At 68.5% G+C, this 55,813-nt stretch carries 38 protein-coding genes and 5 pseudogenes (1 of these 43 only partly in view); 24 read left to right on the plus strand and 19 right to left on the minus strand.

The window, feature by feature from the left end; genetic code table 11:
- Window positions 1–461, plus strand: partial view of a carbohydrate ABC transporter permease gene (locus NFU81_RS18890; RefSeq protein ID WP_251491446.1) — the 3' portion only. It extends 436 nt beyond the left edge of the window; the window shows 461 of its 897 coding nt (coding positions 437–897); its start codon lies off the left edge, out of view; it ends in the stop codon at window positions 459–461.
- Between the two features lie 67 nt (window positions 462–528).
- A complete protein-coding gene (locus NFU81_RS18895) occupies window positions 529–2,061 on the plus strand; it encodes a glycoside hydrolase family 32 protein (protein WP_251491448.1) in 1,533 nt (510 codons plus the stop codon).
- Window positions 2,062–2,138: 77 nt separating this feature from the next.
- Here the strand turns inward: NFU81_RS18895 and NFU81_RS18900 are convergent, their stop codons facing one another.
- Both NFU81_RS18900 and NFU81_RS18905 read right to left on the minus strand, forming a co-directional pair.
- Window positions 2,139–3,170: a LacI family DNA-binding transcriptional regulator gene (locus NFU81_RS18900; protein ID WP_251491450.1), complete on the minus strand. Its 1,032-nt coding sequence runs from the start codon at window positions 3,168–3,170 to the stop codon at window positions 2,139–2,141.
- 129 nt (window positions 3,171–3,299) lie between these two features.
- Complete coding sequence (locus NFU81_RS18905) at window positions 3,300–6,599, minus strand: LamG-like jellyroll fold domain-containing protein (RefSeq protein ID WP_251491452.1); 3,300 nt, start codon at window positions 6,597–6,599, stop codon at window positions 3,300–3,302.
- A 228-nt stretch (window positions 6,600–6,827) separates the two neighbouring features.
- Here NFU81_RS18905 and NFU81_RS18910 point away from each other — a divergent pair.
- Both NFU81_RS18910 and NFU81_RS18920 read left to right on the plus strand, forming a co-directional pair.
- Window positions 6,828–7,652: pseudogene (locus tag NFU81_RS18910) on the plus strand (transposase); the annotation flags it as partial.
- A gap of 674 nt (window positions 7,653–8,326) precedes the next feature.
- The gene (locus tag NFU81_RS18920) at window positions 8,327–10,345 is read left to right on the plus strand and encodes a family 43 glycosylhydrolase (RefSeq protein ID WP_251491454.1); all 2,019 of its coding nucleotides are present in this window, start codon (window positions 8,327–8,329) and stop codon (window positions 10,343–10,345) included.
- A gap of 200 nt (window positions 10,346–10,545) precedes the next feature.
- On the opposite strand, the gene NFU81_RS18925 is transcribed toward NFU81_RS18920, so the two are convergent.
- Complete coding sequence (locus tag NFU81_RS18925; RefSeq protein ID WP_251491456.1) at window positions 10,546–10,926, minus strand: tautomerase family protein; 381 nt, start codon at window positions 10,924–10,926, stop codon at window positions 10,546–10,548.
- A gap of 124 nt (window positions 10,927–11,050) precedes the next feature.
- Here NFU81_RS18925 and NFU81_RS41595 point away from each other — a divergent pair.
- Window positions 11,051–11,239, plus strand: a pseudogene (locus NFU81_RS41595) (winged helix-turn-helix transcriptional regulator); the annotation flags it as partial.
- A 243-nt stretch (window positions 11,240–11,482) separates the two neighbouring features.
- Here the strand turns inward: NFU81_RS41595 and NFU81_RS18935 are convergent.
- The 7 genes and pseudogenes from NFU81_RS18935 to NFU81_RS18965 form a co-directional block, all read right to left on the minus strand.
- Window positions 11,483–12,681 (minus strand): annotated as a pseudogene (locus NFU81_RS18935) (NF041680 family putative transposase); the annotation flags it as partial.
- Between the two features lie 719 nt (window positions 12,682–13,400).
- Window positions 13,401–14,120, minus strand: coding sequence for an alpha/beta fold hydrolase (locus NFU81_RS18940; RefSeq protein WP_251491458.1), 720 nt, complete (start codon window positions 14,118–14,120; stop codon window positions 13,401–13,403).
- A 19-nt stretch (window positions 14,121–14,139) separates the two neighbouring features.
- Window positions 14,140–15,111, minus strand: coding sequence for an alpha/beta hydrolase (locus tag NFU81_RS18945; RefSeq protein ID WP_251491459.1), 972 nt, complete (start codon window positions 15,109–15,111; stop codon window positions 14,140–14,142).
- Window positions 15,112–15,445: 334 nt separating this feature from the next.
- The gene (locus NFU81_RS18950) at window positions 15,446–16,129 is read right to left on the minus strand and encodes a TMEM175 family protein (RefSeq protein ID WP_251491461.1); all 684 of its coding nucleotides are present in this window, start codon (window positions 16,127–16,129) and stop codon (window positions 15,446–15,448) included.
- 101 nt (window positions 16,130–16,230) lie between these two features.
- Complete coding sequence (locus NFU81_RS18955; RefSeq protein ID WP_308208301.1) at window positions 16,231–16,557, minus strand: WhiB family transcriptional regulator; 327 nt, start codon at window positions 16,555–16,557, stop codon at window positions 16,231–16,233.
- A gap of 163 nt (window positions 16,558–16,720) precedes the next feature.
- On the minus strand, window positions 16,721–17,443 hold the full coding sequence (locus NFU81_RS18960) for an alpha/beta fold hydrolase (RefSeq protein WP_251491465.1): 723 nt from the start codon (window positions 17,441–17,443) through the stop codon (window positions 16,721–16,723).
- A gap of 67 nt (window positions 17,444–17,510) precedes the next feature.
- Window positions 17,511–18,161, minus strand: a pseudogene (locus tag NFU81_RS18965) (alpha/beta hydrolase); the annotation flags it as partial.
- Between the two features lie 630 nt (window positions 18,162–18,791).
- On the opposite strand from NFU81_RS18965, the gene NFU81_RS18970 reads away from it, so the two are divergent.
- Window positions 18,792–19,667: an alpha/beta fold hydrolase gene (locus NFU81_RS18970; RefSeq protein ID WP_251491467.1), complete on the plus strand. Its 876-nt coding sequence runs from the start codon at window positions 18,792–18,794 to the stop codon at window positions 19,665–19,667.
- A 314-nt stretch (window positions 19,668–19,981) separates the two neighbouring features.
- Here NFU81_RS18970 and NFU81_RS18975 read toward each other — a convergent pair whose 3' ends face one another.
- The 4 genes from NFU81_RS18975 to NFU81_RS18990 are packed head-to-tail and all read right to left on the minus strand — an operon-like array spanning window position 19,982 to window position 26,031.
- Window positions 19,982–21,613: an ATP-binding cassette domain-containing protein gene (locus tag NFU81_RS18975; protein ID WP_251491469.1), complete on the minus strand. Its 1,632-nt coding sequence runs from the start codon at window positions 21,611–21,613 to the stop codon at window positions 19,982–19,984.
- Window positions 21,610–23,376: an ABC transporter ATP-binding protein/permease gene (locus NFU81_RS18980; protein WP_251491471.1), complete on the minus strand. Its 1,767-nt coding sequence runs from the start codon at window positions 23,374–23,376 to the stop codon at window positions 21,610–21,612. Before NFU81_RS18980 ends, NFU81_RS18975 begins: the two co-directional genes overlap by 4 nt.
- Complete coding sequence (locus tag NFU81_RS18985) at window positions 23,373–24,674, minus strand: cytochrome d ubiquinol oxidase subunit II (protein ID WP_251491473.1); 1,302 nt, start codon at window positions 24,672–24,674, stop codon at window positions 23,373–23,375. The genes NFU81_RS18980 and NFU81_RS18985 overlap by 4 nt, the downstream gene beginning before the upstream one ends.
- Window positions 24,667–26,031: a cytochrome ubiquinol oxidase subunit I gene (locus NFU81_RS18990; RefSeq protein ID WP_285833818.1), complete on the minus strand. Its 1,365-nt coding sequence runs from the start codon at window positions 26,029–26,031 to the stop codon at window positions 24,667–24,669. Before NFU81_RS18990 ends, NFU81_RS18985 begins: the two co-directional genes overlap by 8 nt.
- Before the next feature lie 423 nt (window positions 26,032–26,454).
- Here NFU81_RS18990 and NFU81_RS18995 point away from each other — a divergent pair, with 423 nt between their 5' ends.
- From NFU81_RS18995 to NFU81_RS19060, 14 genes are all read left to right on the plus strand, one after another.
- Window positions 26,455–28,335, plus strand: coding sequence for an amidohydrolase (locus tag NFU81_RS18995; RefSeq protein ID WP_251491512.1), 1,881 nt, complete (start codon window positions 26,455–26,457; stop codon window positions 28,333–28,335).
- 124 nt (window positions 28,336–28,459) lie between these two features.
- Window positions 28,460–29,122 (plus strand): hydrolase, encoded by a 663-nt coding sequence (locus tag NFU81_RS19000; RefSeq protein ID WP_251491477.1) that lies wholly within the window; start codon window positions 28,460–28,462, stop codon window positions 29,120–29,122.
- Between the two features lie 44 nt (window positions 29,123–29,166).
- A complete protein-coding gene (locus tag NFU81_RS19005) occupies window positions 29,167–29,685 on the plus strand; it encodes a DoxX family protein (RefSeq protein WP_251491479.1) in 519 nt (172 codons plus the stop codon).
- Window positions 29,666–30,403 (plus strand): YoaK family protein, encoded by a 738-nt coding sequence (locus NFU81_RS19010; protein ID WP_251491481.1) that lies wholly within the window; start codon window positions 29,666–29,668, stop codon window positions 30,401–30,403. Before NFU81_RS19005 ends, NFU81_RS19010 begins: the two co-directional genes overlap by 20 nt.
- A 97-nt stretch (window positions 30,404–30,500) precedes the next feature.
- Window positions 30,501–30,842, plus strand: coding sequence for a GNAT family N-acetyltransferase (locus NFU81_RS19015; protein ID WP_251491483.1), 342 nt, complete (start codon window positions 30,501–30,503; stop codon window positions 30,840–30,842).
- A gap of 146 nt (window positions 30,843–30,988) precedes the next feature.
- The gene (locus NFU81_RS19020) at window positions 30,989–32,221 is read left to right on the plus strand and encodes an MFS transporter (RefSeq protein ID WP_251491485.1); all 1,233 of its coding nucleotides are present in this window, start codon (window positions 30,989–30,991) and stop codon (window positions 32,219–32,221) included.
- Window positions 32,222–32,381: 160 nt separating this feature from the next.
- Complete coding sequence (locus NFU81_RS19025; RefSeq protein ID WP_285833819.1) at window positions 32,382–35,225, plus strand: ATP-binding protein; 2,844 nt, start codon at window positions 32,382–32,384, stop codon at window positions 35,223–35,225.
- Between the two features lie 244 nt (window positions 35,226–35,469).
- On the plus strand, window positions 35,470–38,190 hold the full coding sequence (locus tag NFU81_RS19030) for a helix-turn-helix transcriptional regulator (protein WP_251491486.1): 2,721 nt from the start codon (window positions 35,470–35,472) through the stop codon (window positions 38,188–38,190).
- 128 nt (window positions 38,191–38,318) lie between these two features.
- On the plus strand, window positions 38,319–39,047 hold the full coding sequence (locus NFU81_RS19035; protein WP_251491487.1) for an alpha/beta fold hydrolase: 729 nt from the start codon (window positions 38,319–38,321) through the stop codon (window positions 39,045–39,047).
- Window positions 39,048–39,173: 126 nt separating this feature from the next.
- Window positions 39,174–40,502, plus strand: coding sequence for a sugar ABC transporter substrate-binding protein (locus tag NFU81_RS19040; RefSeq protein ID WP_251491488.1), 1,329 nt, complete (start codon window positions 39,174–39,176; stop codon window positions 40,500–40,502).
- 112 nt (window positions 40,503–40,614) lie between these two features.
- On the plus strand, window positions 40,615–41,523 hold the full coding sequence (locus NFU81_RS19045; RefSeq protein WP_251491516.1) for a carbohydrate ABC transporter permease: 909 nt from the start codon (window positions 40,615–40,617) through the stop codon (window positions 41,521–41,523).
- Entirely contained in the window at window positions 41,520–42,335 is an 816-nt protein-coding gene (locus NFU81_RS19050) for a carbohydrate ABC transporter permease (protein ID WP_251491489.1), read from the plus strand. Before NFU81_RS19045 ends, NFU81_RS19050 begins: the two co-directional genes overlap by 4 nt.
- Before the next feature lie 212 nt (window positions 42,336–42,547).
- Window positions 42,548–43,576: an AraC-like ligand-binding domain-containing protein gene (locus NFU81_RS19055; RefSeq protein ID WP_274038155.1), complete on the plus strand. Its 1,029-nt coding sequence runs from the start codon at window positions 42,548–42,550 to the stop codon at window positions 43,574–43,576.
- 120 nt (window positions 43,577–43,696) lie between these two features.
- Complete coding sequence (locus tag NFU81_RS19060) at window positions 43,697–44,122, plus strand: SsgA family sporulation/cell division regulator (protein WP_251491491.1); 426 nt, start codon at window positions 43,697–43,699, stop codon at window positions 44,120–44,122.
- A 162-nt stretch (window positions 44,123–44,284) separates the two neighbouring features.
- On the opposite strand, the gene NFU81_RS19065 is transcribed toward NFU81_RS19060, so the two are convergent.
- The 3 genes from NFU81_RS19065 to NFU81_RS19075 all read right to left on the minus strand — a co-directional run bounded on the left by NFU81_RS19065 (window position 44,285) and on the right by NFU81_RS19075 (window position 48,801).
- Entirely contained in the window at window positions 44,285–46,027 is a 1,743-nt protein-coding gene (locus NFU81_RS19065) for a pyruvate dehydrogenase (protein WP_251491493.1), read from the minus strand.
- Between the two features lie 191 nt (window positions 46,028–46,218).
- On the minus strand, window positions 46,219–47,331 hold the full coding sequence (locus tag NFU81_RS19070; protein ID WP_251491495.1) for an MFS transporter: 1,113 nt from the start codon (window positions 47,329–47,331) through the stop codon (window positions 46,219–46,221).
- Window positions 47,332–47,823: 492 nt separating this feature from the next.
- On the minus strand, window positions 47,824–48,801 hold the full coding sequence (locus NFU81_RS19075) for a hypothetical protein (protein WP_251491497.1): 978 nt from the start codon (window positions 48,799–48,801) through the stop codon (window positions 47,824–47,826).
- A 557-nt stretch (window positions 48,802–49,358) separates the two neighbouring features.
- On the opposite strand from NFU81_RS19075, the gene NFU81_RS19080 reads away from it, so the two are divergent.
- From NFU81_RS19080 to NFU81_RS19095, 4 genes and pseudogenes are all read left to right on the plus strand, one after another.
- Window positions 49,359–52,289 carry an FAD-binding and (Fe-S)-binding domain-containing protein gene (locus NFU81_RS19080; RefSeq protein WP_251491499.1) on the plus strand — a complete coding sequence of 977 codons (2,931 nt, stop codon included), beginning with the start codon at window positions 49,359–49,361 and terminating at the stop codon, window positions 52,287–52,289.
- 51 nt (window positions 52,290–52,340) lie between these two features.
- Complete coding sequence (locus NFU81_RS19085) at window positions 52,341–53,183, plus strand: fumarylacetoacetate hydrolase family protein (protein ID WP_251491501.1); 843 nt, start codon at window positions 52,341–52,343, stop codon at window positions 53,181–53,183.
- A 57-nt stretch (window positions 53,184–53,240) separates the two neighbouring features.
- Window positions 53,241–54,116 (plus strand): alpha/beta fold hydrolase, encoded by an 876-nt coding sequence (locus NFU81_RS19090; RefSeq protein WP_251491503.1) that lies wholly within the window; start codon window positions 53,241–53,243, stop codon window positions 54,114–54,116.
- 97 nt (window positions 54,117–54,213) lie between these two features.
- A pseudogene (locus NFU81_RS19095) lies at window positions 54,214–54,495 on the plus strand (transposase); the annotation flags it as partial.
- On the opposite strand, the gene NFU81_RS19100 reads toward NFU81_RS19095, so the two are convergent.
- Together NFU81_RS19100 and NFU81_RS19105 are read right to left on the minus strand one after the other, a co-directional pair.
- Window positions 54,421–54,777 (minus strand): transposase, encoded by a 357-nt coding sequence (locus NFU81_RS19100; protein WP_308208304.1) that lies wholly within the window; start codon window positions 54,775–54,777, stop codon window positions 54,421–54,423. The pseudogene NFU81_RS19095 and the gene NFU81_RS19100 overlap by 75 nt on opposite strands.
- Window positions 54,778–54,893: 116 nt before the next feature.
- Window positions 54,894–55,813, minus strand: a 920-nt coding sequence (locus NFU81_RS19105) for an ISAzo13 family transposase (RefSeq protein WP_251491506.1), incomplete at its 5' end; no start/stop codon positions are given.

Raw genomic sequence — 55,813 nt, forward strand, 5'->3', positions numbered from 1 at the left:
TACAGTTCGACGGCTCCCACCTGGTGATCACCGAAGGGTGGCTGGACACCTACCGGGTGCAGATCCTGCCCTTCGTCGCCAACGCGTTCTCGGTCTTCCTGTTCCACCAGTACTTCCAGAGCATCCCCAAGGAGCTGGACGAGGCGGCGCTCATGGACGGAGCCTCGTGGTTCGGTGTGTACCGGCGCATCATCATGCCGCTGTCCGGCCCCGCGGTCGCGACCGTCGCCATTTTGACGTTCCTGCCCATGTGGAACTCCTACCTGTGGCCCCTGATGGTGGTCCAGGACGAGCACCTGCGGCCCGTCATGATCGGCATCCAGTACTTCTTCCAGCTCAACGTCTCATGGGGCCAGATCATGGCCTACTCCACCATGATCACCGTCCCGGTGCTCGCGCTGTTCCTCGCCTTCCAGCGCGCCTTCATCAACAGCATCGCCTCCAGTGGCGTCAAGGGCTGACCGCCCGCCCCTGTCGTCACACCGCGCCCCACGGTTCGGGCGCGGCCCAGTCGAACGAAGGACACCCTTGTCCCCCACTGCCCGCGATCCCCATCTGCCGGCGGTCCATCCGAGACCGCCGAAAAACTGGATCAACGACCCCAACGGCCTGTGCTTCCACGACGGGCACTACCACGTCTTCCACCAGTACAACCCGCACGGCCCCGAGCACTCCGGCGTTCACTGGGGGCACATGCGCAGCACCGACCTCGTCTCCTGGCAGTCCCTTCCGGTCGCCCTCACCCCGACGCCCGGCGGCGAGGACGCTGACGGATGCTTCTCCGGCAACGCGGTCTCCCACAAAGGCCGCCTCATCGCCTTCTACTCCGCCTACCGCAAGGACCGCTGGCACCAGCCGATCGCCGCAGCCGAGTCCCGCGACGGCGGACTCACCTGGGCCAAGCGGCCCGGCCTGCTCATCCCCGATCCGCCTCCCGGCACGACGATGTACCGCGATCCCTACGTCTGGCGGCACGACGGCGGGTGGCGCATGCTTGTCGGCGCCGGCCTCACTGGCGACCGAGGCGCTGCCCTTCTCTACGAGTCGCCCGATCTCGAATCGTGGCGCTATCTCGGCCCCTTCTTCGCCGCCGACGACGGTCACCTCCCTGGAACGGGCGGGTGGACCGGCTGGGAGTGCCCCCAGTACGCCACCTTCGGCGACCGCGGAGCGCTCATCGTCAGCCTGTGGGACGCGGCAGACGGTCCCAGCAGCGTCCGCGCCTATGTGGGATCCGAACACGAGGGCACCTTCCAGCCGGCCGCGCACCACCTGCTCGACCACGGACCGGACTTCTACGCGCCGGCCCTGCTGCACGCTCCCGCGGGTCCTTCCGACCCTGAAGTCGAGGGAGGAGGCCGATGGCTGCTGTGGGGCTGGTCGTGGGAAGCCCGCGACTCCGAGTGGACAGCGCAGGCCGGGTGGGCCGGGGTCCTGACCCTGCCCCGCGAGATTTCCCTGAGCAACGACGGCCGGGTTCACCAGCAGCCGGCGCGGGAACTGCTGCTCCAGCGCCGGTCGCAGCTCGTTCGTGCCACCGGGCGCTCGGCGACAACCGACGCCACCGGCCTCGGCAGCGTCGGCCGGACCTTCGACCTCACCGCCCGGCTGCGGCCGGAAGCCGGGGATACGGCGCGCTTGCGTCTCACCACCGCGGACGACGGGACGGAGTACCTCGACATCACGGTCGACATCACCGCACGCCACCTCGCCGTGGACCGCAACCGCGGCTCCCGGGACCCCCGGGCACGCCGGGGCCGCTACACCATGCCCCTGGACGGCGCGGCTGGCACGGACGGCGCCGTGGAGATGCGGGTCGTGGTGGATGCGTCGATCGTGGAGGTCTTCCTGCCGACCGGTCAGGCGATGACCGTACGCTGGTACCCCACTGCCGAGCCCCCCTGGCGGCTGCAGTTCCTTGGCAACGGGCACTACACAGTCGACGCGTGGGAGCTGGGGCCGCAGGTCTCACAGGGGAATCCGGACAGCTCCGGCGCCCGTACCGGAAGCACGATCGCGGCCGACCTGCGGCCTCTTGAGGAGAGCTCCACCACCTCCTGAGACAGGCACACGGCACCCATGAGGTCGGCCCGAACGCGCCACACGCGTTCGGGCCGACCTCTTGTCCGCCTGTCCTCCTACGGCCGCGGCGGTCCCACCGAACCACGCTGGCGCACCGGCATCGCCACCCTGTGGACTCTTGGTTCGAGCGGCTTGCCCGACAGGACGGTCTCGACCGCGAGGTGTCCCATCTGATAGTGAGGCAGCGCCAGCGTGGTCAGTGCCGGCCGAAGCCACGAAGCGATGTCCTGGTCGTCGAAGGAGACCACGGTGACGTCGTCCGGTACGGACAGGCCTGCCTCGGCCAGCGCCTGGTAAGCGCCGAAAGACAGTCTGTCGGTGGAGCACACCAGCGCCCGGGGCGGTGAGCCGTCTTGCAGAAGTCGCCGCGTTTCCCGGTAACCGTCCTCGGCGTTCCATTCGCACTCCACAACACCGTCGAGTCCGGTGCGTGCTGCGCGCAGTACCTCCTGCAGCCCCCGCATCCGTTCGTTGCCGGCGAAGTTCCCCTCCGGCGTGGCGGGCACGGCCTTGTGCCCGCCGATGGCCCAGATGCCGCTGCGGTGACCGTGCTCCGTGAGCATCCGACCGGCGTTGCGGCCGGCCTCCACCTCGTCGGGGACCACGCAGGGTGCCCCGAATCCGGGGGCCAGGCAGTTCAGCAGCACCACGCGGTGACCGTGCAGTTCTTTGGGCGGTGTGACGTAGCGGGTGTACATCGAGGCCAGAATTACCGCGTCGACCTGGCGGTCCAGAAGAGCGTTGACCAGAGTGGACTCCGAGCTGTCCGTGCCGCCTGTCTCCGTGATGAACAGCAGGTGGTCCCGGGCCGCGGCGGCCTCCAGGGCGCCCCGTATCGCCTCGCCCGCGAAGGGCGTGGTGGTCAGAGCGTCCGAGACGAGGCCGATGGTCTGCGTGGTTTTGGTGCGCAGGCTACGGGCAGTCACATTGGGCCGGTAGCCCAGCGTCTTCGCCGCCTCGTGCACCCTGGCGCTGGCAGCTTCGGAAATCCGCAAGTCGGTGCGGCCGGAGAGCACCACGGACGCCGTCGTCTGCGAGACACCCGCGCTGCGAGCGACATCGCTCATGGTCACCCGTCGACCGGTCATCGTTCACCTTTCTGTCCTGCTACCCGTCACTGTTCGGGCAGCCGGCATGATGCTGGGACCTTGCCGTGCTTGCCACGCCCGAGGGGCACCGCGCCGATGGACTCGGCGCGGTGCCCGGGTGGGTCGTGGTCAGCTGGTCATGCTGTTCATCCGCCAGACGGTCATCGAGTCCACCTTCGCCCCGTCGCCGAAGAGTTGCAGGCCCAACGAGTCGTCGCGGAAATCGTAGGCGCGCGTGGTGATCGACTTGAACGAGTCGGCGTACGCCTCAACCATCGAACGATCCAGGAAGACGTCCAGGGACACCTTGCCGCCGTCGAGGGCCAGCGGTCCGCTCTGCACGCCGAGATTGCTGTCGACGTCGGAGTTGTTCCCTGTCTTGGTCCGGTCCACGCCGAACGTGCCGCCGCCGGAATTGTCGTAGAAGAGGCGGGTGCGTTCCTCACCTGCCGGGCTGCGCAGTACGTCGAGGCCGAAGTTCTGAGCGGTTCCCGGCTCCATGGTCAGCCGGATGTGCAGCATGTCCCCCTTCACCGAGGCCAGGTTCGTGTTGACGTCGGCAATGCTCAGGGGGCCGGTGACGTCGACCAGCGGAGATCCGGCGTGCAGGCTGGTGAGCTCGTCGACCGGCTTGATTCCCAGGTCGCCGTCAGGAAGCATGCTCAGCTGCACCGGGAGCCCGGCGTTGTGTGCCCAGCCGGCGTCGTAGTGAGCCTGTTCGGTGCGCCGGTCCTGGGCGATGCTGAACACCAGGGACCGCCCCTTGGCGTCCACCGTCCCGCTGGGTCCGGTGAAGTGCTCCCCGTAGTCGAACATCCGCGGCGCCGCGCTGTCCGGCGTCCACGTGTGCGTCGCATGGTCCCAGGTACCGACCCAGTACAGGGTGTTCTTGCTGCTGTACGGGCTCCCGTTGGGGAAGGCCGGGTTGACGAGCAGCACGTTGCGCTGCCGCCCCTGGGCGTCCTTGCCGATGGGCAGGAAGACGGGCAGCTCCCACACCTGGCCCGACTTGGGGTAGGCGTTGACGTCGCCGGTCATCAGGGGGCCGACGTATGTCCAGTGTGTCAGGTCTGTCGAGGAGTACATCAAGGCCGTGCCGCCGACATCGGCGCCGCCGGTGGTCTGCACTCCGGAGCCCACCAGTTCGTACCAGACGCTGCCCTCCTTCCACACGTACGGGTCGCGGAACTCGCCGACGCGCACCTTGCGTCCAGTGCCTACGTTCGCGTTGGGATCCTGCTGGGTGACCAGCTGGGGATCCATCTTCCACTGTTCGAGGTCGGGGTCCGTGGGGTCGACCGGCCGGGCGGTGCCGACGGCCTGGTTGGGGTGCTGCGAGTCGTTGCCTGCGGTGAAGAACAGGACCGGGTTGCCGTTGGCGTCGGTGGTGGCGCCACCGGACCATACGCCGTCGGGAGCAACGCTGTCGGCGGTGGGCGCCAACGCCACGGGCAGGTCGCGCCAGTGCACGAGGTCCTTGCTCACGGCGTGTCCCCAGCTGATGTTGTGCCAGTAGGGGCCGTGCACGTTGTGCTGGTAGAAGAGGTGGTACTGCCCGTTGATGAAGATCGGGGCGTGCGGTTCGTTCATCCACGCGTTGGGCGGGGTGAAGTGGTAGCCGGGACGGTATTTGTCCCCGGCGTACTTCGACCGGTCCTCCGTCATGTCGGCCGTCGGGATCTTTCCGCCGACGAAGGTGGCCAGGTCCTGGCTGTGCTCCTGAGCGACCTGCGTGGCGTCCAGCGGCCGGTCGTATACCTTCACCTCGTCGATCAGACCACTGAACATGTTCACGGCGAAGGTGCCATTGATGATCTCGGGCTGGTTGTGCCGCCCGATCAGCAGCGGCACCGACGCGGGCTGGATCAGGGCGCCGACCGGAACGGCCGTCTCGGCCACCTGGGCGCCGTTGAGGTACAGCCGCATCAGCCCGTGCGCGGAGTCGAACGTCGCCACCACATGCGCCCAGGAGCCGGCGGTGAGTGCGGCAGACTGCGGCACAGTCACCTCGCGCCAGGCGTCGCCGGTGCCGACCCCCAGCTTCCACACGCCATGCCGTCCCACCCCCAGGGAGAAGCCGCGGTTGGCCCCGGCGTCCTGCTGGTTGACGATCGCCGAGACCTTGCCGGCGTCACCCCACTCGAAGGCACGCGGCGCGACCCACGCGTCCAGGGTGAGGCCGTCTGAGACCGCCGGCACCTGGGCGGCGCTGCGGGTCACCCATGTGGAATAGCCGTCGAACAGCAGCGCTTTGGACAGGACGCCCTTGCCCGCGTCGGCGGGCTGCCACAGCGGGTCGCTGTTCGGCTTGTAGACGGCGTTGTTGAAGACGTAGCTGATCGGGTCGGCCTGATGGCTGATCCGCTCGGTCGTGGCCGCTCCCTTGCCTTCGTCGAAGTTCCAGTAGGCGACCGGGCCGCCGTTCGGATCCTTCGGCTGGTCCAAGCCCACACGGACGTCGTCGAGGTTGATGTGGCCGAAGTCGCCCGTGGCCTGATCCACCACCTTGATCCGCAACTGCTGGCCGACCCGGTCCCGGACGTCCCACGTCACCCGCCGATATGCCTCGCCGTTCAGGCCGGTGGCCTTCTGGAGCACCGTGCCGTCCGCGAGCGTCAGGGCGACGTACAGGTTGTTCAGGTCCTGGCCGCCCGATACCAGTGCGCTGACCATTCCCGTTCCCGACAGGGTAAAGGCGTTCGAGGTCAACGTCCCCACGGCCGCGTCACCACCGGCCTTGAAGCCCCACAGGTGGTACGTGCCCTGCTGGTTGAAGCAGCAGCCCCAGCCCCAGCCGGTGTCGGATGTGACGGCCGCGGCCTGGAACGCGGTACCCGAGGGAGTCCATCCCGTCAGGTCACCCGTCTCGAAGTCCGGGTTGGCCAGGGTCGTCGATGCTGCCGCGTCGAGGCCGACGCGGACGTCGTCGAGGTTGATGTGGCCCCAGCCGCCCGTGGCCTGATCCACCACCTTGATCCGCAACTGCTGGCCGACCCGGTCCCGGACGTCCCATGTCACCCTCCGGTATGCCTCGTCGTTCAGGCCGGTGGCCTTCTGGAGCACGGTGCCGTCCGCGAGCGTCAGCGCAACGTACTCGTGATCGGGATCGTTGCCCCCTGACACCAGGGCACTGACCATCCCCGTACCGGACAGGGTGAACGCATCCGAGGTCAACATCCCCACGGCCGCGTCACCACCGGCCTTGAAGCCCCACAGGTGGTACGTGCCCTGCTGGTTGAAGCAGCAGCCCCAGCCCCAGCCCGGGTCGGAACTTACTGAGCCGGCCTGGAACGCAGTACCCGAGGGGGTCCAGCCACTGAGGTCACCCGTCTCAAAACCCGGGTTGACGATGTCGATTGCTGCTGCACTCGCCGACGGAGCGGTCAGCACGGAGCCGAGCGGCAGACACAGCAGCAGTGCGAGCAGCATGCGAACGAGGACGCGTCGTCCAGACGCAGCGGAGTGTCTACGCATGAGGTTCCCTCAGCATGACAGGCTTGCTAAATCGAATCTCCATGGACGCTGATGCTGGGGGCGTGCACGCTGCTAATACAAGGCATCACACAGCGCTCTTTGCTTATTCGTTACATTGAGTGGGGCTGTGGCCCCAGGCGAAGGTACGTATTAGCAGTCACGGCAAGTCCACCGCTGAGGCGGCCCGCGGCAGCCACGATCCCGCGACCTGCGGATCGACGTCTGGGATCAACCGCGGCCGACCACATCGCCACCGCCCAACTCGCCCTGGCCCAACTACCGAAGAAGTACCGGCGCGGGCGCCAGACCCTGATCCGCACCGACTCCGCGAGCGGCACCCACGACTTCGTGTCCTGGCTCGCGCGGCGAGGACGATGGCTGTCCTACTCGGTCGGCATGACGGTCACCGAAGCGATCCACGAACACGTGCTCAAGGTTCCCGCTTCGGCCTGGACCCCGGCCGTCGAGACCAACGGTGATACCCGGGACGGGGCCTGGGTCGCCGAACTCACCGGCAACGTCCTGCACACCTGGCCCACGGGCATGGGACTGATCGTCCGGAAGGAACGACCCCATCCTGGCGCCCAACTGAGGACCACCGATGCGGACGGCATGCGGATCACGTGCTTCGCGACCAACACCCCGGACTCGCCGATCGCCGAACTGGAACTCCGTCACCGGCTGCGAGCCCGGGCCGAGGACCGGATCCGCGCCGCCCGGGCCACCGGCCTGCGCAACCTGCCCCTGCATCGCACAGCCCAGAACCGGATCTGGCTGGAGATAACGCAGATCGCGCTGGACCTGCTGGCCTGGACGCCAATGCTCGCCCTGACCGGCACGGCCAGACTCTGGGAGCCCCGCCGCCTGCGACTCCGCCTGTTCACCACGGCCGGAGAACTCGTGACCACCGGCCGCCGACGAATCCTCCGCCTCGCCCGGCACTGGCCCTGGACCCCTCACATCACCGCAGCCCTCGACCGGCTCACCCACCTGCCCAACCCCGGCTGACCAGCAGATCCCCCGTCCCCACGACAGCAACCCAACACCCGGAACAGTGGAACCCGGCGCCACCCCGAGACGACACTCGGGTCTTCGGCCTGCACAACCTCAGCCCACAGCACGAAAACGGTCCACCGACTCCGTCGGCGGACCGTCACGAAACTTCGAGGCTAGCCTGTTGCGTGGCCACTCGGCGGTGGGCTGGGCGGTGACGCCGGCGAGGTGGAGGCGCCTGGTGCCGTGCTCGATGAAGACCAGGTGCGTACAGGCCTTTGAGGGTGACGGTGTCGAGGTGCAGGAAGTCGGCGGCGATGACGCCGTGGGCCTGGGAGGTGGGGAATTGACGCCAGGTCAGACCGGATCACTTTGGAGCGGGATCGATGCACTTCGGCGCCCAAGAAGCGGTGGCGTTCCGGGTCGGTGCAGCGCCGGATCCCGCCGACCGCGTGCCGGTCGCAGCGCCTCGCTCGCCCACTGCCGACCGCGTCGGCCACTGCATGAACCGCCGGCCCTGCGCGGCCGGTCGACCCCTTGCGGGGCTTCCGTGACGCGTGCCAGGCTGAATCCCCAGTGCCGCACAGGGATGCCCTCTGCGCGGCCCCGTACATCCCTGCATCCCCCCATCTGCGTGTGTGAGCGCTAACAAACGCTCCCTCACGTTGAGTACACTCAGGGAGAAACTCGTGGAACGCAAACGCAGAAGACTGCACGTCAGAACATGGCTGATCGGCCTGGTCTCCACGGCGCTGGCCGCCGTGGGAGTCTCGTTCGTGGCGACGTCCGCCCAGGCCGCGAGCGGCTGCCAGGTCGACTACAGCATCACGAACACGTGGCCGGGTGGCTTCGGCGCGAATGTGAGCGTTATCAACCTCGGTGAACCGATCACCAGCTGGCAGCTGACGTGGTCCTTCGCCACCGGCCAGAGCATCACCCAGCTGTGGAGCGGCTCCTACACTCAGAGCAGCACCCAGGTCACCGTGACCAACGCTTCCTACAACGGCAGCCTGGGCACCGGCGGATCCACCAGTTTCGGTTTCAACGGCGCCTACACCGCTGGCAACCCGGTTCCCACCGCATTCGCCCTCAACGGGACGACGTGCACCGGCGCCGTCACCACCACGCCGCCGACGACGCCCCCCACGACGCCGCCGACCACACCTCCCACGACGCCCCCCACCACGCCGCCGACGAGCCAACCGTCGACCTTCAGCAATCCCGTGCTCTGGGAGGACCTCGCCGACGCCGACGTCCTGCGGGTCGGTGACACCTTCTACTACTCGGCCTCGACGATGCACTACTCGCCCGGTGCGCCGATCCTGCGCTCCTACGACCTGGTCCACTGGGAGTTCGCCGGCCACTCGGTGCCCTCGCTCGACTTCGGCGAGAAGTACAACCTCAACGGCAACGGGCGCGCGTACGTCAACGGCGTGTGGGCCTCGTTCCTGAACTACCGCAAGAGCAACGGCAAGTTCTACTGGGGAGGCTGCATCGACTTCAACAAGACGTACATGTACACCGCCTCCTCGGTCGAGGGCCCCTGGACGCGGGGTTCGGTAATCAACAACTGCTACTACGACGCCGGAATGCTCGTCGACGACAACGACACGATGTACGTCGCCTACGGCAGCGGCACCCACTACGTCGCCCAACTGTCAGCTGACGGGCTGAGCCAGGTCCGCAGCCAGGCGGTGTTCACCGATCCGTCCAGCACCGGGACGACCGAAGGCAACCGCATGTACAAGGTGGGCGGGGACTACTACATCCTCGTCGACCACCCGGCCAACGCCGAATACGTCCTGAAGTCCACCAACGGGCCTTTCGGCCCCTACACCGAACAACCGCTGCTCAACAACGTCGGCACCCCCGTCGTCGGCGGTGGCGTTCCGCACCAGGGCGGGATCGTGCAGACGCAGAACGGCGACTGGTACTACATGGCCTTCGTCGACTCCTACCCCGGGGGACGCGTCCCGGTGCTGGCCCCCATCAAGTGGAGCTCCAGTGGATGGCCGGTCCTCCAGACCGTCAACGGCGGATGGGGTGCCACCTATCCGTACCCCAACGTGCCGGCTCCGCCGCGTGAGGTGAAACCCCCCACGGGCACCGACACCTTTGCCGGGCCCGCTCTCGGACCCGAGTGGGAGTGGAACCACAACCCCGACAACACCAAGTGGTCCGCGAACAACGGCCTGACCCTGCAGACCGCGACGGTCACCAACGACCTGTACTCGGCACGCAACACCCTGACCCACCGGATCCTGGGACCCACGTCCACCGCGACGGTTCCACTGGACTACTCGGGCATGCACGACGGGGACCGTGCAGGACTCGCGCTGCTGCGCAACTCCTCGGCCTGGATCGGCGTCAAGCGCGACACCGGCACCGCCCGCCTGGTGATGACCAACAACATCACCATGGACGGCAGCTGGAACACCACCAGTACCGGCACGGAAGTCGCGAGCACAGCGCTGTCCGGAGGGAAGGTCTGGCTGCGCGTCAACGCCGACATCCATCCAGGCTCCGGCAGGCAGGGACACTTCTCCTACAGCACCGACGGCGTCAACTTCACCGCCTTCGGGCCGGCCTTCACGATGGACAACAGCTGGCAGTTCTTCATGGGATATCGGTTCGCCCTCTTCAACTACGCAACCCAGACACTCGGAGGCTCCGTCAAGGTCGGCCAGTTCACCCTGTCCACGCCCTGACTCACCCCCCTGGGTGCGCCGTTGAACGAGCGGGCACCCGCGCGGAGGCGCGCGGCTGCCCGCTCCTGCGCCATGCCGTGCCAATGCCGCGCCGAACGAGCCCTCCCCCGTTACCGTCTTCGTGGGTGGAGCCCTTGCCACCCCTACTACCGCTGCTGACCCTGAGTACAGCCGGGTCGTGAGGTGGCCAAGGTGGGGAGTCACACAGCGAGGGCGCCGCCGACGAAGGTACGTTCTGGCGGTGACGCCACGAGTTCGACCATGATGCCGGCGCGGAGGTCATCGCCGACGACGCGCGTGATCGCGTCGGTGAGCCCGGTGCCGAGGCGCGCGGTGATCCGGGCAGCGTCAGGGCGGTCGAAGACGCCGGCGCGTACTCCCAAGATCACCGAGGCATTCGTGTCCACGGCGTGGCCACCCTGCGCGAAACGACCTGCGGGGACGCCGGCCAGGCGGACGCTTACGAGGTCGCGGGACCATTCGCCATAGACGTCGACGACAGCGTCGGTCAGTGCGGCGACGAGCATGGATTCCTTCCCGGTCAGCCTGCTCTCTGGAAGGTGGACGGTCAGATGCGGCATAGTGGACCTCGTTCCCTTTGAACACAAAGCATTTATTCTTAAAGGTATCTGGAAGAGGTCGCCGATGTCCACGGAATCGGACGGTCCAGCAGTCAATGAGGCCGTCCGCACCCTGCTGCTGCTCATGCCACGGCTCGTGGGCCGCGCCAAGCGCCTCCCCATACCTCCGGCACTCCAGGGTCTGGACGGGGCGCCGCGACACCTCGCACTCCTGGCCCACCTGGAGTACGACGGCCCCACCAGCATCAACGAGCTAGCCGCTCGACTGGAGGTGGCCCCGACAACTGTCAGCCTCATGGTCAGCGAGCTGTCACGGCCGGGCGTCCTGCAACGCACTGCCGATCCCTACGACCGCCGCCGGCGCATCATCGCCGTCGCCCCCGCCTACGCCGCACATGGCTTTCTGGCAGCGCCTCCGCCTGGGAATGCGTCATGCGCGGTCTCGATCCTGCCGAACGCGCCACAGTCATCACCGCCCTGCACACCTACGAGGCCGCCTTGGAGAAGGCGGGCGATCAGCATCGGAACGTGCAGCTGCGTTAGCGTGCCAAGGGGGTTCGGCTGGTCGCTCCCATGGGCGCCGGAGGTCTTCGGCGAGGGGGCGGGCGAGGCGGAGCTGGGTGTGGGCGGCGATGATGAGCCAGGTCCACAGGTCGGCGGTGTGTGGGTCGCGGACCTTCGGAACGGTCCAGCCAAGTGTCTGCTTGAACAGGCGGAAGGTGCGTTCAAGGTCGAATCTGCGGAGGAACGCCTGCCAGCGCAGGTCGATGTCCGCGCCCGACATGCCGGTGCGTGAGGACCACAACCAGACCGGTTTCGGGTCGCGGTCGCCGGGCAGGTGCTCGACCTTGAGGCGGATCAACGTGCCGTCGAGCAGGGGCAGTTCACCGCAGTGGTCGAGCCATGGGCCGCGGGCCTGGAGTCGGGGATGCATCCGGTCCCACGCGAGGGTCTCGGCCCTGCCGTAGCGGGTGGTGTCGCAGGCGGTGGCCTGGTCGGGGGTGTGCCAGGAGTCGGGCTTGGCGAAGGTGAGAACGCCGCCGTGCTTGCGGGGCTGCCCGCCACGCGGGGTGGAGCGGCGGGGACCGGCGTCGCGGAGTATCACGCGGTCCGAGCGCAGGCGGCCGACCAGCTCAACGGGCAGATCAGCAAGGACATAGGCAAGACGGGTGGCGTCGTAGCCGGCATCCATGACGATGAGGATGTCCGGGTCACCGGGCTTCCATTGGCCGGCTCGCATCAGGCGGGTGACGACGTCGCGAAGCTGGGCGGCTGTCACTGCGGTGGCGTCGTCGGCCGGACCCAGGCGGACCGCGTCCAGCAGGGCTGTCCACGAGGTGCATCCTGTTTCCAGCGCAGCTGGTCGGCGCTGCGGCCGCGGCCGTAGACGTGACAGAACAGCAGGTCCGGGCTGGTTGGTGCATCTGGCCGCAGCCAGTTACTGACACCTACGGCGAGAACGATCCGCCGTCGGCCCGCCCGCGGCAGAGGTGTCGCAGCAAGGAGCCTGCGCAGGCGGCGTGGTTCCAGCCAGCCGTAGTTGACCGCGTCGTACATCGCCCCGTGCCCACGCCGGTGCTCCGCGGCGAGGGACAACTCGACCAGGGCCTTCACCTGGCCATCGGCGCACAACACCGCATCGGTCAGCTCCAAGAGCGCGTCCGCACGCTTGTAGAGGCAGTCGTAGAACTGGACACGAAAGTGGGACAGCACGTCCAGTGCGCTCTCAGCGGGACCTGCAGGAGCCAGACTCATCACAGCGGCCGTCCTTCACGCGACGTTGCTCAACACCTCGAAGCGTGAAGAACGGCCGTCTTGCTGTCACTCGACCACCCCCACTCGTCAGCCGCCCTGCAGGCTCCGTTCCCAGGTTACTAGGACTATGTGACACATGGTCAGGTGCACGGTTATGCCGCGCATCAGCTGTGGGCCGCGGCAGCGGTCCCCTTCAGGGCGTCGCACGCCCGGCAGGCTCCCATTACCGACGCGGAACACGAACGTGCAGGTCAAGCCCGAACAGCACGGCGGGGAAAGTCACAGCCGGTGCGGCAATAGGCGACAACACACGGCGAGGAAACCGGAAAGGCCGCCCCCGCATGTCTACGGAAACGGCCTCCGACCTGCGAAAACTACCTCGCCGCGACCAACGCCTTCGCCTTCCTTCGCCTGCTGGCGCATCCACGGCGAACTCGCCACTCTGGGTATCAAAGTCGCAGCCTCCACCGTCTGGGAGATCCTCAAAGAGCACGGCCCACCGGTGTCCGAGCCACAGAGCACGACCTGGGCCGACTGAGCTTGTTCCGCTTTGACGGACACCATTGGTGTGGTGGTCAGGCTGCTGCGCGTCGATCCGTCCTCCGTACGGCGCTGGCGTGCCGAACGACCGCCGCAGGGACCGCCCTTCCTTCGCCTGTCCGACCGCGTCGTCCTTTACGACGACAATGACCTGAAGGAACGTCGCTTGTGCCGTGCGCTCAGCTCGTGGCGCGTACCGCTTCGCGGATGAGGTCCGCGACCGCCTTCGGATGGGAGAGCGCGACCGCGTGGGACGCAGCCTCAATCTCGACGACGGCCGCACCCGCCCGCTTCGCGGCGAACCGCTGCACCTCCGGGTCTATGCCCCGGTCAGAGCCGGCCACGAGTGCCCAGGACGGCTTGGTCTTCCACGCGGCTGCCGAGGCCGTCTCCGTGAACACGGACCCGGCCAGTGGTCGCTGCGACACCGCCATCCACTTGGCGACGTCAAGGGGCACGTCGGCGGCGAACACCGACGGGAAGGCCTCCGGGACGAGGGTGAGTTCGACGGCCGGGTCGCCGCCTGCCACAGGGTAGTGCCACTGCTTCAGGCTGCTGACCAACGGCGTGTCGGGGAAGTCGCCTTGCAGTCCGCCCATGCTCTCGCCCTCTTCGAGTACGTAGGCCGCCACGTAGACCAGCCCGACGACGTTCTCCGTCATGCCGGCCACGGTGATGAGCGCACCGCCGTACGAGTGGCCCACCAGCACAACGGGGCCGTCGATCTGCGCGGCCACGGACGCCAGGTACGCGGCATCGGAAGCAAGGCCGCGCAGCGGGTTCGCCGGCGCCACGACAGAAATGCCGTCACTCTGCAGTGCGGCGATGACCCCGGACCAGCTCGACGCGTCGGCGAACGCGCCGTGCACGAGGACCACCGTGGGTGTGGACGTAGACATGTTCTCGCTCCTTCGGCGGTCAGCGGGCGTGCAGGGCGGTGCGCAGCGTGCGGACGGCCAGGGTGATGGCGGCCTCGGCGGCATGGGTCTCGCGCAGGGCGTCGAGCATGACGAAGTCGTGGATGATCCCCTGGAAGCGCACGGCAGTCACCGCGACGCCGGCTTTGCGCAGCCTGTTGGCGTAGGCCTCACCTTCGTCCCGCAGAACATCGGCCTCTCCCGTGATCACGAGGGCGGGGGGCAGACCCGTGAGCTGCTCGGTGGTGGCACGCAGCGGAGACGCGGTGATCTCGGCGCGCTGCTTCTCGTCGGTGGTGTACTGATCCCAGAACCACTGCATTCCGTCGCGGCGAAGGAAATAGCCGGTAGCGAACTGGTGGTAGGAGGCCGTGTCGAAGTTCGCGTCGGTGACCGGGTAGAACAGCACCTGCTGGACAAGCGGGACGTCCCCGCGCTGCTTGGCCATCAGCGTCAGCGCGGCGGTCATGTTGCCGCCGACCGAGTCCCCGGCCACGGCCAGCCTGGAAGCCGACAGCCCCTTGGACACGCCCTGCTTCACAACCCACTGCGCCACCGCGTAATTCTGCTCGATGGCGACCGGGTAGCGGGCTTCGGGGGAGAGATCGTACTCGGGGAAGACGACGGCCGCGCCGGCGCCGACGGCGAGCTCACGCACCAGACGGTCGCGCGTGTGAGCGTTGCCGAACACCCAGCCGGCACCGTGGATGTAGAGGATCACCGGCAAGGAACCCTCAGCTCCGGCCGGCTTGACGATGCGCACCTGGACGCTTCCAGTGGGGCCACCCGAGACGGTGATCCACTCCTCGTCGACGTCCGGCTTCTCGATGTCGCCGGACTGCACCTCGTCGACGGCTTTGCGGCCCTCGGCCGGGGCGAGATCAAACAGATAGGGCGGGTTGGCGGTGGCCTCAGCGAAGGCCGCTGCCGCCGATTCCAGTATCGGCGTGATGGGCTCTGCAGCATTGGGCATGCGGGTTTACTCCTGAGTTCTCGTCCAGTCTGCCGGACCCTCCTGAGTGGAAGTACTCATAACGCTAGACCCGCAATCCGGGCACGAGTTACCCAAGAGCGCACTGCCCCAGCCCCTCAGCGCACCACGGGGCGGCCTCGTACCGCCGACTGATTCGAGGCTCCGAAAATCGTTCACTCCCGGACAACACTCCGTGCGCTCTCGGACAAGCCGCACAGCCGCTGCATTTTGAAGTCCTTCGGCTGACCCGCGCTGTCACCGCGCGAACAGGATCAGCCGCCGCCAGAAGCACTCCTACGGCAAGATGTCCGGCTCCAGCGCGGAATGTACCGCATCACGGCGCGCGGCTGGATTCGGCCGCCGGCAGTGTCCGGTCTCCCGGGAGTCCCTCGCTGGTGACGAAAAAGAAGGCGGGCAGCAGGATGAAAACAGCCAGCGCGATCAACGGCGTGACCAGGTCTCCCACCACTCCGGCGATGGTGTAGAGCAGCAATCCGCTCCACGACCGGACGAGTCCGTGCCGGACGTAGGTGGGCTCCACCGAACCGTCCAGAAGTTCGGGGTGCCGGTTCAGATGGTGGTAGAGCGTTGTCCAGCTCAGGCACATCGCCGCGGCAATACCTGCGTAGAGCGCGACGGCGATCCGGGCATCAGTACCGGAGACGTCGGCCTTGAGCGCCTCGGCCACGACGGCGGTGGGGAACGCGAGTGCCGCCGTCGTGAACAGAAGGAACAAGTTCGCCGCGTGCAGTCCCCGGTCCATGTTCCGGATCCGCACGAAAGCCTGGTGGTGGTTGAGCCAGATCACCGCGATGTAGCTGAAGGATGCCACGTAGCCGAGATAGGCGGGCCACTGGCGCGCGAGTGCGTGCCCGAGGCTCCCCGGTCGATGGGGAGGGGTGGCGAGACCGAGCACCAGAATGGTGACGGCGATCGCGAAGACACCGTCGCTGAAGGCCTCCGCACGGGCTGTTTCCGACCGGGAGAAGCGTGGGACGGGCACGCGGGGACGGGACATGGAAGGACTCCTCGCATCCTCGGAGTGGGCGCGTCCGGTGGTGGCGGGGCGAAAAGGTGCCCGAATGGACGGAAGCGTTTTGCAGCGGGCGTCGGCGCAGGTCAACCGGCTTTGCGGTCGGCCTCGGTGAGGCAACCCCACACCCCGTAGGCCTGGGCCGTCCGCAGCGCGAAGCTGGCGCAGGACCGGCGGACCGGGCAGGTCCGGCAGATCGACTGGGCTCGCCGTTCGCGCCGGCGTCGCTCGGAGCCGCGTTCGTGGGGCGGGGAGAAGAAAACGGAACTGTCCATGCCTCGACAGGACGCCGCGCTCTGCCAGTCCCACTCGGTGAGAAGGGGCTTCGCGCTGAGTGGCTTCATCGCACTTTCCTCCCGCTCAGCCCTGGACGGGAGGAGCCACGACGAGGTGATCCGCCAACGTCCGGACATGACTCCCGTTTGGTGCGAACAATCTGCTTGACCGTTCCGAACTCCTGGATCAACTGACCCTTCTGGTGCAGTAGCGACTGACCGGCCATGATTGGCTCCTGATCATCGGTGAGTTGCAGCCCCAACCACCGAGGCGGGGGGCTACAACACCAGGGGGATGCGGTCAGCCGATGGCCTGGACGGCTTCGCGGATCAGGTCGGCGACGCGCTTGGGGTGGGCGAGCATGACCAGGTGGGAGGACTCGACCTCGATCGTGGTCATCCCTGCGCGCTCATAGCCGAACCGTTCGACATCGGGGTTGATGGTGTGGTCCGCCGAGGAGACCAGTCCCCAGGAGGGCTTGCTCTTCCACGCCGCGGCCGGCGCCGCCTCGCCGAAGGCCTGTGCGGCCAGGGGGCGCTGGGAGACCGCGAGCACCTCGGCGAGATCGTGCTCCACGTCCGCGGCGAAGATCGCCGGAAACCTGGCGACGTCCACGGAGACGTCGCTTCCCGTCTCGGTGGAGCCTTCGAGTGGGAAAGGCGTGAAGACGAGGGCGGCGGCCAGGTCCGAGTCAGGGAAGCGGCCCTGCAACTCGCCGAGGCTCTCCCCCTCCTCAAGTGCGTAGCCGGCCAGGTAGACCAGGGCCTTGACGTTGTCCTCGACACCCGCGACGGTGATGACCGCGCCGCCGTAGGAGTGACCGACCAGGACGACGGGGCCGTCGATCCGGCGGACCACCGAGGCGATGTACGCGGCGTCGCCTATCAGGCTGCGGTTGGGGACGGCCGGGGCCACCACCTTGAGGCCGTCGGCCAGCAGTTCGGGGATGACTCGGGCGTAGCTGGAGGCGTCGGCGAACGCCCCGTGGACCAGGACGATCGTGGGTGCGGTGGTCTGGGACATGGGTCCTCCTTCAGGAGAGCGGGCACTGCATCGGTGGGGCAGCTTCCCCTCGGGGTTGCTCGGGGAGTCAGGCGGTGTACAGGGCAGCGCGCAGGGTCTGGACGGCGAGGGTGATGGCACCCTGGGCGGCCTGGGTGGAGCGCAGCGTGTTGAGCATGACGAAGTCGTGGATGATGCCCTGGAATCGCACTGCGGTCACCGGGACGCCGGCCCTGCGCAGCTTGTTGGCGTAGGCCTCGCCCTCGTCACGCAGCACGTCCGCCTCACCGGTGATGACGAGCGCCGGGGGCAGGTCGGCGAGCTGCTCAAGGGTGGCACGCAGCGGCGACGCGGTGATCTCGGCGCGCTGCTTCTCGTCGGTGGTGTACTGGTCCCAGAACCAGAACATGCCGTCGCGGCGAAGGAAATAGCCGGTAGCGAACTGGTGGTACGAGGGAGTGTCGAAGCCCGCATCGGTGACCGGGTAGAAGAGCACCTGCTGGACAAGCGGGACGCCGCCGCGTTCCTTGGCCATCAAGGTGAGCGCGGCGCTCATGTTGCCGCCGACCGAGTCACCGGCCACCGCCAGCCGGGTCGCGTCGAGGTTCTTGGTGGCGCCGTCGGTGACGATCCAGCGGGCGACGGTCCAGTTCTGCTCGATGGCGACCGGGTAGCGCACCTCGGGCGAGAGGGAGTATTCGGGGAAGACCACGGCGGCCTTGGCGCCGACCGCCAGTTCGGCGAAGGCCTGCGCCTCCGGCTCCAGCACGGGACCGGTGGTGGCGGTGTCGTCGTCGGACATTCCCTGCTCCCTGAGCGTCGCGGTTGGGGATGGTCCCCAGACTATGAATCCGCAACGTGGAGGTTTGCGCGCCCGCGCACGGGGTCTAGGCCGCCAGCGCACCGTGCCGCCGACCGGCCGGGCGACATGCCGTGGGCCTCCCTGAAGACCCGGCTGGAATGGGCGGAACTGCTGAGCCCCAGCGGGCCGCGACGGCGCCGACCGCCGGGCGGCCTCGGAGGCGGGCTGGTTACTCCCGCGCAGCCGCCAGGGCCTTCCGTGCGCTGTTGGTACAGCGGTCATACGCACGCGGGCAATCACTGCCCGCGCCGGGACCTTAGCGTGAGAGAAACGGCACCGGAGCACTTCATCCGTGACCGGGGTCTTCGCTCTGCCGGAAAGACCGGCGTGAACGCGAAGGCCACGACGTGGGGCGCGTTGTCTCTCAACGCCCACTCCGGGACACGCCATTGCGTGTGTCCCACCGTCCTGGCCGTGGTCGAGATCGTATCTGCACCCATGTCGCATCAGCGCTCGGTGACCTTATTGCACATGGCCCGTCGCAGGGCCGACGAAAGGACCTCATTCATGCGAATCCGAGGAACACGACTGCGCAAGTCCCTTGTACTGGCCGCCGCATGCGCCCTGGCCGCCGCCGGGGTGGCGGTGCCGGCCACCCAGGTGGTCGCGCAGGCCACCACCGCGAAGGGCGGCGATGCGCCCAAGCCGACGATCGTGCTCGTCCACGGTGCGTGGGCGGACGCGTCGAGCTGGAACCCGGTGATCAGCCGCCTCCAGCACGACGGCTACACCGTCGATGCCCCGCCCAACCCGCTGCGCGGCGTCGAATACGACGCGCAGAGCCTGAAGAACTACCTGGCCACCGTTGAGGGCCCGATCGTCCTGGTGGGCCACTCCTACGGCGGCGTGGTCATCACCAACGCCGCGGCGGGCAATCCCAATGTCAAGGCGTTGGTCTACGACGACGCCTACATCCCCGCTGAGGGCGAGACGGTATTCCAGATCAACGCAGCCAAGCCCGGTTCGTGCGTCACCGCCGACCCGTCGACGTTCCTCAACCTGGTGCAGTACCCCGGCTCCCCCCAGGGCGACTACGACGCCTACCTCAAGGTCGCGCCCAACGGCACCTACAGGGGATTCGCGGACTGCTTCGCCAACGGTGTCCCTCGCGCCCAGACCCAGCTTCTGGCGGCCGGTCAGCGCCCCTTCGCGGTCAGCGCCGGATCCGAACCCACCGGCACGCCCGCCTGGCGCACCATACCCTCCTGGGCCGTGGTCGGAACCGCCGACCATGTCATCCCCCCCGCCGAGCTGCTGGCCATGGCCACCCGTGCGCAGGCTCATGTCACCGAGGTCGATGCCGGTCACCTCTCCCTCATCACCCGGCCCGGCGTAGTGACCGACGTCATCCTCGACGCCGCGCGAGCAGCCGGCCGCTCCTGACCGGCCGCGGCCGGCCGGCATGATGCGGCCACAGGAGATGCCCAAGGCACTGCTCCCTGGTTCAGGGCCGGAACGCCCGACATGTGCGCGTTCCTGGCTGGGTCTCTCCTGCCGCGCGATCCCGGCTCCCTCGGCACACCTGACCGCCCGCCAACGGCGCACTGCCTGTGCGCGGTTGGCGGGCTCGCTGTCGGTCCAGCAGAGCTGAGACGCTCCACCGCAGCGGAGGTCCTCGTCATTGACAGGGCATCAGAACTGCCGACTACTCATGACCAGTACAACCGGCCCCCGGTCCCCAGTGGTTCGGGAACGCCTCACCCCAGCCGCATGATGTGGGTGGCCGTGAAGGGAACCAGTTCGTGGTGCCGGTCCGGTAGGGCGATCACCAGGGCGCTGTCCGGCAGTGCCCGGCGGACACCCGTCAGCATGCGCACCGCGGTGGGACCGTCGAGGCCTGTCGTCGGTTCGTCGAGCAGCAGAACCGCCGGTTGCCGCAGCAACGCCCTGGCGATCGCCAGGCGGCGTCGCTGCCCCTGCGACAGGGCGCTGCCCAGCGGGCCCGTCGGGGTGTGGAGGGGGAGCTGTTCCAGGGCGGCAGCCGCCAGCGCGGCCCGGAGCATGTCGTCGTCCGCGCGGGGGGCGGCCTGCCAGAGGTTCTCAGCGACGGTCGCGTCGGCGATCCAGTCTTCCGCCTCCACAAGGGTGAGCGTATCGGCGATCACACCGGCTGGGAGCGATTCGACGGGTGCACCGGCAAGCAGCACCGTTCCGGGAGCAGCGGGGGCGATCCGTCCGGCGAGCGTCTCCAGCAGGGTGGTCTTCCCGCTGCCGTTCGGCCCGGTAACGACGATGACGTCGCGAGGCCCGATCCACCCGGTCCAGGTGGTGCGGTCGTCGCCGACGCCCACAGGCACTCGGTGGGCCACCAGGGTTCGCGCCGGCTCTGCGGTGGTCGCCGGGAGTGCCGTGCGTTGGCCCTGCGGGAACGCGCGGTTCGCCAGATACCCCAGCCGCAGCGCGGCGTCGGCGGCCAGGCCGTGGTCGCGAAGCACGTGCGGAAGGGTCTCCATCAGCTCGTACGCAGCCGCCACCAGCAGCACCTCGCCGATGGCGTCGGCGGCAGGCTGGGTGAAGACGGGACCCGACAACGCCAGGAGCAGGACCGCGGTCTGGCCCGCGACGGCCAGCAGCCGCAGCCGCAGCCGTGCCCGCCGCACCGCTGCCGCGACCGCTGCTTCCGCGCGCCGGGACCGAGCGACCGATTGCGCGACCTGGTCGCGTGCCACGTCGACCGCGTCCAGGCAGCGCAGTTCGGAGAACGCGGCGCGGGCACTGAGCAACCCGGTTCGGGCGGTGGCACGGGCGGCGGCTGCCACGCGCTGGTGATCCCGGGTCCGCCGGTCGGCGGCCACCGCCGCGGCCACCGAGACCGCGAGAAGCACCAGTTCGGCGGTGCCCGCCAGTGGACTGGCCACCAGCAGCAGGGTGACGACGGCGCCGGCCGTCAGGCCGATCCCGGCCAGCGGCGGAACGACCCGGGCGGGTATCCCGCCCACCGCTTCCACGTCGCTGGTGAGCCGGGCCATCAGGGTCCCGTCGCGTCCTTTCCGCAGTTCGCGCGCCGGCACCGTGGTCACGGCGTGGACCATACGGGCGCGCAGTGAGACGGTCGCGCCCAGCAGCGCCCCATGACTGACCAGGCGTTCGGCGTACCGCAGACCGGTGCGGCTCAGGGCGAGAGCGCGGACGGCACCCGAGGGGTACATCCACGACCAGGTGGTGTTCGCCTGTGCGGTGACGACCGCGCAGGAGGTCAGGAACCAGCCGGACACCCCTAGCAGACCGGCCGCACACAATTCCGCCGTCCCGGCGAGCGCCACGGCCCACAGCAGATCGCGTCGTTCACGGCGGCCTGCTGCCGTCCACAGCAGCTTGAATGCGTTCACAGCGCTCTCCCGGTTGCGGTCAGCCGTCCCCCGCTCAACCGGACGACGTCATCAGCGGCGTCGAGCAGCGCGGGACTGTGTGTGGTGACGACCACGGTGCGGCTGCGGGCAAGCGTCCGGATGGCGCGGATGACGCGGGCCTCGCCGTCCGGATCCAGGTGCGCGGTGGGTTCGTCCAGGCACAGCAGTGGCGTTTCGTGGATGAGAACGCGAACCAGCACCAGTTGCTGCATCTGCCCCGCGGACAGCCCCCAGCCGCGCTCCCCGACCTGGGTGTCCAGGCCCTGGGGAAGCGCGGCCAGCAGGTCATCGAAGCCCAGGTCGGCGAAGGCCGCGGTAAGTTGAGCGTCGTCGACGTCGGGCCGGGCCAGCAGCAGGTTGTCCCGCAGCGTGCCCGGGAGGAGATAGGAGGGCTGGCCGGCCCATGCGGTGACGGCCGGGGAGGCGCATCGGGTGTCGGACCCCACGGTGTGCAGGCACTGTCCCCGGTCCGGTCGGCGAAGGCCCGCCGCCACGGAGAGCAAGGTGGTCTTTCCTGCGCCGCTGTGCCCACTGATGGCCAGGACCGAACCCGGGCGCACGGTCAGTGTGACGTCCTCCAGGGCTGACTCGGGCCTGTCCCGATACCGCACCCCCACAGCCTCCAGGATGACACCGGCGGGGCCGGGCCGACTCGCACGATGCATGGCGGACCCCTCGGTCGACGGGCCTCCGGCCGGTGCGTCAGGAACCGCGTGGATGATCTCCGCGAGCATCTCGGCCGCCGCGGCGGCCTCGGCGCGGGCATGGTATCCGCGGGCGAGCTCCCGGGCAGGGGCGAAGTAGGCCGGGGTCAGTACGAGCACGAACAGTGCCGTGCCCAGGCTCATGGTGGACGGCACCGCCGGCAGGTCGAGGTAGCCGAGCAGGGCGAGCCCGCAGTAGGTGGCGACGACAGCCATGGCCACGGTGACGAGGAGCTCGATCCAGGCGGTCGAGAGGAATGCCACCCGAAGGACCGTGCGGGTGCGCGCGGCCAGTTCCCGGTCGTCGGCCTCGGTGGCACGTACCGCCTCCTCGCCGGCGCCGAGGCCGACGAGTGTGGGCAGTCCGCGCAGCCGGTCCAGCAAGCGGGTGCTCAGCGTCCGGGTAGCGGTGAGCTGCGCGTGCACGGCGGCGCGGGTGCCCATGCCGATGACCTTGAGGTTGACGGGCAGCAGCGGTGTGGCCAGCACCAGCACCAGCGCGACGGCCCAACTGCCCACCGCGATGGAGGCCAGCACGATGCCGCTTCCCAGCAGCATCGCCCGCCGGGCAGGGACGTAGGTCGTCAACCACCCGGTCAGCCGGCCCACCTCGCTGTCGAGTGCCTCGCCGAGCGCGGCGTCCGAGACCTCCTCGGACGGCACGCCCGGTGTGGGCAGCGCGGCCAGGAGCAGCCGGGCGCGCAGATGGTCCTGGACCACGGCCGCCCCGTCGTCGGCCGCCCGGTCCGCCACCGCGAGCAGGAACGCGCGCAGCAGCAGCCCCGCGGCGACAAGAGCCGCACTGCTGAGCACGGGAGCCAGCGCCACGCCCCGGTGCTGGGACCGCAGCGCGGCCTGGGCCGCCCAGCCCAGGCCGGCGGCCCACAGGACATGGCCCATGGCCGCGAGCCCGCGCAGGGTGCCGGCTCGCCGGAACGCCGGTTCGCCGATGGCCGCCCATCCGACGAGCAGCCGGGCTGTCTGCTGCTGACCGTCGTCGTCGCCGAGCCGGGCGAGTTGGCCGGAGATGTCGTTCACCGTTCGGCTGCCGGGAAGTCGAATTCGCCGGCGGATGCGGAGCGGCGGTCGGATCGGATCCATACCGCGAGTGCGGTCAGGCAGAACACCGCGATCCCGGCCGGATCGATCCAGGTGGCCACGCCGCCGAAGACGTCCTGCGAGACGGCCGCCGTCCCCAGGGCGAGGAGGGTCAGCAGCACCCGCCGGACGACGACGGGCGCGCGCGACCCGGCCGCGTCAGCGGCGTGCTCCCTGGCTGCGGTGTCGGACGGGCCGGCGGAGTCGGTGAGGGCCGGTGACCCGCCGGTGAGGGCCGCCGGCTGGTCGGTGAGGGCCGCCGGCCAGGTGAACTTCCCGCGGAAGACCCACCACGCGTAGATGTTGTATGCCAGTACGATCGGCACGCACCCGCCCACCCCGATCACCAGGAACAACTGCGACCCGTGCGGACTGGCTGCGGCGCGCAGTGTCAGGTCCGGTGGGACGACGACGGGTGCGGTGGCGGCCACGAGCGCGAGCAGGCCCGCGGCCTCCGTACCGGCCACGGCGGCGAACGGACGCCAGTCGGGCCGGCGGCCGAAGCCGAACCACGCGACGCCCCAGCAGACCGCGGCAGCGACCACTGCGAGGCCGAAAAGGGTTGTGCGGAGCGGCTCGTCGAAACGGAAGTCCTGCGGGTCGGCGAGCCGGAGGCCGAGCGCCAGGACCACCGCAGCCGCCGCGACCGCCAGAAGCAGCGGACGGCCCAGCCGCCCCGCCCGGTGGTGGGCGGTCCCCACCGTCTTGTCCTGCAGCCACGCGGCGCCTGCCAGCAGATGTACGGCCGCAAGGCCCAGCGCGCAGAGCACGCTGTACGGGGTGAACCAGTCGAAGGTACCCCCGCTGAACACTCCGTCGTGATGGGGCAGTCCGGACAGGACCGCTCCGGCACCGAGTCCCTGGCACAGAGACGCCACCAGGGAGGAGAGCCCGAAGACGAGGCCCCAGCCTCGCCGGTAGCCGGGGGCGGCGCTCTGCAGTTCGATGGCCGCGCCGCGCAGCACGATGGCAAGCAGCATGACCACGAGCGGCAGATAGAGGCCCGGCAGCACAGTGGCGTAGACACTGGGCAAGCCCGCCCACAACGCCACACCGGCCAGGATGAGCCAGCTCTCGTTCGCGTCCCAGGCCGTCGCGATCAGCTCGTTGTACTCCTTGCGCCGCAGGTCGCTGCGGTCGAACAGGCTCAGGATGCCGATGCCCAGGTCGTAGCCGTCGAGCAGCAGATAGGCACCGAGGGCGAACAGGACCAGGGCGTACGACGCGTACTCAAGCATGCTTCACCTCGGACGGGATGACGGTGGGGCCGACGTCCGCCACCAGGAGTTCGGGCCCGGCCCGTACCGTGTGAACGATGTAGCGGATCCACAGGCCGAGCAGCAGTGCGTAGACGCCGACGAAGCCGACGAGGCTGGTGACGGCGGCGCCGAGGGAGAGATGGGAGGCGGCGTCGCTCGTGCGGATCAGGCCGTAGACCACCCAGGGCTGCCGGCCGGTCTCCGCCGTGATCCAGCCGCCGCTGATCGCTATGACACCGGCGGGGGCCATCCAGACCATCAGCCGGTGGAACCGCCGGGCGGTGAAAAGCCGGCCACGCAGCCGGAGCACGACTCCGGCGAAGGCCATGGCGAACATCGCCAGAGCGGTGAAGTACATCGTCCGGAATCCGTAGAAGGCCGACCACATGTTGGGGCGATCGGCCTTCGGTGTCTGCAACAGCCCGGGGACGTTCGCCTTCCCGGTCAGGTCCTTGCCGATGACAGCGCCCAGGCGTGGTATCCCGAGTTGGAGCTCGTTCCGGCCTTTGTCCGTGTTCGGTACCACGAGCAGGTTGTAGCCGTTGTTGTCGGTCTTCCAGTTGCCCTCGAACGCCTCCAGCTTCGCCGGCTGGTGTGCGCCCATGAACGCGGCCGTCGAGTCACCCACGTACAGCTGAACGGGCATCAGGACGGCCAGCACCCCGAGGGCGATGGACAGCGTACGGCGGGCGAAGGGCAGCGCCCGGTGCTTCAGCAGATACCAGGCGGCGATTCCGCCGATGAACCAGCAGGCGCTGATCAGAACGGCGAGCAGGATGTGCGGGTACCGGTAGGAAAACGCCGGGTTGAACAGCACCTGCCACCAGTCGCTTGCCCGGAACTGGCCGTTGACCTCGGTGAAGCCCACGGGATCCTGCATCCAGCTGTTGGCCGACAGGATCCACGTCGTGGACAGCAGGGTGCCGAAGACGATCATCCAGCAGGCGAACGCCATGGTCCGGGGGCGCACCCTGCCGTCGCCGTACAGCATGATGCCGATGAACCCGGCCTCCAGGAAGAAGGCCGTAATGACCTCCATTCCGATCGTGACACCCAGGATCGGCCCGACGGCATGGGCGTATCGGCCCCAGTTGAGACCGAACTCGAAGGTCATGACCGTACCGGCGACCACACCGAGGCCGAATCCGACCGCGAATATCTTCTTCCAGAAACGGAATATCTGCAGGTACAGCGGATTTCCGGTCCTGACGTAGACCGTGTACATCACCGCCAGGAAGAGGGAGAGTCCGACGGTCAACGCGGGGAAGCTCATATGGAACACAGCAGTAACGGCGAATTGCCATCGCGAGATCTCCACCACTGCGGGCGAGGCCACAGAGTCTCCTTTCGGTTGGTTTCGGGAGCCGGCAGCCCCGGCCGCACGGGTCGAAGCGGACCCGCCAATTGTCCAGCCCGGGGCACCGGCTGTGACGCTGCCGCGGAGGCCCTAGGGGAATCAGCAGACTCCTGCGGTCACCCTAGGACCGCTGGTGGGCATACTTATACCGCCAGCGCATCGCCTCTGATCTCTCGGTGCACTGAGCGGGAGATTCGCCGCACCCCAGTGCACGTCCGGACTGATGGCTATGCGCCGCCAGGCAACAGGTGAATTCCGGGAGCCCTAACGTGGTGCTCCAACGGGCGACCTGGCCCGTCCATCCCTGTTTAGCCCGCTCGACCACCGCCATCCGCACATGCCGGAACCCGGAATTCCATGGGAATCCGCCATCGCCATGAGGAGTCCTTCGAGGTGCCTACGATGCCGGTCGGCGGGCTGATTCCCCGCGCCGCCGACGATGCCGCTGACGTAATCGTCCGCAATGCAAAGATCCACACCGGAGACAGCAGCCGCCCGCATGCCGGAGCTCTCGCCATCCGCGACGGCCGCGTCGCGGTCGTGGGTGACGACGCCGACATCGCTCCCTTCGTCGGCCCCGCCACCACTGTCGTCGATGCCCTGGGCCGACGCGTGGTCCCCGGCCTCAACGACGCCCACCTGCACGTGATCCGGGGTGGCCTGAACTACGTCCTCGAACTGCGCTGGGACGGCGTGACATCGCTGCGCCAGGGCCTGGCGATGCTGCGCGAGCAGGCGGCCAGGACCCCCAAGGGCCAGTGGGTGCGCGTGGTGGGCGGCTGGTCCGCCGAGCAGTTCGCCGAGCGGCGGCTGCCCACCCCCTCAGAGATGAACGCAGCCGCACCGGACACCCCCGTGTTCGTCCTGCACCTGTACCAGACGGCGATCCTGAACCGGGCGGCGCTCCAGGCCGTCGGCTACACCAGGGACACTCCTGAACCCAAAGGGGGACAGATCGTACGCGGCAGGGGCGGCGAGCCCACCGGCATGCTTCTGGCCGCCCCGAGCGCGCTGGTCCTCTACTCCACTCTCGCCAAGGCTCCGACGCTTGGGGACGAGGACAAGAAGACCTCCACCCGGCACTTCCTGCGCGAGCTGAACCGATTCGGGCTGACCTCCGCGATCGACGCTGCCGGAGGCTTCCAGAACTTCCCCGACAACTACAGCGTGGTGACCGAGCTGGCCCAGGAGGGCCTGCTGTCGCTGCGCATCGCTTACCACCTGTTCCCGCAGACCCCCGGCCAGGAACTCGACGACCTGGCCCGCTGGATCGAGATGGTGCGCCCCGAGGACGGGGACGAGTGGCTGCGGTTGAACGGCGCCGGTGAGAATCTGATCTGGGCCGCCGCCGACTTCGAGAACTTCGCCGAGCCCCGCCCCGAACTGGGCCGCCACTACGAGGCCGAGTTCGAGAAGGCCGTCCGCCTCCTCATGGAGCACGGCTGGGGCTTCCGCCTGCACGCGACCTACGACGAGACCATCAGGCGCGACCTGGCGGTGTTCGAGAAGCTCGCCGCGGAAGGGCTGTTCCCAGGCGGGAACAGGTGGCTGTTCGACCACGCCGAGACCGTCTCACGGGACAGCCTCGACCGTGTCGCGGCCCTCGGCGGGGCGATGTCCGTGCAGAACAGGATGTCGTTCCAGGGCGAGGCGTTCACCCGGCGGTACGGCCTCGGCGCCGCCGCGGAGGCTCCCCCGGTGCGGGCCATGCTGGAGCGCGGGCTCACGGTCGGCGCCGGCAGCGACGCCACCCGGGTGTCCACCTACAACCCCTGGGTCGCCCTTCACTGGCTGGTCACCGGCCGTACGCTCGGCGGCGCCGTCCTCCGGCCGCCGCAGAACCGTGTCGACCGGGAAACCGCACTCGCCATGTACACAAAGGCCGGTGCCGCGCTGACCGGCGAGGAGGAGGTCAAGGGCATCCTGCGACCCGGCTTCCTCGGGGACCTGGCGATCCTGTCCGACGACTACTTCACCGTGCCGGAGCAGGACATCCCCCATATCGAGTCGGTGCTGACCGTCGTCGGTGGCCGGATAGTCCACGCCGCCGCCGAGTACGAGGGCCTTGACGAAGAACTGCCCGCCATCAGCCCCTCATGGAGTCCCGTCGCGCAATTCGGCGGCTACCGGTCCAGCCCTCGGTCGGGCCTGCCGGGCGTCCGCCAGGCGGAGTTGCTCGGCCAGGCCATCGCCGAGTCGGAAGAGCACCTCCTGTGGCGTGCCCGACGCGGCCTCGCCCCGGACGCCTCGCGCACGTTCTTCGATCCCTGCTTCTCCCCCTGAACTCCCGGTAGGCGGCCCTTCAGAGCCCCCTGCCCGGGCGCACCCACCCGAGTCCTTCCACCGGACGCTCCCCGTGGCACCGCGGACAGCAGTCCGCTTCACCGTTCACGAAAGGTTCTCTCTCATGGTCGACATCGCTGACGTCACCGCAACCCCCGCCCCCGGGCTGCTCACCCCGGACAACTGCGCGATCCTGTTCGTGGATCACCAGCCGCAGATGTTCTTCGGCACCGGAAGCGGCGACCGCACCGCGATAGTCAACGCGACCGTGGGCCTGGCGAAGGCAGCCAAGGTCTTCGAAGTCCCGGTCGTTCTCAGCACTGTGGCCGCCGAGGCCTTCTCCGGCCCGATCATGCCGCAGATCCCGGCCGTCTTCCCCGACAACGAGATCATCGATCGCTCCACGATGAACGCCTGGGAGGACGTCGCCTTCGTCGAAGCCGTCAAGTCAACCGGTCGCAAGAAGCTCGTCTTCGCCGGTCTGTGGACCGAGGTCTGCATCGTTCTGCCCGCGCTCTCCGCCCTTGGCCAGGGCTACGAGGTCTATGTGGTGACGGACGCGTCCGGCGGTGTCAGCCCGCAGGCACACGAAAACGCGATCCAGCGCATGGTCCAGGCCGGTGCCGTACCGGTGACCTGGGTCCAGGTACTGCTGGAGCTGCAGCGGGACTGGGCCCGCACGGAGACCTACGTGCCGGTCACCGAAGTGGTCAAGGAGCACGGCGGCGCCTACGGCCTCGGCATCGTCTACGCGCAGGCCATCATCGGCGCCCACGCCGCCGGCTGACCCCCTCCCCACGGGACTGAGACCCAGGAACAGGAACGACAGCAATGGACACCGGGCTACTGGTCCTCCGGGTGGCGATGGGCCTGCTCATCGCCGGCCACGGAGTTCAGAAGGTGAGCTTCCGTCTCGGAGGCCACGGTTGGACAGGTGGAATCGAGGAGTTCCGCCACGACGGGTTTCGCGGAGGCTCGCTCACCGCAGGGGCGGCCGGTGCCGGCCAGATCGGTTCTGGCCTGTTCCTGGTTCTCGGGGCACTCACACCGATGGCGGCCATGGTCGCCATCGGTGTGATGACCGTCGCGATCACCGTCAAGTGGCGGAATGGACTGTGGGTGCAGAACGACGGTTATGAGTACCCCCTGGTGGTGGTCGTCGTCACCGGGGCACTGTCCCTCACGGGCCCCGGCCGCTGGTCCGCCGACCACGCGGTCGGCTTGAACTCCTGGCCGGTGTGGCTCCCGGTCGCGACGATCGTGCTCGGCCTCGCGAGCGGGCTGCTCACGCGCGTACTCCTGCACCGCCCGTCTCGAAAGGTCGTGGCCCATGCGCGCATTGCTGACTGACGCGGCCCGCACCCTCGTGCCGCCCCGTGCCGACCGGCACGGCCCGCTGCCGCCGCTGATGCTGGCGCTGACCGTGGTCACCGGCGTGGTCGATGCGGTGACCTACCTCGGGCTCGGGCATGTCTTCGTCGCCAACATGACGGGCAATGTGGTCTTCCTCGGCTTCGCGCTGGCCGGAGCCCAGGGGCTGTCCGCCCTGGCGTCCGTCGTGTCGCTGGCGGCATTCCTGGCCGGCGCACTCTCAGGAGGCCGCGTCGCCGTCCGCCTCGCGGCCCATCGCGGGCGGCTGCTGGCCGTGTCCACGGGCGTCCAGACGGCCTTGGCCTCCGCGGCCACCATCTTCGCGGCCGTCACCGACGGCCGGGTCACCACGACCGTCCAGTACACCCTGATCGTGTTGTTGGGCCTGGGCATGGGGCTGCAGAACGCCGTTGCACGGCGCCTCGGCGTCCCCGACATGACCACCACCGTGCTCACCCTCACCCTGACCGGACTCGCGGCCGACTCCACTCTGGCCGGAGGCACGGCACCACGGCCCGGCCGACGGGTCCTGGCCGTGCTGGCGATGTTCCTCGGCGCGCTGGCCGGCGCGGAACTCGTCCTGCACGGGCAGCTGACGGCGGCCCTTGGACTGGCCCTGCTGCTGCTCCTGGTCACCGCGGTGACCACCTACCGTCTCGCGACCCCCGATGCCTCCTGGGCACCGCCGACGAGCTGAGCCCCGCGCGGGGTGCGGGCGACTGCGGCTGACGTCGCCTGCCCCCGCCGGTTGCCAGCGCCACGCAAGAACCGCAGGCGCCACCGAAAGGCACACGATGACACAGCCCGCCACCGCCCCGACCGTCCGGCGAGTGGACACCAAGCACCGGTACGAAATCATGGTCGACGGCAAAATCGCCGGCCTCACCGCGTACCGCGACCACCACGACCGGCGTGTTTTCCACCACACCGAAATCGACGACGCCTTCGCCGGGCAGGGCCTGGCGTCGATCCTCGTCCAAGAGGCCCTGACCGACGTACGCCGCTCCGGGAAGCGCATCGTGCCGGTCTGCCCCTATGTGGCGAAGTTCCTCAAGAAGCACGACGAATTCGCCGACATAGCCGAGCCTGTGACCCCGGAAGTCCTGCAGTGGCTGGAGACCGTGCTGGCGCGCTGACGTCCCGCGGCACCGCCTCCGACGAGGAAGCGCTGAGGGTCAGATCCACGCTTGTGCCCGCGTGACGGCACCGAAGAAACCGCCGGCTGCCCCACAGCGCTTCCGCCCACGCCGGTCTCCCGGCTCACCCCGTCAAGAAGGTACGCATGTCCGCATCTTCCGAACTCCGGGCCTCGCCGACGGCCCGTGAGCACGGCGTGCCGGGTTGGCTGGTCGCGCTCCTGGCCGTCGCCTCCGGCATGACCGTCGCCAACCTGTACTACGCCCAACCCCTGCTGTCCTCGCTGAGCGGTGTCTTCCACACCAGCACGGCCACCGTCGGCACACTGATCACACTCACCCAGGTCGGCTACGTGATCGGCATGATCTTCCTGGTCCCACTCGGCGACCGGCTGGAAAAGCGCAACCTGATCACCGCCCTGCTGACGGTCACGACCCTCGCCCTCGTGGCTGCCGGCCTCGCCACCAGCTTCCCCATGCTGCTGATCGCCTCCCTGATCAGCGGCGCCACCTCGGTCGTCGCTCAGATCCTCGTGCCGTTCGCCGCCAGCCTCGCCCCCGACCACGCCCGCGGGCGCATCGTCGGCCGGGTCATGAGCGGCCTGCTCACCGGCATCCTGCTCTCCCGCACGCTCAGCAGCCTCGTCTCCGACCTCGCCGGCTGGCGCACCGTCTTCCTCGGCTCCGCCGCTCTGATGGCCGTACTCGCCGTGGCCCTGCGCGCGGCCCTGCCCCAGCACGCGCCCACCACCACCATCCCGTACCACCAGGTCCTGGGCTCCACCGCCCGGCTGGTGGGCACACACCCTGCGCTACTGCGCCGCGGCCTCTACCAGGCGGCGATGTTCGGCGCCTTCAGCGCCTTCTGGACCACGGTCTCCTTCGTCCTCACCGGTCCCCGCTTCCACTACTCCCCGGTCGGTGTCGGCGTGTTCGCCCTCGTCGGCGCCGCCGGAGCGGCCATCGCCCCGCTCGCCGGGCACTGGGCCGACCGGGGGCTCCTGCGCCCCATGACCGGCATCGCCTTCGTGGTCACCTCCCTGGCCTTCGCGCTCGCCGGGTTCGGCGGACACAGCGTGGTACTTATCGCGCTGGCCGCGATCCTCATCGACATGGCCGTACAGACCACCCTCATCCTCGGCCAGCACACCATCTACCAGCTCGACCCCGCCGCGCGCGCCCGCCTCAACAGCGTCTTCATCGCCACGTTCTTCGCCGGCGGCGCGGTCGGCTCCCAGCTCGGCTCCGTCGTCTACCACTCCGGAGGCTGGACCGCCCTCACGGCCCTCGGCGCCGCCCTCCCCGTCGTCGCCCTCCTCTACTGGACAACCGAAACCGGACAGCGTGCGGCGGCGGGGCCGGGCACAGCGAGCCCGTAAGGTCGTCAGACGCCCCGGCCCGGATCAAATAGCAGGTGAGAGGTGCATCTCGCGTGGTGGGACGGTGCTGTTATCCGGCGGAACGGACATGCCACACTGTGGCACTCAGCCGGTTCCAGACATTCCGTCGCCTTCCGGCACTCACGCGCACAGGACCACCTTGGACCGATTCCAGCCCCCGTTCGCGACCGACGGAGCCGGCGACGTACAGCCCCCGGTACGGGGCCGGGACGAGGAGCTGTACTTCATCAGCGCGAGGTTCGCCGCGCTGGCTCAGGGCCGTGGTGGCATCGTGTGCGTCGAAGGCGCACCCGGCAGCGGCAAGAGCCGTCTCCTGGCGGAGGCACAGGCCGTCGCGATGTTCCGCGGACTGAAGGTCTTCCGGGGAGGTGCGGACCCTGACGGTCAGTTCGTCCCGCTGGGCCCGCTGCTGGACGGTCTGCTGAGCGGCCCCGAGCCGTTGTTCAGCGCCGACAAGTTGCGTGACCTCGCGGCCGCGCCCGAGCAGCGGTTCTGGCTGCTGCAGGAGTTGCAGGACCGGCTGGAGCAGGCGGCACTCAACAATCCGCTGGTCATCACCCTGGACGACGTCCAGTGGCTGGACGATGTGACGCTCCTCGCCCTGCACACGCTCTCCGCCCGGCTGTCCTCCCACGCGATCCTGTGGCTGGTTGCTGTCCGCAGCGGTACCAGGACGCCCGGCGTGCTCACGACGCTCGCCCGACTGGATCAGGCCGGCGCCCATCGGCTCCGGATCGGGCCGCTTGCCGACGCCGCGGTCGCCCAGATCACCGAGGACGTACTCGGAGCCGCTCCGGACTCCGCGACGCTGAACGCCGCCCGGCGCGCGGAGGGCGTACCCCTGCTCCTGGTGGAGCTGCTCCGCGGCATGCGTGACGAAGACTCGGTGATCGTCGAGAACGACGTCGCCCGTCTGAAGGGCGGACGTCTTCCGGCTCGGTTCCAGACCTCCGTACGACAGCGTCTCGACCAGCTCTCCGAACCGACCCGTGAGATCGTGCAGACCGCGTCCGCCGTGGGCCGCACGATCACCATCGGCCTCCTGGCCGAGCTGCTCGACAAACCGACGGCGGCGCTGATCGCACCGGTGGAGGAGGCACTCAACTCTCATCTGCTCGTCGAACGGGACGGCCGGTTGCTGTTTCGCCACGACCTGATCCGCGAGGCCGTCGAGGGCAGCCTGCCCGTGTCCGTACGCCGTGCTCTGCGATGCCATGCCGCTGACCTCCTGGTGGCGCGCGGGGCACCGGTGACCGAGGCGGCCGCCCTGCTCGTGGACAGTGCGGAGCCGGGCGACCGCAAGGCCGTGGAACTACTGCGGGCCGCCGCGGCCGAACTCACGACATCCGCGCCTTCGTCGGCGGTGGAACTCAGCCGCCAGGCCCTTGAACTCACCGCCGAGCAAGCCCCGGGCCGGCCGGAGATCATGGCCGAGACGATGTTGCTTCTCTGGCAGACCGGCCAGGCCGCACAGGCCCGCGCGCTTGCCGCGACCGCGCTGCCCGGGACCATGCCGCCGGAGGCCGAGGCGCGGGTGCGGCTCGGCGTGGCGCGCGTATCCAGCCAGTACGACTTCACAGAGGCCGCGCGCCAAGCAGGTACCGGAGCCGCCCTACCCGGCATCCCTCCCTCCTTGCGGGCCCAACTGCTGGCGCTGCAGTGCCTCAATCTGTCCATGGTCGGGGACTTCGAGGCGACGGCCGCAGCAGTCACAGCTACGATCGAGGCCGCTGCGGATGCGCAGGACAGGGTCGCCGAGGCCACGGCGATCGCCGTCGACTCGGTCGTGCAGTTCTACCGGACGGACTTCCGCAGCGCGTTCACTCAGGCGGACCGGGGCGCCGCCTTGGCGGCAGAAGTCGGGATCGAGCATTCGCTGTGGGTGCCGGAGGCTCTGTGGAAGGCGTTCCTGCTGAACGCGGCAGGCCGCCCGGACGCGGCGCTGGCGGAGTCCGAGGCCGGAATCCGCGAGACGCAGCGGCAGGGCCAGGCCGCGGCGATGGGCATGTGGATGATGAACAGGTCCCGAGTCCTGCTGGACGCGGGTCAGCTGGAAGACGCACGTGCCGAGGCCGAGGCCGCGTCCGCGATGGCCGACGAGCTGGGCATGGGCAACTTCGCCGACGCCACCCTCCTCTACACGCTGGTACGCGCCGCTCTGCACACGAACGACCTGACGGCCGCGAGAGCGTACGCGACCGATGTGAAGCGAATGCTGAACGACCCGGCCATCCTCGTACGCAACGTCGGCTCCTGGCTGTTGGCGCTCGTGGCGGACGCCGAGGACGATCCTGGTACGGCCATGACGCTCCTCGACGAATCCTTCGGAACCTTCGACCTGGAGGGTCCCTCTCTGGCCAGCCCGGACGATCCGGCCGACGCGCCCGTCTTCGTCCGCATGGCCCTGCGGGCGGGTACACCTGAGCGTGCCGCGGCCTGTGTCGCCGTGGCGGAGCGCCGCGCAGCCAGCAACCCGCAGTTCCCGATCCTGGCAGCGGCAGCCGCGCACGCCCGGGGGCTGCTCGACAACGACGTCGCCCTCCTCCTGCGCTCCGTCGAGTTGTACGACGGTATCCCCCGGCTGCTTCCGCGGGCCTCGGCGCTCGAAGACACCGGGCGCGGGCTGGCCGCACGACGCGCCATCCATGCCGTGCCCCACCTCGACAAGGCACTCGACCTTTACACCCAGGCCGGCGCCGAGCGGGACGCCGCACGCGTACGGCGCCGCCTGCGGGCCATGGGGGCGCCCAGGCGCCGCGCGACATCCAAGGGGGCCGTCAAGGTGTGGCCCGAGCTGACCGCCTCCGAGGTCGCGGTGATCCGTCTGGTGGCGCAGGGGCTGACGAACCGCCAGGCAGCGGAACGCCTCGCGATCTCACCACACACCGTGAGTTCACACCTGCGGCACGCGTTCACCAAACTCGACATCACCTCCCGGGTCGAACTCGCCCGCCTGGTGGATGCCCGCGAACACGGACAGTGAAGGCTTCGCATCCCACGCCCCCCGGGCGATCAGCCGGACACGTGTGATGCGCGCGCGCATGGCTCGTTGGCAGGATTCTCAAGACCGGACTGGGATGTACTGCCCGACGCGTCTGCCCGGTCCCTCCGGAAATACGACCTCAGGCACCGGCAGGCGACGCAGTCGTCCTCCGGCATGGGCTGAGCCAGGCCTCGCCGGCCGGTTCGGGCGGGAGGGGGCATGAGTGGCGGGATCAGGCGGATCGGTGACCCGCAGCGGTCTGCGCGGCCGGGAGGCGGAGCTCGAAGAGCTGGAGGCGCTGATTGCGTCTGTGGCCCACACCGGAAGCGGCGGCCTGGTGCTGATCCAGGGGGAACCGGGTATCGGCAAGACGACGCTCCTCTCCGAGGTCGTCGCCAGGGCCGCGACAGCGGGATTCTCGGTCGCCCTCGGCAAGGCCGATGAGCTGCATCACATCGTGCCGCTCTCGTCGTTGACTGCCTGCATCCTGCACGGCGATCAACCGCTCCTGTCCGGCGACGCCTTTGTCGACCTCCCCCGCAAACACGATCAGCGGATCTGGCTGGTGGAGCGCCTGGCGGAGGCAATCGAGAACAGAGCAGGCAGCATGCCGGTGCTGATCGCCCTGGACGACGTGCAGTGGGCCGACCCGCTGAGCCGCTTTGCCCTGAAACAGCTTCCGACACGATTGCGGACCTCGCCAGTCCTGTGGATGCTGACCGCGCGACGTGAGCCCGCCGGTCCGGCCGACGAGGTCGTCGCGGCCTCGATCGGCAACCTGAGGACGGTCACTGTGCCCTTGGGGCCGCTGTCCGGCGCGGCAATCGACCAGCTGGCCGGCGACGAACTCGGGGCAGCGGTTGACGGGCAGGTACGGGACTTGCTCGACGGAGCCGGCGGGAACCCGTTTCTGGCGGTCGAGATGCTCGCGGGAGTGCGGACCACACCGGACGGGCTGGTGCCCGAAGGGCTCGTGGTGGGTGTGCGCGGCAGACTCAGGTCCCTGCAGCCCAGAACGCTGCGCTTCCTCCAGATGGGGGCGGTGTTGGGACGCAGGTTCGGCTTCCAGGACGCCGCCGCGCTCTGCGGCCAATCGACCGCCACGTTGATCGCCGCGCTCGAGGAAGCCGTGCGCGCCGGGCTCCTGGACGACGACGGCGACCATCTGGTCTTCCGGCACGATCTGCTGCGCCAGGCCGTCTACGCCGACATCCCGCCGTCAGCCCGGAAGGCCCTGCACCGGGACGCTGCCCGGCGCCTGGTCTCGGCGGGCCACCAGCCGATCGACGTGGTGCCGCACATCCTCCGGGGAGCCCTGCCCCGAGACGAGGAAGCCGTAGCGCTGCTGCGTCGAGCCGCTGACGACGTACTGCCGGTCACGCCCGGCCTCGCGGCCGACCTGATGACGCGTGCCCTGGAACTGGTGCCGTCCGCACAGCCGTTGACGTTCGCAGTGGGTGAGCAGGCGATCCTCTGCTTGACGCGTGCCGGCAGGAACCGCGAGGCGCTGTCGGCCGGCGACCGGCTGCTGGCCTGCCGACCACCGCTGGAGACATTCAGCCGGCTGCAGGCCGCCCTCGGCGAGACGCTGTGGAACATGGATCTCACCGACGAGTTGCGCCGCCGGGCCGAAACGGCCCTCACCATAGGAGGCGCCGCCCCGGAGATCGAGGCGAGGCTGGCCGCACTGCGTGCGCTGGCCTTGTCCCGGGACAACGATCTTGTCGCAGCGCGTGAGGCCGGCGAGGCCGCGCTGCGTACCGCCACCGCGGCCGGTGACCGCGAGTCGCGCCTCCTGGCCCTGTTCGGGCTCGGCGAAATCGCGCAGAACGCGGGCGAGAACGCCGTCGCGCTGGAACGTTTCGACGCGCTCAGCGCCGTCGATCCTGCCTTCCTTCCCGAAGAGATCGTGGCACACCAGCACGTGGACGACTTCGAGTCCAGCGAACGACTGCTCCTGCGCGCAACGGACAACGCCAGGGCGATGCGTCAGGCAATGATGCTGTGGGCGCAGGGCGGGCACGATCTGGGACTCGGCCACCTCGACGACGCCGACGCCGGTTTCGCGACCATGGAGCGCCTGGAAGACGACGTACAAGTACCCGTCCAGCAGGTGAACGCCCGGGTGATCCGCTCCACGATCGCCCTTCTGCGCGGCGATCGGACAGCGGCGCGACAGCACCTGGCCGCAGCGCAGCAAAGACTGGCGGCCAAACCGACCCCGGGCAACACAGCCGCGGTGCGCTTCCTGGAAGCGGTCCACGCCGAGGCCGACGGGGACATCGGCCTGGCCGTCGACAAGGTGCGGCAAGTACAGCTGGAAGGTTCCTTCATGCGCTGGCGGCTGTTGCGCACCCGGGTGGACTGCGCGATACGCATAGCCCTGCGAGGCGCGGACCGCACACTCGCCGAGGACCTGGCCGCACAGGCCGAAGCCCATGCCGAACGCAACCCGGCCGTGCCCACCGCGTTGGGGATCGCGGCACAGTCCCTGGGACTGGTGAAAAACGATCTCGGCATGCTCGAACACTCGGTGGAACTGCTCAAGGCGAGCCCTCGCCCGCTGGTCAGGGCCACGGCCTACGCCGATCTCGGACAGGCACTCCTGACAGCCGGCCGGAGACCCGAGGCAGTGGCCGCGCTGACGCACGCCCGCGGCATGTTCGCCGCGTCAGGCGCCCACGCCGCAGTGGCACACGTACAGCGTGATCTGGACGGTGCCGGGAACGGCGGCCGCAGGGCAGCGACCCCCGATCGCCCCGTGCAGGGATGGGAGGCCCTCACGGCCTCGGAGAAGAGGATCGCGCACCTTGTCGCCGAGGGCCACACCAACCGGTCGGCCGCCGAGTTGCTCGTCGTCTCCCCTCACACGATCAACACTCACCTGACCTCCGTCTTCCACAAACTTTCGGTCAACTCGCGTGTTCAGCTTGCGAACCTGGTGACGGCCTTGCCCGACTGCTGAGCGGACCGGTTGGTACGTTCACGCGATGCCCTGCCACACCTGGATGCCCTTGGCTGGGGGCATCCCACACTCAGTCGGAGGTCACTTGCATGCACAGGCCCACCCGCGTACCACCGACCATCGTGCTTGTGCACGGAGCGTTCACTGATGCCTCGTCCTGGGCGGAGGTCATCAGCCTTCTGCACGCCGCCGGATTCACCGTGTGCGCTCCGGCGAACCCGCTGCGCGGCCTGCCGCAGGACGCCGCCTACGTCAGGAGCGTGGTGCGCGACATCGATGTCCCCGTCGTGCTGGTCGGCCACGGCTACGGTGGCGCGGTCATCACGCACGCCGCTACCGACGGGGACAACGTCGTGGCCTTGTGCTATGTCGCGGCGTTCGGCCTCGACGAGGGCGAGTGCGTCATGGACATCACGAACCGCTTTGCCCCCGTTCCGGTGGCCGACGCGACCGTCACCGCCGCCCTCCCCGCCCAGTCTTCCAGCGGCTCGGAACGCGAGATGTACGTCCATAAGGATCGGTTCCCGCTGGTGTACGCCACCGACCTGGCGCCCCGCGCCAGGAATGTGATGTCCGTGGCGCAACGCCCGATCGCCTGCGGCGCCCTGACCAGTAGATCGGGCACGCCGGCATGGGCCTCGAAGCCGTCCTGGTACGCCATCGCGACCGCCGACCGGATGCTCAGCCCCAGTGCTCAGCGCTTCATGGCGCAACGCATGGCGGCCACCGAGTACGTGCTGGACGGGTCGCATGCCGTTGTGCTGTCACAGCCCGGCGCGGTGGTGGCGATGATCCGGGAGGCCGCAGAACAGGGCAATGGCTGCGATGACGGCGACCGGCTTCCGCAACCCGTCTGAACAGGTGAAGGAGGCCACCGAAGGATATTCGTGCAGCCCGCGCCACTGCTGTCTTCTGCGAAAGCGATCTTCCGAGGACCCCTGCCATCGACCACCGGGACCCTATAACATACGTTCGAACGGAAGATGCCGGAATGGACCGTCTTGATGGCACACCGGACTCCGCCGAACCGACGTTCCTCGGCAAAAGGCACCTCCATGATCTCATCAGCCATGCCCCGGGCGCAGCGGATCGCCGCCTGCCTGAGGGTAGGAAGCGTCGCTCTCTTGCTTGCCGTCACCGGGTGCGGTGGAAAAACCGGTCCCGGGTCCGCCACAGGCAAGGTCACCTCCATCACCGTCCTTGACTATTACACCGACGATCCCGAACACACCCAATGGGGCGATCTACTCACCGCCTGCGGCAAGACCGCCGGCGTAACGGTCGAGCAGACGAGCGTTCCGGGGGCTTCGCTCGTCCCCAAGGTCCTTCAGCAGGCGTCGTCGCGGACCCTTCCCGACCTGCTGATGCTGGACAACCCGGACCTGCAGCGGATCGCGCAGACCGGCGCGTTGACACCGCTGGGCCAGTACGGCATCGACTCCAGCGGCTTTGCCAAGGGCATCCTGTCGGCGGGCACCTACGAGGGAAAGGTGTACGGACTGGCGCCCGATGTCAGCACGATCGCCCTCTTCTACAACAAGGACATGCTTGCCGAGTCGGGTGTCGACGTTCCGAGGACCTGGGCCGAACTGCAGGCTGCGGCGGCCGAGCTGACCCGCCCGGGGCGCTACGGGATGGCGGTCGACGCCAACGCCACTTTTGAGGGCACTTGGCAGTTCCTGCCCTTTCTGTGGTCCAACGGCGGGGACGAGAGCCAGTTGGACACCCCGCAGGCCGCGCAGGCACTCCAGCTGTGGGTCGACCTGGTGAAAAGCGGATCCATGTCGAAGTCCGTGCTGAACTGGACACAGGCCGACGTCCATGATCAGTTCGTCGCCGGCAGGACGGCGATGATGATCAACGGGCCCTGGCGGATCCCCGCCCTGAACGAGGACAAGAACCTGCACTGGGGGGTGGCCACCATCCCCGTCCCGCAGGCGGGGCAGACTCCTGTCACACCCCTCGGCGGTGAGGTGTGGACGGTCCCTCAGAATAACTCCAAGGCCAGGCAGGAGAAGGCCGCCCAGGTCCTCGCCTGCCTGAACGACTCCACGAACATGCTCACGCTGGCCGAGCAGCACTTCACCGTGCCCTCCCGCCCAGCGGCGGCTGCCCAGTATGCCGAGCAGGTCCCGTCGATGGCTGCCTTCGTCGAGAGCGTGGAAGCGGCCCGGGCCCGCACCAGCCGACTCGGCGTCAAGTGGCCCGAGGCAGCGACCGGGATATACACCGCGGTCCAGTCCGCGCTGACCGGTGAGCAGACACCGCAGGAGGCGCTCAAGCATGCGCAGCGGATCGCGACCGGTTCCTGACCGGTGCCCGACCCTCCGGGTGGACACCGGAGCGGAAGACGGGGCTGTCGCCGCGGGGGCGCCGGTCACCGGCGCGGCGGAGGAGGACGACAAGCACCGCAAGGACAGGGCACTGATCCGGGCACGCCGTTGGGAGCGGCTCGCCCAGTGGATGTTCATCGTGCCCGCCGCTGCATACCTGCTGCTGTTCTTCGGCTACCCGATCGCCAAGAACCTCGTGATGAGCTTCCAGCAGTACACGACCACGACGTTCTACACCGGTTCGGCGCCGTTCGCGGGGCTGCAGAACTACTCGAAGGTGCTTTCGTCGGACCTGTTCCCCAAGGCCCTGCTGACCACGGTTCTGTTCACCGCCGGCTCCGTATTCGGGCAGTTCGTGCTGGGCCTGGCCTTCGCCCTGTTCTTCCAACGCCGCTTCCCGCTCGGCCGCGTTCTGCGGGGGCTCCTGTTGCTGCCGTGGCTGCTGCCGCTGGTGGTCTCCGGAACGACGTGGAAGTGGATGCTGGACCCCGACACCGGAGTCGTCAACAACGCGCTGCGCGGACTCCATCTCTCGTCGTCCGGCATCCCCTGGCTCACCGGCACCTCGCAGGCGCTCGCGTCGGTGATCCTCGTCAACATCTGGGTCGGAATCCCCTTCAACGCCACCATCCTGTATGGCGGCCTGCAGGACATCCCGGCGCATCTTCACGAGGCGGCGAAACTGGACGGCGCCGGCCCCGTGGCGTCGTTCCGCCATGTCACCTGGCCACTGCTGCGGCCCGTGGTGGGCGTCGTGCTGGTGCTGGGCGTGGTCTACACGGTCAAGGTGCTGGACGTCATCCTCGTGGTGACGGGCGGAGGACCGGCCAACGCCACGGAGACCATCGCCACTCAATCCTATGAACTGTCCTTCCAGCAGTTCGAGTTCGGGCGCGGCGCCGCGATGAGCAACGTACTCGTGGTCATCTCGCTGGCCTTCGCCCTCGTCTACCTGCGCGCCAACCGTCGCGCCCGGAACGTCTGGGAGGCGGTCGCGTGAAGCGCGCACCCGACCGTGGCTGGCCCTCCACGATCATCGGGATCGGCCTGGTCGCGGTGATGATGTTTCCCGTCTACTGGATGGTGAACGCCTCCCTCCAGCCCGCGGGCAACACACTGCAGGGAGGCTGGTTCCCCCTCCATCCGGACTTCAGCGGTTACGCCACCGCGCTCCGCGATCAGGGACGCAACATCGTCACCAGCCTCGTCGTGGCCCTCGGCAGCGTCGCCCTCAGCCTCGGGCTCGCCGCCCCGGCGGCCTACGCGCTGGCCCACTCCCCCGTCCGAGGAACCAACCTCGTGCTGTTCGGTGTCCTGATCACACAGATGGTGCCTGGCATCGTCGTGGCCAACGCGCTCTACAGCGCCTACAACGACCTGGGACTCCTGAACTCCTACCTCGGACTGATCCTCGCCGACTCCACCGCCGCGGTACCCTTCGCGATCATCATCATGCGTGCGTTCATGCAGAGCATTCCCAGGGAGATCATCGAGGCCGCGCGAGTGGACGGCGCCGGGAGGCTGCGCGTCTTCCGCTCTGTGGTCCTCCCGGTGAGCAGGAACGCATTGGTCACTGCAGCCGTCTTCACCTTCCTCTTCACCTGGAGCGACTTCCTCTTCGCCCTCACCCTGACCACCACAAACACCGTACGGCCGATCACCCTGGGCATCTACGAATACATGGGTGCTCACACGAACCAGTGGAACGCCGTCATGGCCACCGCCGTCCTGGCGTCCATCCCGGCCGCCGTACTGCTCGCCGTCGCCCAGCGTTACTTCGCCTTCGGCGCCACCAGTGGAGCCGTCAAGTAGTAAGAGGCGATCCCGTCTCCGTCCCGTCTGCAGTCGACCCGCAGACGGTTCAGCCGCTGAAACCGCCGTCGAAGGGCCAGAGCCGGTCATCGCCCCTCACCGCGAGTCAGCCACCTGTCCTGGCACCCCTGATCTAGCGGATTCACGCGATGTGCTGCCGCAGGCCCGCTGGAAAAGTGTCCAGAAAACACACTGGTTGAAGGGCGGAGACCATGTCGCCAAATTCATCGAGACTGGAGCCCGGGCAGCTTTCGGGCGTCCTCCACACCCCCGGCTCGCTGCCCGTCCACCACAGGCGGGCGTACTGGCGCGACGCCCTGTCCCAGACGTTCGGCGCCGTGGACATGACCGTTCCCGATGAGGTGCGTTCCGGCACGATCCGTACGACACCGCTCGGCCGGCTCCAGGCCGTCACTGTGGACGGCGACTGCCTGTCCGCCCTGCGAACTCGCCGGCTCGTCGCTCAGGGCCGGGAAGACGATTACGTCGTGGTCAAACTGCTGGACAGAGGGGTCGCCCGACTCGAACAGGACGGCCGTGAAGCTCTCATCGGGCCAGGGGACATTTTCGTCTACGACATGGCGCGGCCCGTCCGGCTGAACCTTCCCCAGTCCTTCCGCACGAAGTCCCTCGTCCTGCCGAGACAGGTTCTGGGCCTAAGAGAGTCGGACGTGGCCCAGATCACGGCATACCCGCTCGGCCCCGACACACCCCTCGGCGGTCTGCTCTCGCCCCTCCTGGCCAGGCTCGTGGACGGCGCGGGAACCTACCCGGCACGCACCGGCGAGTTGATGGCCCGTAACATCGTGGACCTGCTCGGCGTACTCGCCGACGAGCGGACCAGCCGGACGATCATGGACACGCCCAGCGGGAACCGGGCACTCCTGCTGCGAATCCAGCAGTTCATCGACCGGCACCTCGCGGACCCCGATCTGACCCCGCAGATCATCGCCCAAGCCCACCACATATCCCTGCGCTACCTGCACAAGCTGTTCGAGAGCGAAGACGCCACCGTCGGCAAGTGGATTCAGCGGCGTCGCCTGGAGAAGTGCGAGCACGATCTGGCGCGCCGCGCAACCGACTCCACCATCGCCGCGGTGGCGCACCGATGGGGTTTCACCAGTGCCGCCCATTTCAGCCGGGTGTTCCGTGCCACCTACAGGATGTCCCCTCGCGAATGGCGCGACTCGCAAGCCTTGACGCCGTACAACCCGTCCCCCGCAGGGATCATCAATACCTGAACCGATACTCGGTGCTTTCTCGTACCATATCCCATGCATTCCTCGACAACATGAACTCCCTCTGGGGTTTTAGGGTGATGTACAGGAAATCACCTCCGGTGGCTACCGTTGGGGAATGAAATGACCCAGCCTCTTCCCTCGGTCATGTGCATGGTGACCGTGTACGTCAGCGTCCCGGACGAGCTGTCGGCCCCGTTGCCCGCAGAGCTGCACTACGACATGGCCGACCCCTATGCCGTCCGGCTCTCCCTCGGCGCACCCGCGGCCAGACCCGTGGACTGGGTGTTCGCCCGCTCACTGCTCGCGGAGGGCCTGCACCGGCCAGCCGGCACCGGAGACGTGCTGGTGATTCCCCAGCGCCATTGTCGTCCGGCCTCCGTGTGCATCGTGCTGAGGTCGGCCGCCGGCGCGGCACTGGTCGACATCCCGGCGTCCACAGTCGCCGCCTTTCTGCGGCGGACGGATGAACTCGTGCCGCCGGGAACAGAGAGCCCTCACATCGACATGGACCGTGCCCTCGCTGAACTCACAGGCAGGCAGGACTGAGAAACACGGGCAGCGGCGGGAGTGCTGTCGCCCGGCCCTCACCCCTCGGGGAGCCGCGTCCGGAGCGCGGCGTTATGGGTGGACAGCACGCCGTTCCAGCTCCTTCGAGGATGCTGGAACGCGTGCCCGTCGACAGTCTCTTCCCTGGATACGCGTCCTTGCTCAGGGACGAGGGACGTTGCGCAGGTTGGCCCGAGCCAAGTGGGCCATGCGGCCCACGCCTCCGGTCAGGACCGTCCGCCCTGCTGACAGGGCGAAGCCACTGACCTGCCCGACGGTGATCTTCGGGGGAACGGCCAACGCGGCGGGGTCGGTGACGACGTCGACGAGCGCGGGTCCGTCATGGGCAAAAGCCTCGCGCAGTGCGTCACGCACCTCGGCGGGCTTCTCCACCCGGATACCGCGCGCCCCGGCCGCCCTGGCGATCGCGGCGAAGTCGGTGTGCGGGTAGGTCGTACCGTGCGGGGGCAGCCCGTCGACCATCATCTCCAGGTCGACCATGCCCAGCGAGGAGTTGTTGAAGACGACTACCTTCACCGGCAGGCCGTACTGGACGAGGGTGAGGAAGTCGCCCATGAGCATGGAGAACCCGCCGTCGCCGGAAAGGGAGACGACCTGCCGCTTCCGGTCGAGGAACTGGGCGCCGATCGCCTGCGGCAGCGCGTTGGCCATCGAGCCGTGGACGAAGGAACCCAGGATGCGTCGTCGGCCGTTCGGCGTCAGATAGCGTGCCGCCCACACACAGCACATCCCGGTGTCAACGGTGAACACCGCGTCGTCGGCTGCCTCTTCGTCTAGTACCGAGGCCACGTATTCGGGATGGATGGGAGTGTGTCTGTCGACGTGGCGGGTGTAGGCGTTCACTGCCCCCTCGAGTGCGCGGGCGTGCCGCTCCAGCATGCGGTCGAGGAAACGGCGCGAGGACTTCTCCTGCACCGCTGGGGTGAGGCACCGCAGCGTCTCACGCACGTCTCCCCACACGGCAAGTTCGAGCCCGGTGCGCCGTCCGAGCCGCTCGGGTTGCACGTCGACCTGAACGGTCCGCACATGGCGCGGCAGGAAGTCCGTGTACGGGAAGTCGGTGCCGAGGAGCAGCAGAAGGTCGCACTCGTGCATGGCGTCGTAGGCGGCCCCGTAACCGAGCAGGCCGGACATGCCGACGTCATACGGGTTGTCGTACTGGACGTGCTCCTTGCCGCGCAGCGCGTGGCCGATCGGCGACTTGACCTTCTCGGCGAAGGCCATCACTTCCGCGTGAGCGCCGGCGACCCCCCGACCGCAGAACACCATGACGCGATCGGCGGCATCCACCAGTTCCGTGAGCCGAATGAGTTCCCGGTCGCCCGGGCGGATTGCCGGCAGATCCAGCGGTACGGCCAGTTCCGGCGCAGCGTCCGGGGAGTCCTCAGCGGCTGTGTCGCCCGACAGGGCCACGACCGAGACACCGCGTCGGCCCACGGCGTGCTGGATCGCGGTCTGCACCACGCGCGGCATCTGACGTGCTGACGAGACCAGCTCGGAGTAGTGGCTGCACTCGGCGAACAGCCGGTCGGGGTGGGTCTCCTGGAAGTAGCCGGTGCCGATCTCGCCACTCGGGATGTGGGCGGCGAGCGCGAGAACGGGCGCCTGCGAGCGGTGGGCGTCGTAGAGGCCGTTGATCAGATGCAGGTTGCCGGGCCCGCAGGAGCCCGCGCAGGCTGCCAGCCGACCGGTGAGCTGGGCTTCCGCGCCGGCCGCGAAGGCGGCTACCTCCTCGTGGCGGACCTGGACCCACTCGACTCCGTTGTGCCGTCTGATCGCGTCGACGACGGGGTTCAGGCTGTCCCCGACCACGCCGTAGATACGGCGTACTCCGGCACGCGCCATCAGGTCGACATACTGCTCTGCGATGGACTGCTTGGCCATGGGACTCCTCGGAGTACGGCATGTGCGGCGGGTGGGTTGCTCATCAATCACGCTATTGAGGCGGGAGGGCGACGCTTGACCGTCAGTGCACGGGTTCGGTTCGGGCAACGCGTCGTAGCGCAACTCCGCAGGACGGCGAGGTCACCGGGTCGCCCGTGCAAGCGGCCAGGGTTCGGGCACGGGTTCGGGGGTCAGCCGGCGCGGCGGCGGGACCACAGGGCGTGGCTGCCGACCGCGAGGACGGCCAGCAGCACTGTGGCGACGCACGTTGCCGCGAACACCGGCCCGAAGCCGCTTCGGGTCAGCCCGGTAGTGAGACCGGTCGCGGCGGAACTGCCGAGGAAGGCTGAGGCTACGAAGAACGACACGGTCGTTGCCCGCGCGGCAGGGGCGACGTCGGTGGCCCATCCCTGCAGAGAGGAGTGGAGGAAGGCGTTCGACGTGCCGATGAGGACTGATGTGACGGTGAGCGCCGGAGCGCCCTGCGAGAGGCTTGCGACGAGGAAGGCGGCGAAGAGCGTCGTACTGCCGATCGCGATCATCACGGTTCGGCCTACGCGTGCCACAACACGCCTGGCCAGGTAGGCGCCGCCCATGATGCCGGCACCGTACGTGGCACCGACCACGCCGGCCAGGGCCGGGGACAAGCCGTCCCGCTCCAGCGCGGGGACGATGTAGGTGAGGATGCCGAGCAGGATCGCGCCCTCCAGCAGCCCGAGCACGTAGGTCCACACGGGCCAGGCGGTGAAGGCACTTCGTATGTCGTGGCGTGCCCGCGTGTTGACCGGCAACTGCACACGCGACAGGAGTGCCAGAAAGGTCGCTGCGCCCACTGCGGTCACGGCAAAGACGACACGCCAGTCCAACCAGACGGCCACAGCACCTGCGGCCAGTGTCGCCACCGTCGTCCCCATGGCGGTGAATGTCTGGAGGCCGGAGATTTCACGGGCCCTGGCCGCACCGGTGTAGGAGTCGCCGACGATGGTCAGCATGCTCGGGAACAGCGAACCGACGAAGAGCCCGGTCACCGCTCGGAACACCAGGAGCGCCTCGAATCCCGGCGCGGCGATGCTGGCCGCGCTCCCGAGCAAGGCGCCCACCAGGGCCAGCCGCAGGACCGTCAGACGCCCGAGACGGTCAGCGAGCAGGCCCCATACCGGCTGGCCCAGCGCGTAGAGCAGAACGTAGGCCGTCACCAGTTGCACGGCGCTGTTGAGCGGAACCCGCTCCTCCTTGGTGAGCAGCACCAGCATGGGCGCGGTCGAGAACCGGTCGTAGAACGACAGGAACCCGATCGCGCGCATGAGCCAGGGAGGGAGGAGGGATGCCGCTTGCGGCTCAGGCACCGCAGAGGAAGCAGACGACTCAGGGGCCAGGTGCCCCTCGAACCTCAGGAGGTCCTGGTCCCTTGGACGACCGTGTGGCGGACTGGCATTGGGCATGGTGGCCACGACCTCTCGAGGCAGCGCGGGGTGGGAGGACGGTCCCGGCGTTCCGAGCGGCTGCGGCCGACCGGTGCGCCCTGCTCGGCCGGCCCGGGACGGTGTGGACTTCGGGCGCGGCCGAGCCTGACGGCTCCGGTGGACTGCCGATCGCGCGAGTCGGGGTCCTCGGGGTGAGTTGCGGAGTGAAGCAGTGAGCGGCCTACTGGCGCCGGAGCAGCGGGAAGAGGGTCGTCTCGGGTGTGGTGAAAGTGCCTACCTCAAGGCCATGGACCACTGGCGCGAGGTGTCGGCCTTGCTCCGGCCAGGTCATGCGTGGCGGGCTGTCCCGTGTCTGCGTATCGGTGTCCGCAGTCACCGGCTGCCGTGCCTGAGGCGAACGGCGAGCAGGTTGGGGTCCTTGTCGGTGAAGTAGGCGCCACTTGCGACATAGGCCGTTCCACCCCGGACGGCAAGGGAGGTCGGGTTTTCCAGTCCGTCAGCGGCGGTCAGTACAACGGTGTGGATGCCGTCAGGTGTGACCAGGGCGATTTCGTTGTCCCCGTTGACCGCCGCGAGCAGGGTGTTGCCGGCGCCGGTGAAGTCGATGTCGTCGATGTTGACCAGTCCGGTGGCCCGGGTCTCGACCCGCCCGGCGGCGCCACGGTGGGTGATGGGAATGCGGAGCACGGTGCCCTTGTCCAGGTTCGACACCCAGGCCGCACCATTGTGGATCTTGATGCCGTTGGCTCCCAGGAACCCGGCGGACTGGAGCTCGGGGGCAGTGGCCCACCGTGAGGGAGTACCACCCGCGGTCGGCACCCGCCAGACGACCCCCAGGACCGAGTCGGCAACATACAGCAGGCCTGTCCGCCCGTCGAGGGCCAAGCCGTTGGGCAGGCCATCTGCGGGGAGCGCGGCGACGCGCTTCGGGGGGCCGCCTGGACGCAGGCGCCACACACCGGTCAGGTCACTGGTGCCGGTGGCGTACAGGAAGTACAGCGTCCCGTCCTGCGCACGAACTATGCCGCCGAGAAACGGTGAGGTCAGGGCAGGGGTACTAGACCCGGCCGGAGGGGCCGGCAGGGTCGCGAGGACTCGCGTCCTGCCGTCGGAGGTGATCCGGGCGACTTGCCGCGAGTAGGCGAAGGTGACGTCGGCGTCGCCGCCGGGCTCCAGGGTGATGTTCTCGGGTCGCTGTCCATCTGCGATGCTCAGATGCGCCACGAAGCGCACGTCGGACACCGGCCCCGAAGCGGCGGTCGCCGGGCCGGGGACAGCGAGGGCCACCGCAACGGCCGTTACGGCCGCGGCCAGGAGGACTTTCCGGGTTCTTGTCTTGGTCCAGGGCATGTGAATGTTCCTTGTCCAATCCGTTGCTTCGCGCTTCGACGGCGCGGCGTCTTTTCTCGATTTCGCTGATTACGGAAGAGGGCGGTACACGGTCCGACCGGATCAGGTCGGGAACGGGATCGTCGCGTTACACAATTCCCGGAAGCCGCAGCCGAGTACATCGGCTTGTTTCCTTGCGCCTTCCCACTCTAGGCACCTCGGCGACGCTCGACACAGCCCTATGCGCTCAGCGACCACAACTGGTGCGCTCCGAGACCCGGTCCTATGCCTGACAGGCAGTCAGCGACGCTTCACGCCAGATTCGGTGCGCTCTGGTTATCAGCAGACAAACCACCGGCGCAGGTCAGTCGTGCCGTCCGGCAGAGCGCCGGTTCGCCGGCGCGCCACAGACTCTTCATCCGTGCGGCGTATGCCCTCCTATCGCCGAGTTCCCTCAAGGACCACGGTCTCTGCGTTCCCGGACAAGATGCCTCGGCAGCAGGGGTCTAGCTTCAAATCCGGAACCTCTGTCCCAGCCCCTACGCGCCGCTCGGCGGCGTACTGCAGCGGAGAGCCATATGGCATTGTTCGATCCGGACCCGGGGAAACTGCGCCCTGCTCGGGCGGGGGGCCCCGCCATCGACCGGGTGCCCGACGAAAGAGCATCCGGTACCCCGGACGCGTTGCGCCGGGACCTCGTCGGCCTGCTCGGCCCGGGGAAGGTCCTCCACACGCTTTCGGATCTGGTGAAGTACGCCTCGGACGCGAGCCCTTACCGTTTCGTACCCAACGTGGTCGTGGTCGCCGAGAACACCGATGACGTGGCCCTGGTGTTGCGGTACGCCCGTGAGCACGGACGCGAGATCGTCTTCCGTGCGGCGGGGACCTCACTCAACGGGCAGGCACAGGGCCGGGACATCCTGGTCGACGTCCGCCGTCACTGGACCGGCGTCGAGGTGCTGGGCAGCGGCGCTGAGGTGAGGGTCCGCCCCGGCACGACCGTTGGACGCGTCAATCTCGCACTGGCCCGGCACGGCCGGCTGATGGGTCCCGATCCGGCGAGTTCCCGCGCGTGCACAGTCGGCGGAGTCGTCGCCAACAACGCCTCGGGCATGACTGCCGGCATCACCCGCAACTCCTACCGGCTGCTTTCCTCCCTCACCCTTGTGCTCCCGTCGGGCACGGTCGTGGACACCGCGGCGCCGGACGCCGACGAGTTGCTGAGCAAGTCCGAGCCCGAGCTGTATACGGGATTGCTCGCGCTGAAGGCGGAGATCGAGGCTGACAGTGCGCTTATCACCCGGATTCGCGCGAAGTACGAGCTGAAGAACACCAACGGCTATCGTCTCGACTCCTTTCTGGACGGCTCCACCGCCGTGGAGATCCTGCGCGGGTTGATGGTCGGCTCTCAGGGCACGTTGGGATTCATCGCCGAGACCGTGTTCAAGACCGTCTCGCTGGATCGCCTCACGCACTCAGCGCTGCTGTTCTTCCCAGACCTCACCACCGCCGCGAAAGCAGTACCGCTGTTCAACGACGCCGGAGCCCGCGCGGTCGAGCTGATGGACGGAAATACGCTGCGCGCCTGCGCGAGCGTGGACGGTGTACCTGCCGACTGGGCCCGGATACCCGAGGAAATCGCCGCTCTGCTGGTGGAGTTCCGTGCCCCGGACGAGGCGGCGCACCAGGCCAACCAGCAGGCTGCCGCCGGCATCCTGGCGAAACTGACACTGGCGGTGCCAGTGGGATCCGTCACCAACCGCTTCGTCGAGGACCCGGCGACGGTCAGAATGTACTGGCACGCCCGCGAGGCCTTCATGACCGCGGTGGGAAAGGCACGACCGGCCGGGTCGACCCTGATCACCGAGGACTTCGCGGTCCCGCCCTCACGGCTGGCGGAAGCGTGCGAGGCACTGTCAGAACTGCAGCGCCGCCACGGCTTCGACGCAGCAGTCGCTGGCCACGCCGCCCATGGCAACCTGCATTTCCTGCTGGCCTTCGACGCGGCCATGCCGGAGGAAGTCCAGCGTTATGCAGGGTTCATGGACGACTTCTGCGCCATGGTCGTGCAGCGCTTCGACGGCTCGCTCAAGGCGGAGCACGCCACAGGCCGAAACATGACGCCGTTCCTCGAGTCCGAATGGGGCACCCGCGCCACCGAACTGATGTGGCGCATCAAAAAAATCCTCGACCCGCAGGGCACTCTGGCACCCGGCGTGGTGCTCGATCACGATCCCCGAGCCCATCTGCGAGGGCTCAAGACCATACCCGGCATCGAAGCCGTGGCCGATCCATGCATCGAGTGCGGCTTCTGCGAACCCGTCTGCCCGAGCCGCGACCTCACCACCACGCCACGCCAACGGATCGTGCTGCGTCGCGAGATGATGCGTCAGCCCGCCGGGTCGGCTGTCATGGACAGCTTGCTGGAGTCCTACGGCTACGACGCGGTCGACACCTGCGCCGGTGACTCGACCTGCAAGATCGCCTGTCCGGTCGCCATCGACACCGGTGCGATGATGAAGAGCTTCCGCCACCAGCGCCATTCCCCGCGGGAGGAGCGCAACGCGGCCCGGGTCGCCGAGCGGTTCTCCGTCGTGGAGTCGTCCGTGAGGGGCGCGCTCGGCATCGGAGATCACACCGGCGATCGGGTTCTGGAATTCCTCACCTCCGCAGCGCGCAAGGCCGTCTCCCCCGAACTGGTCCCCGCATGGATTTCCAGCATCCCCGGCCCCGCCCGCACCCGCCTGCCCGACACGGATCGGCAGAGCGCCGTCGCTGTCTACTACGTGGCCTGCGTCAACCGGCTCTTCGCCGGACCTGACGGCCTGGACGGACCGTCTTTGCCCGAGGCCATCGTCCAGGTCTCTCGTCGGGCTGGTCGACCGGTCTGGGTACCGCCGAACATGGCCGGGTCCTGCTGCGCGACGATCTGGCACTCCAAGGGCTACGACGACGGCAACACTGTCATGGCCAACCGCATCGTCGAGCGGGCATGGGAGTGGACAGACCACGGACGGCTCCCCCTCATCGTGGACGCATCGTCCTGCACACTCGGCATCGGGAACGAGGTCAGGCCCTACCTGACGCCCGACAACACACGCAGACATCAGGCCCTCACCATCGTGGACTCCCTTGCCTGGGCTGCCACCCACCTGCTCCCGCACCTGACAGTGACGCACCGGATCGACACCGCGGTGGTACACCCCACCTGCTCGATGCGGCACCTTGGCAGCGACGAGCAACTCCGCACGGTCGCGGAGTTCCTGGCGCGAGACGTCCACGTCCCCGTCTACGCGGAGTGCTGCGGCTTCGCAGGCGACCGTGGACTGCTGCACAAGGAACTGACGGAGGCGGCCACGAAGCACGAGGCCGCGGAGGTCACGTCGGGCACGTTCGACGCCTATCTTTCGGCGAACCGCACGTGTGAGATCGGCATGGAACACGCCACGGGCCGCCCATACCACTCGGCCCTTATCGCGCTGGAACGGGCCACCCGCCCCATCGTGTGAGTCCCACGCCGGCCACGGCCATGTCCCTCACGTCATGTCAGGAGATCACACATGCGCATTGCCAACCTCGCCGGCCGTCTGGTCGTGATCGTCGCCGACCGGGCAGTCGACGTTCGGACCGCCAGCAACGGTGTGTTCTCCAGCGACCCGGAAGCGGTCTACTCCCGCTGGACGGAGTTCCGCACCTGGGCCGCACGGACGGAGCTCAGCGGCGGGATCTCCTTCGACCCTGCCGACCTCGGCGCCCCCTCGCCGATGCCCCGCCAGCTCTTCGCCATCGGTCTGAACTACCGCGAGCACGTCAAAGAGACCGGTTTCGCGGCACCCGCGGGGGCGCCGTCGGTGTTCACCAAGTTCGCGACCAGTATCACCGGCCCGGTCACCGAGGTGGTTCTGCCCGAAGGCGGCCACACGGACTGGGAAGTGGAGCTGGTGGCAGTCATCGGCCGCAGGGCGTACCAGGTGTACGAGGCCGACGGCTGGAGCCACGTCGCAGGCCTGACCGTCGGCCAGGACTTGTCCGAGCGCATCATCCAGATGGCCGGGCAGCCTCCCCAGTTCAGCCTTGGCAAGTCCTACCCGGGCTTCACCCCGACAGGTCCCTGGCTGGTGACGCCGGACGAGTTCGACGACCCCGATGACCTGGAACTGACCTGTGCCGTCAATGGCGAGCAGGTGCAGCACGGCCGCACCAGGCACATGATCCTCTCGGTCCCTGCCCTGATCGCCAGGCTCTCCGCGGTGCTACCGCTGCTGCCAGGGGACGTCATCTTCACCGGTACTCCCGCCGGCGTCGGCCTCGGCCGATCACCCCAGCGATGGCTGGCCCCCGGCGACCGGCTCGTCAGCACCATCAGCGGCATAGGCGAACTGCGCCAGCAATTCCTCAGCTGACTGCTCACGAGCCCACACCGCACCGTGTTCATCCCATCGAGTCCACGAGCGAGCATCATGACGGAACCGACAGGCATCACCCACCACACCGCCCAACTCAACGGAATCAAGCAGCACTGGGTCAGCGCGGGGCAGGGCCCAGCGGTCTACCTTCTGCACGGCTTCCCCGAGACCTGGTACGGCTGGCGGAAGCAGATCCCGGTACTGGCCGAGCAGTTCACCGTGATCGCACCCGACCTCCGCGGCTACGGGGACACCGAGAAACCCGCCTCCGGCTACGACAAGCGAACCATGTCCAACGACATCGTCGCGTTGATGGACCACCTCGGCCACGACAAGATCGCCCTGGTCGGCCACGACCGCGGGGCACGCGTCGGCACCCGCTTCGCCAAGGACAACCCCCACCGGATCGACCGGTTCGTTGCCATGGACAACATCCCCACCCGGGTCATCGCTGACACGTACGACGTCCATCTGGCCCGTCAAGGCTACTGGTTCTTCACCTTCCTCGGCGTCCCCGACCTACCCGAGGCGTTGATCAACGGCCGCGAGGAGATCTGGCTCACGCACTTCTACCGCAGTTGGTCGTACAACCCCGACGCACTCACACCTGAGGACATCGCGGTCTACGTACGCGCGTACCAGCAGCCGGGAGCGGTGCGGGGCTCATGTATGGACTACCGCGCGGCTTCTGAGGACGTCGTGCAGGACCGCGAGGACGCCGACCGGCTCATCGACTGCCCTGTCTTGACCATTTGGGGCGAGGACTTCAGCGCCGTCGGTCAGGCCTACGACGTCCTTGACGTCTGGAAGGGAATCGCGCGAAGCGTCCGCGGTGTTCCGATCGCCCAGTGTGGGCACCTGTGCCAGGAAGAACGGCCCGACATCGTCAACGCGGAACTCCTCACCTTCCTCACGGATTGGAAAGGCTGAGGACCACACCCCTTGGTCACGTCCACTGGAGCGGTGCATCAACGGCCTGAACCGTTCCGGGTTCAGTGGAGGCTCGATTCTTTGAGAGGATCGAGTCATGGCACGTCCCTCCCCTTATCCCGCTGAGCTGCGGCGTCGTGCGGTGCGCATGGTCGCCGAGGTACGCCCGGACTACGAGACGGAGTGGGCCGCGATGAAGGCCGTCGCGAGCAAGCTCGGCATCGGCGCGGCCGAGACGGTGCGCCAGTGGGTGCGCCGCGACCAGATCGACTCCGGAACCCGGCCAGGGACGACAACGGAGGAATCAGCCCAGGTCAAAGCGCTGAAGAAGGAAGTCGCCGAGTTCAAGCGGGCGAACGAGATCCTCAAGGCGGCCTCCTTGAGGATGTCGACGTCCTCGCGCAGGCGGCGGTTTTCCCGCCGCCTGCGCGGCCAGTTCCTCGCGTTCGCTGCTGGTCAGGCCGTCGCGCTCGCCCGCGTCGACCTCAGCCTGCTTGACCCAGTCGCGCACCGCGGTCTCGGTCAGATCGAAGTCCTTGGCGACCTGGCCCATCGAGCGGTCACCGCGTCGGCACAGATCGAGGATCTCGGCCTTGAACTCCGGCGTGAACGAGCGGCGGGGGCGTGGCTTCTTCTTCCCCATGCTCTCCATGATGGACATCCTCCCGGGGCAGAACCCCTGATCTCGGATGTCCGTCAAAGCGGATCAAGCTCACTGCGAGCAATAGTCAAGACCTGTGGTCCAGGTAGCTTGTGCTCCTTAGGGCTTGCAGAGGATTAACACGTCGTCTTTATCTTGTTGCTGGGGTCGCTGGTGAGGGTGAGGACCCGGGCGTGGAGGGTCGCCAGGGCCGCGGGTGGGGTCGTGGCGGGCGGGATGGCGATCCCGTGCGTCTTGAGGAGTCTTCTGTTCTTCAGGAGGGTTCGGTGCATGGCTGTTCGGCTGCTGCTGAACAGTACGGCGAGAGGTTCCGCGGCCAGGGCGACTCTCAGATGGAGCACGGTGGCCAGGACCTGTTCGGGGAAGGTGAGCCGGGGTGGGCGGCCGTGCCGGGTGTCTCCGTCGGGAGCCAGCGTTCGTGTGAGGTCCCGGAGTTGTCGCCGGGTCATCCCGGTCAGCTCTGGATCGGACAACTGGTTCTCGTCCCATTGGGTGGCAGGGGTCTGCGGGGCCCGCGCCGCCGGAATGGCGGAGCTTGGCTGGGGGTGCAGGGCGTAGTTCCAGTCGCCGTGGAAGGCGTGCCGGGTCAGTGGCAGAGCAGCCATCTCGGCGTCTTTGATCTGGACTGCGGTGGGATAGCTGTTGGTGTCCAGGGCGGCACTCACGCGCAGTCCGGTGCGGGTCGTGGTCGCTGCGATGCTGTTGACGATGACTTCGTGGCTGGTCAGCGGGCGGCCGCGCCAGTTCATGGTGATGTGGGAGAACAGCCGGTGCTCGATCTTGTTCCACTTCGATGTTCCCGGTGGGAGGTGGGACACGGTGATCGTGAGACCGGTTTCGGCGGCGAGGCGGGCGAGCTGGAGTTTCCATGCCCGGGTGCGGTAGCCGTTTGAGCCGCCCGCGTCGGCGGTGATCAGCAGCCTCGTCGCCTGCGGGTAGGCTTCCTGGCCCTGGCTGTGCCACCAGCGGCGGATCGACTCCACGGCGAACGCTGCGGTGTCGTGGTCGGTGCCGACGTTGACCCAGCCGGTATTGG

It is taken from the genome of Actinacidiphila cocklensis, from assembly GCF_907177275.1.
Classification (GTDB): domain Bacteria; phylum Actinomycetota; class Actinomycetes; order Streptomycetales; family Streptomycetaceae; genus Actinacidiphila; species Actinacidiphila cocklensis.

What these genes read in the sequence shown, in the direction of transcription:
- NFU81_RS18900 (WP_251491450.1), bottom strand. Translation starts at nt 3,170, where the DNA reads ATGACCGGTCGACGGGTGACCATGAGCGATGTCGCTCGCAGCGCGGGT.
- NFU81_RS18905 (WP_251491452.1), bottom strand. Translation starts at nt 6,599, where the DNA reads ATGCTGCTCGCACTGCTGCTGTGTCTGCCGCTCGGCTCCGTGCTGACC.
- NFU81_RS18925 (WP_251491456.1), bottom strand. Translation starts at nt 10,926, where the DNA reads ATGCCGCATCTGACCGTCCACCTTCCAGAGAGCAGGCTGACCGGGAAG.
- NFU81_RS18940 (WP_251491458.1), bottom strand. Translation starts at nt 14,120, where the DNA reads ATGTCTACGTCCACACCCACGGTGGTCCTCGTGCACGGCGCGTTCGCC.
- NFU81_RS18945 (WP_251491459.1), bottom strand. Translation starts at nt 15,111, where the DNA reads ATGCCCAATGCTGCAGAGCCCATCACGCCGATACTGGAATCGGCGGCA.
- NFU81_RS18950 (WP_251491461.1), bottom strand. Translation starts at nt 16,129, where the DNA reads ATGTCCCGTCCCCGCGTGCCCGTCCCACGCTTCTCCCGGTCGGAAACA.
- NFU81_RS18955 (WP_308208301.1), bottom strand. Translation starts at nt 16,557, where the DNA reads ATGTCCGGACGTTGGCGGATCACCTCGTCGTGGCTCCTCCCGTCCAGG.
- NFU81_RS18960 (WP_251491465.1), bottom strand. Translation starts at nt 17,443, where the DNA reads ATGTCCCAGACCACCGCACCCACGATCGTCCTGGTCCACGGGGCGTTC.
- NFU81_RS18970 (WP_251491467.1), top strand. Translation starts at nt 18,792, where the DNA reads ATGCGAATCCGAGGAACACGACTGCGCAAGTCCCTTGTACTGGCCGCC.
- NFU81_RS18985 (WP_251491473.1), bottom strand. Translation starts at nt 24,674, where the DNA reads ATGCTTGAGTACGCGTCGTACGCCCTGGTCCTGTTCGCCCTCGGTGCC.
- NFU81_RS18995 (WP_251491512.1), top strand. Translation starts at nt 26,455, where the DNA reads ATGCCGGTCGGCGGGCTGATTCCCCGCGCCGCCGACGATGCCGCTGAC.
- NFU81_RS19000 (WP_251491477.1), top strand. Translation starts at nt 28,460, where the DNA reads ATGGTCGACATCGCTGACGTCACCGCAACCCCCGCCCCCGGGCTGCTC.
- NFU81_RS19005 (WP_251491479.1), top strand. Translation starts at nt 29,167, where the DNA reads ATGGACACCGGGCTACTGGTCCTCCGGGTGGCGATGGGCCTGCTCATC.
- NFU81_RS19010 (WP_251491481.1), top strand. Translation starts at nt 29,666, where the DNA reads ATGCGCGCATTGCTGACTGACGCGGCCCGCACCCTCGTGCCGCCCCGT.
- NFU81_RS19015 (WP_251491483.1), top strand. Translation starts at nt 30,501, where the DNA reads ATGACACAGCCCGCCACCGCCCCGACCGTCCGGCGAGTGGACACCAAG.
- NFU81_RS19020 (WP_251491485.1), top strand. Translation starts at nt 30,989, where the DNA reads ATGTCCGCATCTTCCGAACTCCGGGCCTCGCCGACGGCCCGTGAGCAC.
- NFU81_RS19040 (WP_251491488.1), top strand. Translation starts at nt 39,174, where the DNA reads ATGCCGGAATGGACCGTCTTGATGGCACACCGGACTCCGCCGAACCGA.
- NFU81_RS19055 (WP_274038155.1), top strand. Translation starts at nt 42,548, where the DNA reads ATGTCGCCAAATTCATCGAGACTGGAGCCCGGGCAGCTTTCGGGCGTC.
- NFU81_RS19060 (WP_251491491.1), top strand. Translation starts at nt 43,697, where the DNA reads ATGACCCAGCCTCTTCCCTCGGTCATGTGCATGGTGACCGTGTACGTC.
- NFU81_RS19065 (WP_251491493.1), bottom strand. Translation starts at nt 46,027, where the DNA reads ATGGCCAAGCAGTCCATCGCAGAGCAGTATGTCGACCTGATGGCGCGT.
- NFU81_RS19070 (WP_251491495.1), bottom strand. Translation starts at nt 47,331, where the DNA reads ATGCGCGCGATCGGGTTCCTGTCGTTCTACGACCGGTTCTCGACCGCG.
- NFU81_RS19075 (WP_251491497.1), bottom strand. Translation starts at nt 48,801, where the DNA reads ATGCCCTGGACCAAGACAAGAACCCGGAAAGTCCTCCTGGCCGCGGCC.
- NFU81_RS19080 (WP_251491499.1), top strand. Translation starts at nt 49,359, where the DNA reads ATGGCATTGTTCGATCCGGACCCGGGGAAACTGCGCCCTGCTCGGGCG.
- NFU81_RS19085 (WP_251491501.1), top strand. Translation starts at nt 52,341, where the DNA reads ATGCGCATTGCCAACCTCGCCGGCCGTCTGGTCGTGATCGTCGCCGAC.
- NFU81_RS19090 (WP_251491503.1), top strand. Translation starts at nt 53,241, where the DNA reads ATGACGGAACCGACAGGCATCACCCACCACACCGCCCAACTCAACGGA.
- NFU81_RS19100 (WP_308208304.1), bottom strand. Translation starts at nt 54,777, where the DNA reads ATGTCCATCATGGAGAGCATGGGGAAGAAGAAGCCACGCCCCCGCCGC.